Origin of the sequence: Caproicibacter fermentans (assembly GCF_009746625.1) — a bacterium.
In the GTDB taxonomy this organism is placed as follows: Bacteria; Bacillota; Clostridia; order Oscillospirales; family Acutalibacteraceae; genus Caproicibacter; species Caproicibacter fermentans.
Genome location: NZ_VWXL01000077.1, coordinates 1 through 57,671, shown reverse-complemented (window position 1 = coordinate 57,671; position 57,671 = coordinate 1). Strand labels below are relative to the sequence as shown.

The following is a 57,671-nucleotide window of genomic DNA, read 5'->3' as shown; positions in this document are numbered from 1 at the left end:
TGATTTTCATATCCAGCACCTCGATTCAAATGAGCATATTTTATTTTTCGGTCAGAGCCCGGTCCAGGTCTTCCAGCGCCCGGGCAGCCAAAGCAGCGTAGCGTTCCCGCTTGTCCCGGATTTTTTCCGGAAGCGGAGGAATCACGCCGAAATTAGCCCCCATCGGCTGAAAATCACCGGCTCCACCGGATTCAACGTAGCGGCTCAGAGCACCGATCATGGTTGTTTCCGGCAATACGAGGGGAGACTTGCCGCGCTGTCGCCGAACCGCGTTCATTCCGGCCATGATCCCGGAAGCGGCGGATTCCATGTATCCCTCCACACCCGTGATCTGTCCCGCGAAAAACAAGTCCGGATTCTTTCTGAAAGCAAAACCGGACGACAGAACCGTCGGAGAATTCAGAAACGTATTGCGGTGCATCACCCCGTACCGCGCGTATTCTGCATGCTCCAGTCCGGGAATCATTCCAAACACGCGTTTTTGTTCCGCAAATTTCAGATTGGTCTGAAACCCCACCAGATTATACAAGGTCCCGGATTCGTTTTCCTGCCGAAGCTGAAGCACGGCCCACGGGCGGTGCCCGGTCATGGGATCCCGCAGGCCAACCGGCTTCATCGGTCCGAACCGGATGGTATCCGGCCCCCGGCGCGCCATAATCTCCACCGGCATGCAGCCCTCGTAGACCTTCGGGTCGGCCGCGTCGAATTCATGGAGCGGGGCGCGTTGGGCATGGACCAGTTCCTCATAAAACCGTTCGTACTCCTCACGGTTCATCGGGCAGTTCAGGTATGCGGCGTCGTCTCCCCTTTCATAGCGGGAGGCAGCGAAAATCCGCTCCTTATTCAGGCTTTCCGCCGTTACAATCGGTGCGGCCGCGTCAAAAAAGCTCAGACTCCCGTCGCATAAAGCGGATATCTTTCCGGCCAGCGCATCGGAGGTTAAAGGTCCTGTTGCAATGACCGCGATTCCATCCGCCGGGATTTCGTTCACTTCTTCCCGGCGAATCTGAATCATCGGATGGGATACGACTTTTTCCGTCACCTTCCGTGCAAAAAGGTCGCGGTCAACCGCAAGCGCGCCGCCGGCGGGAACACGGCAGGAATCCACGCAGGACAAAAGCAAAGAGCCGAGCCTTTTCATTTCAGCCTTTAATAGGCCCGCGGCGCTTTCCGTCCTCTCGGCTTTCAGGGAATTGGAACAGACCAATTCCGCGAAGTTTTCGCTGTGGTGCGCGGGCGAAAAGCGAAGCGGCTTCATTTCATAAAGCTCAACGGGAATTCCGGCCTCGGCAATTTTCCACGCCGCCTCGCAGCCGGCAAGGCCGGCGCCGACTACCCGGATCCTCATTCTTCCTCCGTCTTTTCAAAACCGCAGTCAGGCGTGACACAGTACAGCTTTGGATTCTTCCCTTTTTTCTTCAGGAGGGTCTTGCCGCACCTTGGGCACTTTTCCTTGGAGGGTTCGTCCCACGAAACGAAATCGCAGTTCGGGTAATTGGAGCAGCCGTAAAAAACGCGGCCTTTTTTTGTCTTTTTCACAATGACTTTACCGCCGCACTTCGGGCATTCCGCGCCGGTTTCCTGCACGTATTTTTTTACATTTTTGCATTCCGGATATCCGGGGCAAGCAAGGAATTTACCGTAACGGCCGTTTTTAATGACCATATGCCGCCCGCATTTTTCACAGATGACGTCGGTCACATCCTCCTTGAGCTGGATTTTGACCCCCTGCATCTCCTCTTTCGCGGTCTTCAGCGTTTGGTCGAAGTCCCCGTAGAAATCTTCAAGGGTTTCCACCCAATTTGTTTTGCCGCTTTGAACCTCGTCAAGATTGCTTTCCACCTGCGCGGTGAATTTGATGTTTACGATTTTAGGGAATCGCTCTTTCATCAGGTTGGTTACGGTTTCGCCCAGCTCGGTCGGCTTCAGGGCTTTCCCGTCCCTTACCACATATTCCCTTCCCGTTATGGTTGAAATCGTCGCGGCATAAGTGGACGGGCGGCCGATCCCGTTTTCCTCCAGCGCCTTAATCAGCGACGCTTCCGTAAAACGCGGGGGCGGCTGTGTAAAATGCTGACTGCCCGCAATCTCTTTCAATTTCAACGGCATTCCGTTCTCCAGGGGCGGCAGCGAAACTCCGGCTTCGTCCTTTTCGTCCTTCGCCTCTTCGTAAAGCACGGTAAAGCCGTCGAACGTTACGGTAAACCCGGACGCTTTAAAGATGTAATTCTTCGCCTGAATCTCGGCCTGCGTGGTACTCTGCAGGCAGTTTGACATCTGGCTTGCCAGAAAGCGTTCCCAAATCAGTTTGTAAAGCTTATACTGGTCGGAGGACAGGCTTTCCTTGACTTTTTCCGGCGGAAGGGACGGCATGGAAGGGCGAATCGCCTCGTGACCGTCCTGCGCGTTGGCTCTGGATTTAAAGTGGCGGGGGGCATCCGGAAGATATTTGTCGCCCCATCGCTCACGGATATAATCACTTGCTTCATGAATGGCGTCTTCCGAGATGCGAAGGGAGTCCGTCCTCATGTAAGTGATCAGACCGACCGCTCCGAGTCCCGGGACTTCCACGCCTTCGTACAGCTCCTGCGCCGCCTTCATCGTTCTTCTCGCCTGAAAGCCAAGCCTGCGCGAGGCTTCCTGCTGGAGCGTTGAAGTGATAAACGGAGGGGCCGGAGATTTGCGTCGTGTTCCCTTTTTCACTTTAACAATGTTAAAATCGGCGTCCTTCAGATCTTCCAGAATCCGGTTGGATTCCTCTTCGCTGGAGATTTTCATTTTGCCGTTTGTGTCGCCGTAAAAACTTGCGGCAAAAATTTTGCGGGAGCCCTTGGGGATAAACTTCGCGTCGATCGTCCAGTATTCTTCCGGAACAAAACTGCGGATCTCGTTTTCCCTGTCCACAATGATTCGAACCGCAACCGACTGCACACGTCCGGCGGAGAGACCGCGCCTGATTTTCTGGGACAGGAACGGGCTGAGCTTGTAACCGACCAACCGGTCCAAAATCCGGCGGGCCTGCTGTGCGTTCACCAAGTCAATGTCAATGTTTCTCGGATTCTGCATTCCGTTCGTAACGCCGGTTTTTGTAATTTCATTAAAAGTAACCCGGTTTTTCTGGTCCATATCAAGGCCAAGAATATATGCCAAATGCCACGAAATCGCCTCTCCCTCCCGATCGGGGTCGGTGGCAAGCAGGATGGAATCGCTTTTTTCAGCAAGATCCTTCAGGTCCTGAACCAGTTTTTCCTTACCTTTAATAATCTCGTATTTTGGCTTAAATTTATTTTTTATATCTACGCTCAACCGATTTTCGGGCAGATCGCGCACATGCCCCATGGAAGCAACGACATCAAAACCGGTTCCCAGATATTTTTTAATTGTTTTTGCTTTTGCCGGGGATTCAACGATCACCAGCTTGGACATAAAACCACCTCTTATTATTAAGCATTTTCTGTCTCATCCCAAAGAATGCAGAGGAAAACTACGAGCGACGCAGGCTGTATCTGCGGCCTGAATGGGATTCAATTACGCCTTCCAATTCCAATTCGGTCACGGCGGAAAGGAGCCGCGCAGCCGGTATCTGTGTACTTTCAGACAATTCGGCAATCTGACGCGGCCTGTCTGTTAAGCCGGACAATAGTATTTGCGCATCCGGTGAAAATTTATCCGCACAGATTTCCTTCTGCTTTTTATCTTCTTTGAAAGAATCGCATTTCGCGCCATTCTCTTCTATAATAACATTTGTTTTTGTATCGTCAAGAAAAAATTTACTTTTTATCCATTCAGGATATTCTTCAAGGATCTCTTTTGCCCCGCTGACAGGCTTTGCTCCGGACTTAATCAGGCTGTTGACTCCCGCCGAAACAGGGCTGAAAATACCTGCCGGGACGGCAAAAACATCGCGCCCCTGTTCCAGAGCGTAATCCGCCGTAATCAAAGATCCGCTCCTTGCCGCGGCCTCAACGACAAGAGTGCCGAGAGAAAGCCCCGAGATAATTCGGTTGCGGATGGGAAAATTCGATCCGGACGCCTGTGTCTGCGGTGGAAATTCGGAAATCAGCACGCCTTTGACCGCAATGGTATCCCGCAGGGCGGCATTTGCCGCCAGATACGCCGTATCGATGCCGCAGCCAAGAATGCAAGCGGTTTTTCCGCCCGCCTGAAGCGCCCCCTGATGCGCCGCCGTATCAATGCCAAGCGCGCCGCCGCTGACGATGATCACATCATTTTTCGCAAGCTCATAGGCGAAGCTTCGGGCAATCGTTTTTCCGGTTTGCGTAGCCTTTCTGGTTCCGACAATCGAGATTGCAGGTTCTCTGCTGAAATCGGGAAGAGCTCCCTTATAATAAAGCGCGCACGGCGGATTGTGAATCTGCCGCAGCTGAGCCGGATATTCATCGCAGTCCGGGGTGACGACCTTCTGCCCTATTTGATCGCAGTACCGTAAAAGCGCCTGCGCGTCGGAAACGGAGTATGACTCCATGCCGCGGAGTTCTTTCGCCGTGAAGTAGCCTTCCAACAGCCATGCTTCCCGGCCTCCGCAATAAAATTCCTCCAGATTATTCCAGCCCTCCAGAACGCGGTTTGGCTTGGAGCTGCCCGCTCCAAGGGCATGCTGCAGCCACAGCCAATATGCTCTCGGGTCAAAATCACTCATAAACCAGCGCCTCCCGCCCGGTTCCTCATCATTTCCCAAATCAAAACGGCCGCAGCAGCGGACGCGTTCAGGGATTCCGCTCTTCCCAGCATAGGAATGGTAACCTGAACGGAACACGCCTTTCGGGTTTCCTCCGTCAGCCCGTTGCCCTCGTTTCCGACCGTAAGCACGCACGGAACGGAAAAATTCATTTTTGTCACGGGCAGAGCGTCCGAATCCGGAACCGCCGCAGCGGTGAGAAAGCCCCGGCGGTTCAGCCCCAAAAACGCCGAGGGCAAATTTTCTTCCACAAAAACAGGCATACGAAATACAGCCCCCATCGATGCGCGAAGCACCTTTGGAGAATATATATCGCAACAGCTTCCACCCAATATGACCCCGTAAACCCCAAGAGCTTCCGCCGTACGGAGAATCGTTCCCATATTAGCGGGATCCTGCAAATTTTCGAGTGCGAGATACGGACCGCTCCTGTTTAGATCGGCAATATGCTGAATTTTCCGCGGCATTTCACAAACGCAGAAAATACCCTGAGGCGACTTTGTACAGGACAGCGCCTGCGCTGCCTGCGGGCCGACAAGATAAACCTCCCGCGCGGTTTTCAGAACGGAGGACAGATACTTCGCGTATTTCTCCCCGGCGCGTTCCGTATAAAGCAGTTTTTGCACCGCAACGCCGCTGCATGCCGCGTCCGAACAAAGCCGCGCGCCTTCCAGAAAATACAGTCCGCGTTCTCTGCGGTAATCCGCGGAACCGGAAAGCCGTATTGCCGATTGAATGATTTCATTTCTGCGGCTCAAAATTATTTCGGGCATTCGCAAGAACTCCCAACGGATAAAATGAGCGCCCGGAACCAACCGGGCGCAGTAAGTGATTATTTAAACAGCGGATTTTGCTTTTTCAACCAGACTCTTAAACGCAGCCTCATCCGCAACGGCGATTTCAGCAAGCATTTTGCGGTTCAGCGCAACGCCGGCTTTTTTCAGTCCGTTCATGAACATGGAGTAGCTGACGCCGTTTGCCCGGCAGGCAGCCGAGATTCTGGTAATCCACAGACGGCGAAAGTCCCTTTTTCTGGCCTTGCGTCCGATAAACGCATAGTTGCCGGACTTCATGACGGCCTGTTTCGCCATTTTAAAATGACGGCTCTTGGAACCGAAATAACCCTTTGCGAGTTTTAACGTCTTTTTTCTTCTTTTGCGCGTCATCAATGCGCCCTTAACACGTGCCATTCTATTACCTCCAATAAATGGTCAATTTCCATTTTCCAAGCAGTCTTTACTTATAGGGAATCAGCTTTTTAATGCTTGCCACATTCGTCTTGTCGGCGGAAACCGTCTTGCGCAGACCGCGTTTGCGCTTTGTGGACTTTTTATTGAGAATGTGCGATTTATTGGCATGAGCGCGGATAACTTTACCGTTTTTGGACAGCTTAAAGCGCTTTTTTGCGCCGGTATGTGTTTTGATTTTAGGCATGACTGCCCCTCCTTAAAACTTTACTTAACGGGTTTGGAAGCAAGGAACATCAACATGTTGCGTCCTTCCAGCTTAGGCGGTTTTTCAACGTTTGCAATTTCACTCAGAGCCTCGGCAAAGCGTTTCATAATTTCATAGCCCTGTTCCGGATGGCCCATCTCGCGTCCGCGAAAACGAATAGAAGCCTTTACCTTGTCTCCGCTTTTCAGAAATTTCTCCGCATGGCCGAGCTTCGTATGGAAGTCGTGAACATCAATATTCAGCGAAAGACGAATTTCCTTAATATCAACGATATGCTGATTTTTTCTGGCTTCCTTTTCACGTTTGGCCTGCTCAAATCTGAATTTGCCGTAATCAATGATCTTACAGACCGGCGGACTGGCCTGAGGAGCAATCTTCACCAGGTCCAGATTCATTTCCATGGCTTTCTGCAGGGCCTGCGCGGATGACATCAGGCCGAGCTGGCTGCCGTCCGAACCGATTAACCGCACCTGCCTGTCGCGGATTTGTTCGTTAACCTGAAGTTCCTTGTTGCTAATAGTTAAGCACCTCCATAACACGTCAATCAATAAATAATAATAAAAGCGCGGGCACAACCATCCGCCCGCGCATCAATACCAAGTTTTGCTCCGAAAGGAACAATCAAACGTATTGACCCGTGACGGACAATACCCCACAGGTGGAAATACAACTGTTCAGAGTGTATCCCGCTTTGTTTTACAGTTATTTATTATAAAGACACCCGCCGCTTTTGTCAAGAATTATTTCCCGTACCCGTAATTTCCGCTCCGATGGCAAACGAGTAAAGCATGCATTGCTTTACCCTTTTCCCCGTACAAAGCTCCAATGCGCGCCGGTACCAATCCAGCTGTTCCTCGTATCGCCGCCAAAGCTCCTCCGGGTCTCCCGTGCGGTCCGTCTTATAATCAACGATCACAAGGCCGTCCGGTTCCTCGAACACGCAGTCCGCCGCGCCCTGCAGAATCACAGATTCTTTTGACAATTTCGCGTCCAGTTCCTGGCGCACCTCTCCCGCCGGTATCTCCACAGTGAAGCGAAACTCGCGTTCCATGCGGGCAGAGGCAAGCATCCTCTTTGCGACCCTGCTTTGCAAAAATGTTTGAACAGCCTTCAGGTCAACCGCCTGAGCCTGCGAGGAGGTCAGGTAACCTTCCCGCACCAGTCTGGAAAGCTCCCCGTCGGGAGCGGCCGCCGCCTTTTCGTAATCCGCAAACTGAAGATAGGCGTGCAGCGCCGTGCCGCGCTCCGCGGGAGTCAGGCCGGTTTCGCCCAGAAACGCGGGACGGGCGGACGCCGAGTACCGGGCGGAGAATTTCCCGGCGGCCAGCTCGGACGCGGCAACCTTCGCGCACATGCCGTTCAGTCCGGAATACGGATAGGAATAATTCAGATCTGCCTCCAGTCTGTCAAGCAAAGCGGAATCTGCCGCAGCTTCGGACTTCTCTGTAATTTTCGGCTCCGCGGATTCCTCCGCCCGCGGATGGGTTACATGAATCGCCCAATGCTCCCCGTCCCCCACTGTGATTTCGTCGGACGCACCGGCAATCTCACGAAGAGAGCCGCCGTCCGGATGGCGAAGAGCGCAAAGCAGCAGCCAGTCTGAAATGCAGGACGCGCCGCGCACAACGTAGGGCTGAATCCGAGCCCCGCCCGTTACCCGGGAAGCAAGGGAAGCAAGAGTTCCGCCGGCGTCCGCGAGCGTTGTGACCAGAATCAGTTTCTCTTTCGCGCGCGTCATCGCGACATAAAGCACGCGCAGCTCCTCACTCATTTCATCCCGCTCCTGCTCCAACCCAACGGCTTCCCTAACCATTGTGGAACAACGGGCGCCGGTGGCCGGATCCTTTAGCCGAATGCCGGGGCCGAGTTCCGGATGCAGCAGAACGTCCGAGCGCTCCCGATGAAAGCTGCGCGAACAGCCGGCCAGAATGCAAATCGGAAATTCCAGCCCTTTCGAGTGGTGCACGCTCATAATTCGCACCACATTGGCCGATTCGCTGATGGTAGAAGCCGCGGAAAGGTCCGCGCGGCTTTTCTGCATGCGTTCGATAAAGCGGAGAAAACCGGATAACCCGTTGTAACCGGATGATTCGTATTTTCGGGCGTAGGTCAGCAGCAGGCGAAGATTCGCCAGCCGCAGTTCTCCGTTCGGCATGGCCTGAACCAGATCCGAAAGGCCCGTTGAGTTGTAAACGGTTCGGATCAGCCGGTCTGAGGGCATGGTTGCGGACAAAGTCCGAAAACGCTTGATCTCTTCAAGAAATTCGGCGGCTTTCCGGTTTCCGGCCCGCGCAGACGAAGCAACCGCGGGATAAAGACGGCCCGCGCGGTCATGCAGCCTGATTTCAGAGACATCGTCCGGCGAAAAGCCGTAAATCGGGCTCATCATAACCGCAAGCAACGGAATATCCTGCATCGGATTGTCGATCACCTGAAGCAGCGACAGGGCGGTGCGGATTTCGCTGGCGGTGAAGAATCCGCCCACCGTATCGGCCCACGCCGGAATTCCAAGTGCCGAAAGCTCCCTTGCGTATTCGTGCGCATATCGGTTGGCGCTGCGGAGCAGAATGCAGAAATCCCGGTAAACCGCCGGCCTTTGCCTGCCGCGGTCCGTTACGGTATGCGAACCGTCCGTCATGGAATAGATCAGTTCCGCGATGCGCAGGCATTCCGCACGGATCATGTCGGAGTCTTTCCGGAATTCCGTTCCGGAAAGATCGATGATTTCCAGATCGGCCGCCGGCTCCTTCTGGGGAGGATAATCGGCGCCGGGAACCAGCTCCTCCGACTTTGTGTAATCCAGCTCGCCCGCCTTTTTGCTCATCAGCTGCCGGAAAACGAAATTAACCGCCCCCGTTACCCCGCTTCTGCTTCTGAAATTGCGGTCGAGAATCACGCAGGCGGGAAACGTTTCATTCTCCGGGTCGTAATCCGGCAAAGCCGCGCGCCGCTTTAAAAAGATCTGAGGCATCGCCTGCCGGAACCGGTAAATGCTTTGCTTGACGTCCCCGACCAGGAACAAATTGGTTTCGTTGCGGGAAATCGCGCGGAAAATCATGTCCTGTGCTTCGTTGGTGTCCTGATATTCGTCCACCATAATCTCTTCATACTGCTCGGAAATCTCCAGCGCGTCCGGAGTCCGCTCGAATCCGTCTTCTGCGGCGCGAACCAGGAGCTTCAGCGCCCAATGCTCCAAATCGCTGAAATCCGCCGCGCGGCGCTCCGCTTTTCTCTGCGCCAGCAGAGAGCCGAACCGCTCCGTAACACGAAACAGCATGCGCACGGCCGGGGCAAGCCGTGACATTTCCTTCGTCCACTCCTCCCCGGAGCCGGAAAACAGAACCGTAAGGCGGCCGACCAAGGACTTGATTTCTTTTCGCGCATTAGAAATTGAATTTTTGAGAGGATCCTCCGAGCGGCCCCGGACCGGCTTGAATTTAGGAAAGGAAAACCCGGCGCAGCGGAGAGAGCAAAGGTCCCAGTCGCCGGACAAAACGCATTCTTTTAAACTCAGCAGGTTTGCAAGATCCGACCGGCAGGCGTCGGAATATGCGGCGTCGAGCTCCTCGTCGCCGCTCATGCGGGCAAGGGAATTTCCGGTAACCGAAATTCCGTACTCCACCGCTTCTTCCGCATAGGAAAGAATCGCACGTCCCCAGACGGATTCTCCCGGGGGGACCGAATCGTCGTACAAGGCCGACTTTTCCGAAAGCCAGCGGTCCGGAAACGGATGGGAACGTACAAAATCGTACAAACGGTTCACCGTTTCGGCGATGCGGCCGTCATCCCGCCCGGATGAAAACTCCTCGACAAAATCAAAAAACTCGGGTTTCGCCGCTTCGTAGAATTCGTCCAGCGTGTCCGAAATGATTTGAGCGCGCAGAACGGTCATTTCCCCGTCGTCCAAAATCCGAAAATCCGGCGCAATTCCCAGTTTAAAGAAATTCTCGCGCACCAGATCGCTGCAAAAGGAGTCGATTGTTCCGATTTTCGCGCGGGAAAGCAGAATCTGCTGGCGCTGAAGCCGGACGTTTCCGGGATCCTTTTCCAACATCCGGGCGATTTCCGCGGCGATGCGGCCGCTCATTTCCGCGGCGGCGGCTTTTGTAAACGTGACGATCAGCAGCCTGTCCGCGTCGATCGGGCTGACCGGGTCGACTATTCGCTCAATAACGCGCTGGACCAGGACGGCTGTTTTGCCGGAGCCGGCGGCGGCGGAAACCAGAAGGGTTCCGCCGCGCGCGTAAATCGCGTTCTTCTGGCCTTGCGTCCAGTTTCTGCTCATGTCGTCTTACCCCTTTTCGAAAGCTCCGCCAGCACGGCGTCGCGGTCCCATTTCTGCATTTCACGCTCCGGGTCGTCTCTCTCATGGCCGCAGACCGCCCCGTAAGGGCACCAGGCGCAGGCATCATATCCGCCGGACAGCGGAACAGCGGACACATTCCCCCGCTTTAGCTCGGCCGCCATTGTTTCAATCAGGCCGCGGATATATCGAAGAATCTGTTTCAGTTCCCGATCCGTGACCAAATGACCGCTGCCCGACGGAACTCCGTCCTTTAAGGTCACCGGAATAAAAGCGCCCTTTCCGTCCGGCTCCATTGCGGCAACGATGTCCGCGTCGTTCAAAATCAGACCGTCCATCCGAAGCTGCCTGTCCGATTCCTTTTTCAATTTATCGCTTGCGGTCCCCCGCTCCGCAGACGGCGACGGACGGTTTGCGGGCATATACAGAACGCCGGCGGGAAGAATTTCACCGTACCGCCCCTTTCCGTTCTCACACAGTGCGGCAAGGTAAATCAGCATCTGCAGATTCATTCCGTAAATAACGTCTGAAAGGCGGAATTCCTTCTGTCCGGTTTTGTAATCCACAACTCTCAGGTAGGAAGTCCCGCCGCGGGTCATCACGTCGACGCGGTCAATTTTTCCGTCGATGCTTACTTTTCCTCCATGGGGAAGAGGAATTTCCAAAGCCGGCACCGTTTCGCCGATCGGGAGTTCAAAGTCAACGGGTTCAAACCCGCTCTGCGACAGCTCCTGCGCGATACGGCGGGCAATGATCCCCGCGGAATCGGCAATCCGGGTGATCAGATATGTAAATCGCGGGGTTTTGTTGGAAAGGCCGCCGAACCTGGTTTTTACATAATCGTCCATAAAATTCAGAATGGCGGCTCGAAGCCCGTCGTCGTCAAGATTGAAAATAGCTTCGCTTCCGATTTCCTGAAACAGTCTTTGAAGCAGGTAATGCATGAAACTGCCGTATTCCAGCGCGTTGAGTTCGGCGGTTTTCCGTTCGCGGGCGTCGATTCCGTAGCGGCAAAAGTACTGAAAGCGGCACAAATGGTATTTTTCAATCTGTGTCGCCGAAACGCGGAGATCCGAGCCGAAAAGGTCGCGGGCCTTGTCCGCATCCCCGAACAGGAAAGGCCGTTTTTCCGCCGCGTTGGCGACCGAGGCCAGCCGCCGGTCCTTCCCGTAACGATTCATAAGCTCTTTCAAGGTGGCGGACAGCCTGTCGTTCGTACTCCATCTCTGTGCCGCTAGTTCCAGCAAAGGCCCCCGTGCCGAGGCAAAATACGTCTGTTCGAGCAAAAGCTCGTTCCACCGTTCCGCTTTCGGCAGAACAGCCAGCGCCTCCGTTATAACTGTGGAGGGAGAATTCGCCTTTCCTTCCGCATCGGAAACCGGATAGCTGAGATAAAGCTTCCGGGAAGCGGCGCACATGGAAGAATAGGCAAGAAATCGTTCCTGGATCGCGGCGCCCTCCGCCGTGTCGTTCAGCTCCAATCCCAGGTTGATGAGCTCATGGCGTTCCCTGTCGCTGATGAGCCCCCCCTCGCCGGGCGACAGGGGAAATTCGCCCTGCGCGCATCCGACCAGAAAAACGATTTTCGGTTCTTCTGGGCGCGAACGGTCCGCGGCGCCGACGGTTACCTCGTCCAGCCCCTGCGGAATGCTTGCAATGCGGCTGGACAGGATAACCAGCCGCAGCAGTTCGGCGTAACGTGCTGCGGAAATTTTATTTTTTCCGATTACCAAAGCCGTCTGATCCAAAATTTCCATCAGCAGATCCCAGATGCGCAGTTCCCGGTCCGCCAGCGCCGGATCCCCGCCATCCGACAGCTGACCGGCAAACTGTTTTAGATTTTCAGCCGCGCCCAGTTCCTCAAGCAAGCGGAACACAGCCGCAGCAATCGATGTTCCGTCCGCGTCCTCCGTCCTTTCAAAAAAATGCTTCAGGGGTTCGACGACCATGCTCCGAAGTCGGTTGATCTCGGAAAGCATTGCCGGATCACCCGGCTTTCGCTCAGCGAAACCCTCCGGGCTGTCCGTCCATTCCTCCAGCCATTTACGGCCGGAGATGCTCCATAAAAACGTATAGTTTTCCAGCAGAGAAATCTGATCCGGTGAAAGGCCGCACAGCCCGGTTTTTAGGTAGAGCAGAATATCGTCGGAGCGAAATCCGTTCTGCGTAATCTGAAACGCGGATAGAACCAACCGCATCAGCGGTTCCGCGTCGATTTCCTCCGGCCTGTCCATAAAATATGGAATTTCCCATTTTTCAAGCGCTTCGTCCAGAATTCCCCGGTAAGATTCGGGATTTCTTGCAATCACCGCAAAATCCCGGTAACGGTATCCTTCGTCAATCACAAGGCGCCGGACGGTAGCGGCGACAAACGCCGATTCATCATAGCTGTTCTTCGCCTCGTAAACGGCGACCGCTTTACTTTCCCCTAAAAACGGTTCCTGATGGGCCGGACGATAGATTCCGCCTTCCAGCGCTTTCAGGTCTTCGCTCTGAAACCGCGCGCCGCCCTCCAAAACATTTGGGGCCGCAACCGGAACTCCGTTTTGCCTTGCGATTCTGACTAAAATTTTCGCGGTTCTGCGAATCAGGGAAAACAGGCCCGCCCCGCATTCCGGATCGTCGAGACGATCCGTGCAAAGGGCGACGCAAACCTCTTTTGCCTGGCGCAAAATCAGGGATAATACGTCGTACTCCTGCACGGTAAAGCTCTGAAACGAATCCACCATGACGGTATAGTCCGAAAAATAGCTGTGTTCGCTCAGGGCGTTTTTCAGCCTTGTCAGATCATCGAGCGGATCGACGAAGCTTTGCGACACCAGCGCGTCGTAAGCGGAAAAGATCAGGGACAGTTCCGATATTTTCCGTTTCAGCGTACCGTCCCGCATCCGCTCCGCGGCGGCGGACAAGTCGCGCGGCGTAACCGCGCACATCTTGAATTCGGCGCATGCGCTGAGAAGAAGTCCGATCAGTTCGGTGCTTTCCGAATTCTTCCGATAGACATCCAGCTGATCTTTGACCTGCTCCAGCGCGAGACTCATAAAAATACTCCGTCCGCCGTCGTCGAGCCGCCGCCCGGCGAAGCCGCCGCAGCCCCGCAGGACCTCGTCCGTGAGCCGTGAAAAGCTGGTTACGGTCACGCGGCGGGCGAGAACCGGCCCCAGAAGCCGGAGCATTGCGCGCTCGTTTTCAAACGAAGCCTGTTCCGGCACAAGCAGCATCAGCCGTTCTTCCCCCGTTTGCGCCAGATTTTTCAGTTTATTCCGGACGGCCTGTGTTTTCCCGCTGCCGGCGCGGCCCAAAACAAAACGCAGCATTTTACGCCCCACTCCCTTTTGAGAAAGTATAGCATAAAACGCCGCGTGAAAAAAGGCCGGCTGAATTTTCGGAATTCGGTTATCGCTGCTCCAGCCACTGCTTGAGCTGTTCGTAATATTCGACGGTTTTAAATTTGATCTGATATCCGCCGCCGTCCCTGACGATTTTCAGCTCCGTCGGATTCAGAACATCCTCCAGCTGCTTTTTGTCCTGCGCCGCGGGCAGACAGAGCTGCGGGAAAATAACGCACCACCAGTTGTGGCCCTTTCCGGAGCCGATGGTGATTTCCAGCGCGTCATATTCACCCGCCGGCAGGGTTACGTCCCCATAGGTTCGGGTTGTAAAATATGTTTTCGCAAGTTTCGCCTCCACAGGGTAATCATATCCCAGCTTTTTGATTTCGTTCTGCGCGGCTTTTTTTAAAAGCGGAAGTCTTTGCCTTACGGCCTTTTCCGCCTCATTGCGGTTGTGAACATCATCCAGCATTCCGGCGCTCTCCTGAAGAATCCGGTCGCGAACCTTCAATTTCAGGCTTTGGTCTTCCTGTGTATCGGAATTTGCAAGAACATGCAGCCGAAGAACCTGAGAAGGAATTTGTTCGCATCCGGCTGTAAATCCTGTGAAATTAAGTAATACGGCAATCACGAATGCCAGGCACAGCGCTTTTCCAAATATTTTCATAAAACAGCTCCTTTTTGATTTGCAAAAGGAGCATTGTCCAAAATTTCCCATTTTATTCTTTTTTCTTTAAAATATTTTTGCTATGATCATAATAAAAAAGGAAGTGTAAAAATGCAGGAATCCTTAATTAATCTGGCGATCGGAGCAAAAGAGCTTTTGTTTCCGGCACAGATCGGCATCGCGACCGCCCTGTTTTGGGGAATCGTCCTTTCTTGTGTCTGTATGCCCCTATTCTTCCGAAAGAAAGAACTTGCACAAAAGCTGAGCATTGCCCTTCTGTTCCTTTACGTCGCCGCGCTGCTGCAAACCGGTCAGTGCCTGACGTTTCGGAGCTTTCTGGTTCCGGACGCAGCTACGGCGGCAAAAGCTCTTAAAGCTGCGGAATGGAATCCTTTTCTGATTTCCTCCTTCGGCGTCAGCGACGTATTGGCAACTCTGCTCCGCGACCTGCTGCTTTTCATCCCGATTGGGATTCTGATTCCCGCCGCAGACTCCGGAATGCGTCTGGGAAAAATGCTGATTGTCTCACTCCTCGGCGGCATCTGTTTGGAATCCTTTCAGCTGATTGCAAACATTCTGTCACGCTCTGCCGTCAGAAACGTAAGCATAGCAGAAGCAATTTTAAGCGCCGCCGGCTGTCTGACCGGATATCTGATTTTTGAAGGTCTGAAAAAAATTCCGGTTCCGAAACACAAAGCGCGTCATTACGCGCACCCCGGAAAAGCTTTTTAAATGAAAACTGAGAAGAGGAACCCCGGTCAATCCGGAGTTCCTCTTCTTCATCAATCGGGAAAAAACGGCTTGCAGACAAACACATTCGGATAGATTTGCCGCAAATCGTCTGCACAGCTCTTCTCCCGGTCTTCCCGATCAAACAGTCCGAATACCGCCGAACCGGTGCCCGACATGCACGCAGCGGCCGCGCCCGCCTCTAGCATTCGCCGTTTGATTTTTTTAATTTCCGGCAAAGGGACGGTCTTTTCAAAAGCGTTTCCCGTTTGCGCCGCAATTTCTGACAAATCTCCGCGCCGAAGCGCTTCCAGCATCCGGTCCGTATCGCAGCCGAAAAAGGTTCCGCTCCGATCTAATGCTTCATAGGCCTGCTTTGTCCCGATACCGGCTTCCGGCTTGCATACGACGATACGGCAGGGCGGAAGCGGCGGGAGCCTTGTCAATTTCTCGCCGATTCCTTCCGCAAGCGCCGTTCCGTTCAGCAGACAAAACGGCACGTCCGCGCCGACGGTCAACCCGATTTCAGAGAGTTCCGCTTCGCTCAGCGCGGTATGACAGGATCGGTTCAGAAGCCGGAGCGCCGCCGCGGCGTCCGCGCTTCCGCCGCCCAGCCCCGCCTGCCGGGGAATCCGTTTTTCAAGGGAAAAAGAAACGCCGGGATTTTTGAAGCCGGTCGCCTGAAAAAATGCTTCAGCAGCGCGATAAACCGTATTCTCTTTTCCGCAGGGCAATTCTTTCACGCTGCCGGACAGATGAATTTCCCCGTCCGAAGTCTCCGTTAACGAAACACGGTCGGAAAGGGTGATACTCTGGAAAACCGACCGGATCGTATGATACCCATCGGGCAGCTTCCCCGTAATGTCCAGTGTCAGATTGATCTTCGCGTAAGCATTTTCCGTAAAATCAGGCATTGCGGTCACCGGGCATTGTACGGAGAAAATGTTCGATTCTCGACAGGGCCTCTGTGATATGGCGTATGGAATAGGAATAGGAAACCCGGATATATCCTTCCCCACAATCGCCGAACGCATTGCCCGGTACAACCGCTACTTTTTCCGAATAAAGCAGTTTTTCACAGAATTCTTCCGAAGACAGGCCCGTGCTTTTGATGCAGGGAAAAACATAAAACGCTCCCTCCGGCTCAAAACAGCTCAGACCCATTTCGTTAAATCCGTCGACAATCAGTCTTCTGCGCAGGTCGTACTGATCGCGCATCGATATGATATCCCCGTCGCCGTTTTTCAGTGCCTCAATGGCCGCGTACTGCGCGGTGGTAGGCGCGCTCATAATGCCGAACTGATGGAGCTTCGTCATTTGCCGAATAATTTCTTTCGGTCCCGCGGCATACCCCAGCCGCCAGCCCGTCATGGCAAACGCTTTCGAAAAACCGTTGACCAGAACCGTCCGTTCTTTCATCCCGCCGATCTCCGCAAAAGATACATGCCGGTAATCGCCGTAAGTAAGCTCCCCGTAAATTTCATCCGAAAGGACAAAAAGATTATGTTCCTCCACAACCTCTGCGACCGCCTCAAGATTTTCCCGGCGCATAACGGCCCCCGTCGGATTATTGGGGTACGGCAGAATCAGCAGTTTCGTCTTCGGCGTTATTTTGCTTTTCAGTTCCTCCGCCGTCAGCCGAAATTGATCCTCCTGTTTCGTTTCAAGCACGACCGGCACGCCGCGCGACGCGATGGTCAGCGGCTTATAGCAGACAAAACTCGGCTCCGGGATCAAAACCTCTTCCCCGGGTTCGATCAGACTCCGGATCGTCAGGTCGATCGCTTCACTGCCGCCGACCGTTACCACGATGTCCGTTTTCGGTTCGTAATCCAAATGGCAGTGTCGCTTCAGGAACCGGCAGATTTCCTCTCTGAGCTCCAGAAAACCGCGGTTGGGGGAGTACCATGTTTTACCGTCCTCCAGCGATCGGATCCCTTCCTCGCGAACGTGCCAGGGCGTCGTAAAATCCGGCTCGCCGATCGAAAGGGAGATCACATGGTCCATCTCGCTTGCAATATCGAAAAAACGGCGTATGCCAGAAGGCTTCATGTTTTTTACTTCGCTGTTGAGCATGCGCTCGTAATCAATCACAGAGCACACTCCTTCTTTCGTCCTTCTCGTCCTCCGTATTAAGAATGACGTTCCCGTCCTTATACCGGGTCAGGATAAAATGGGTTGCGGTGGAAAGCACGGAATCCAGCGTGGAAAGGCGGCGCATGACGAACATGGCGATGTCCTGCATGCTTTTGCCGTGCACCTTGACCGCAAGGTCATATCCGCCCGACATCAGGTAGACGCTTTCCACCTCTTCGAACTGCATGATTTTGTTTGCAATTTCATCGAATCCCCGTTCCCGCTTGGGCGATACCCGCAGCTCAATCAATGCGCTGGCCTTGTTTTTATCGACTTTCTCCCAGTTGATCAGAGCCTTGTAGCCGCGGATGATTCCCGCCTTTTCATAAGCCGCGATTTCGTCTTCTATTTCATTTTCTGTTTTTCCCAGCATTGCGGCGAGCTGTTTTACCGACAGCCGGGCGTTTTCATCCAGAAGAGTCAGCAAACGATCCATTTTTAATACACTCCTTAAACGTACTGTCTTACTTACTCAACCGGAAGATAATGGAGTTTTCTTCCGGTAAAAACCACATAGTGATGAAAACCGGCGCTTCGGATAAGTTTCAGTCCCAGCTCGATTCCGCCGCCGACATCCGCCCAGCGATGAGCATCGGAGCCAAGGGTTATCATCCTGCCGCCCAATTCGCGGTAACGGCGAATCACCGGAGCATCGGGCATGGACGTCCCAAGTCTCTGCCTAAATCCGGAGGTGTTTACTTCCAGAGCGATATTTTTTGCAATCAGCGTTTTTATAACCTCGTCAATTCTGCCCATAAATCTGTCAGTGTGAATATGCAGTCCGAATTCTCCTGCGAGATAACGCCAAGGGTAAGTCAAATGCGCAAGGGAATCAAACTTTCCCCATTCGATCATTTCCAGAATCTCATCAAAGTATCTGTTTAATAGATCGTCAATGTTCTCCGCGGAGTAATCCAAATCAAAAAAATCTTTTTTCCCCGTTATGTTATGCAAAGAAGCGAGAACAAAATCATAATTAAAGCACCCAAGAGCATCTTCCGCGGCGTCCGTGTTCTGCATGGGCTGGCCCAGTTCAACGCCGGAAAAAACATGAAGCCGCCCCTGAAAAGCAGCGGCGGCCTTTCTCGATTCAAAGCAGGACTGACGAATGGATTTATCATACCCATCCGTCCTATAATGATTGCACTCACAATGATCGGTGATGGTAACGGCATAGAACCCGAGGCGAGCCGCGCTTTCACACATCATCATGGCGGAATCGGTCCCGTCCGGAGAACAATCGGTATGGATATGACAGTCTGATATGTATTGAATATTCATGACTTCCTCCAATCCGCTTTTTTTCATATTATTTATAGTATCACAATTCTTTCGGAAATCCTAGATCAATCATCTCCATGTTGGAAGTATGGTCCTTTTCTTTTTTTAAGCAGTTTGACATTCCTCGGGTCAACCGTCGCTTGACAAAAAGGGGGTTTCCGCACATAATAAAATCCTGAATATTATTACACGTTTGGGGGTAACAAAATGCGGGCCGTAATTACAGTAATCGGCAAAGACATGGTTGGAATTCTGGCACGGGTTTCATCCGTATGCGCGGAAAACAACGTGAATGTTGTCGAAGTAACCCAGTCGATTCTTCAGGACCTTTTTGCCATGATCATGCTGGTTGAGATTTCAAAATGCAAAATTCCTTTACCGGAATTATCCGAAGAGCTGACAAAGACCGGTAAGGAGCTGAATCTTTCCGTCCATGTCATGCACGAAGACATTTTTAATTCCATGCACCGCATCTAAGCGGACTCTGGAGGAAGGCTGGAGAAACAATCATGATAAATTCCCGAGATATTCTTGAAACCATTCAAATGATCGACAACGAAAATCTTGACGTAAGAACCATAACCATGGGGATTTCCCTGTTGGACTGCATTGATCCCGACGCGAACCGGGCATGCGAGAAAATTTATGATAAGATCTGCCGGTATGCCGGAAACCTCGTCAGGACCGGCGAAGACATCAGCAGAGAGTATGGAATTCCGATTATCCATAAGAGAATTTCGGTGACGCCGATCGCTATGATTGCGGCGGCCTGCCCCGATAAAAATCCCGTTCGTTTCGCAAAAGCGCTGGACCGCGCCGCCAAAACAACCGGCGTCAATTTTATCGGGGGTTACTCCGCCCTGGTTCACAAGGGCTTCGGACCCGGCGACTACGCTTTGATCGAAAGCATTCCGCAGGCGCTGAGTGAAACGGAGTATGTATGCTCTTCCGTAAATATCGGTTCCACCAAGGCCGGGATCAATATGGACGCCGTTGAAAAAATGGGGCGCGTCGTTCTGGAAACCGCCAAGGCAACCGCTGAAAGGGACTGCGTCGGCGCGGCAAAGCTTGTGGTTTTCTGCAATGCGCCGGAAGACAACCCGTTTATGGCAGGAGCGTTTCACGGCCCCGGAGAGCCCGACTGCGTGATTAACGTCGGGGTCTCCGGCCCCGGCGTCGTTCGAGCTGCTTTGGCTAAAGCGGGAGACTGCAAAATGGATGAAGTTGCCAATATAATTAAAAAAACGGCGTTTAAAGTGACCCGTATGGGCCAGCTAGTCGCACAGGAAGCCTCGCGGAGACTATGCGTTCCGTTTGGAATCATTGATCTATCCCTTGCTCCGACCCCTGCAATCGGAGATTCCGTTGCTCATATTCTGGAAGAAATGGGGCTGGAAAGCTGCGGCGCGCACGGCACCACAGCAGCGCTCGCCCTGCTGAACGACGCCGTGAAAAAAGGCGGTGTCATGGCTTCTTCCCACGTTGGCGGCCTTTCCGGTGCTTTTATTCCCGTCACGGAAGACTCCGGCATGATTGACGCGGCCCGCTGCGGCTCGCTCAGTATTACAAAGCTGGAAGCCATGACCGCGGTCTGTTCGGTCGGACTCGATATGATTGCAGTACCGGGCGATACCCCCTCTGAAATTATTTCCGCCATCATAGCGGATGAGGCGGCCATCGGAATGGTAAATTCGAAAACAACCGCCGTTCGTTTGATTCCGGCAATCGGGAAAAAGGCCGGCGAGGAGCTGAATTTCGGCGGCTTGTTGGGCGGGGGTCCCGTCATGGAGGTCAACCGCTATTCCCCGCTGAAAATGATTCTGCGCGGCGGTAGGATTCCGGCACCGATTCAAAGTCTGAAAAATTGATCAGTTCACAAAATATTCACAAAATTTCACTAATTTTCTTATTGATAAACTCTATAAAAACGGCTTTTTTCGGAATCGGTTTTTTCATTTCTTCAATAATAATTTCTTGTTTATGGTATAATAATGTAAATCACTCAAATAGTACAAGTGATTTTGCATACTCACAGATAATCACCTGTTCATAATAATATACGGGAGGGATTGCCATATGCAGGATCTGATGAAACAGATCATTGACATGGACCGGAAAGCCCGGCAGATTACTGAAACTGCCCAGCAGGAGAAGGTGGATTCCGAAAAAGAAATTCAGCAGAAGCGGGAGGAAATCCGCCAAAAATATCTGGAGGAAGCAAGAAGAAGAATCTCGAAAAACGAGCCGAAGGAACGCGCAGCCGCCGAGGCGGCATGGGTGGAAAAGAAAAAGCAAAGCAAGCGGCTTTCCGATCGGATGGACGAGTTATATCGCGATAAGGGAGATCAGTGGGTTGAACAAATCGTGGCGAAAGTAATAGGAGAGTGAGGAGAGATGCTTTCCGAATTGTCATCAAACGTCGTCCTTTCTAAAGCGCGGGCCATGTACGGAAAAAGGCTGACCATACAGAACTACAACGATCTTCTTGCCTGCCAGTCGGTCAGTGAAGTTGCGAGTTACTTAAAAAGCAACACTGTATATGGTAAGATCCTTTCCGGCATAGAAGAATCGGAAATTCACCGCGGACAGTTGGAAGCGAAACTAAGGCAAAAACTGCTGGAAGATTACGCGTCCCTTTGCCATTACGAAATTACGGTCGGAGAACATTTCTCACAGTATTTTATAGAAAAAAATGAAATTGAACAGATCCTTCACGTCATTCTTCTGCTGGATGCGGGTATGCCTGAGGAGTATTTATTCAACATGCCCTCCTATCTTACGCGCCACACAAAGGTTGACCTGAAGTCTCTCAGCAAAATCAGGAGTTTTGACGACCTTCTCCGCACATTGAGCCATACAGAGTACCGCCGTATTCTGGAGCCGTATCACCCGGAGGAAAACGGCTGGATCAATTATACGGGAATTGAAAGCTCGCTTTACACATATCTGTATTCCAACATGTTTCGTATTATAGAAAGATACACACGGGGCGAGACAACCAAACAGTTGAACGATATTCTGAAATCATATATCGACCTAACAAATTTTACTCGGATTGTCAGACTAAAAATATCTTATCATTCGGATCCGGAATTCATAAAAAATGCTCTTCTCCCCTATGGCACATTCGGCGAACATTTTCTGGATAAAATGATTGAAGCCGATGACGAAGAGAAAATTGTATCCATTTTGGAAACTTCCGAAATAGGCAAAAGGGCGCTGAGATTCGAGCACGATTACGTCGGAGAAATTCCACGTCGCATGAACTTCCGCAACTGCCACCATTATATTGACTTTTCAACACATCCTTCCGTAGTACTGATTTCCTACATCTTTACGAGCGAAGCGGAAATCAGTGATATTATCACGATTGTCGAGGGTATCCGCTATCGGCTGGCAACGGATGAAATCAGGAAACTTCTTATTGTCGTGAATAACTAACCAAGGAAAGAGGGGACATAAGCATGGCCGTTGTGAAAATAAAAATCCTCAATGTGATCGGGAGGATGTCCGAACTGGACGAAGTGACCACAATGCTTGGCAAATCCGGCATATTCCATCCGGATAATGCTCTGGCCTTTTACTCCGACACATCGGAATTCATACCTCTGAACGACGAAAACCCCTATACGGACGCTTTGCATACGCTTGAAGATACCCTGAAGACCATCGACAGGCATGTTGATTTACTGAGCGTGCGTATGGTGGATAAAATTGCGCCAAGCGTCAAAAACTGGCGTTCCTATGTTAAATCTTTTTCTTCCTCCGTTGATGATCTGATAAAAAAGAGGAATGAAATTGACCGGCAGATTTCGGAAGACATCAGAGAAATTGAAAAGGTCAGGCATTTTTCAGGTCTGGATCTTAATCTGGATGACCTTCGTGATTGCAAATTCATCAGAATCCGTTTCGGTTCCCTTCCGGTTGAAAGCTATGAAAAGCTGTCAAGCTACGAAAATAATCCTTACGTTGTCTTTTTCCCGGGAAGCCGTGACGAAGAGCGTTATTGGGGAATGTACTGCGCGCCGATTGATCGGATTGCCGAAGTGGACCGCATTTTTTCCGGTCTGTATTTTGAACGCACCCGTCTGCATGAGCTGACCGGAACCATGAAAACCGCGCTGAGTCAGCTGACAGCCAAGCGCGACGACGAGGCAAACCAAAAAGCTGAGATTAATCGCCAGATTGACGCGCTGTGGAACAAAGAAAAACAGATGGTTCAAAATGTTTATTCCTGGCTCTCGGAAGAATATGTTTATTACAATATCCGCCGCTATGCGGCAAGGTACGGAGACAACTTTATTTTAACCGGTTGGATCCCCGCCGATAGAGAAAACCAAATTCAGGCGCAGATGAACGAATTGGAGACGGTTAAATGTACCTTTGACCGAGCGGAGGAGCCGGAAGTGCTGATGCATTCCCCTCCTGTTGAATTGAACAACAAAAAGCTTTTCAGACCGTTTGAATATTTTGTGGAAATCTACGGCCTGCCATCTTACGACGAAATTGACCCGACAATCCTGGTTGCCATTACCTATTTTTTTCTGTTCGGAATTATGTTTGCCGATCTCGGCCAGGGAATATGCGTGGCGGCAGCAGGCTATATTATGTGGAAAAAAATGAAAATGAAGCTGGGAAGAATCCTGATCCCCTGCGGCATCAGCTCTTCTTTCTTTGGTGTTCTGTTCGGTTCTTTCTTCGGTTTCGAACACTTTTTGGATCCTTTATATCATTCTTTGTTTGGTCTGAGCGAGAAACCGATTTCCGTTATGGAACCGGAAACAACCAATATGATCATTTTGTTTTCCGTCGCACTTGGTATTTCGCTTGTATTGATAGCTATCTTGATCAACATCTATTCCTCTCTGCGAAGAAAGAATTACACAAACGCGCTCTTCGGGCCGAACGGAGTTGCCGGCTTGATTTTTTATGCGTCAATTGTGTTCGGCTTTGGAGGACAAATTCTACTCGGAATTAAAATTGTTACTCTTCCCTATGTTTTATGCCTGATCGTGCTGCCGCTTATTTCGATGTTTTTCCGTGAGATTCTCGGCGGCCTTGCTGAAGCCAGGCCGAACTGGAAACCCGAAAAATGGAGCGACTTTCTCATGCAGAATTTCTTTGAAGTGTTTGAATTTCTGCTGAGCTTTCTGACAAATACCATGAGCTTTATTCGTGTGGGTGCATTTGTTCTGGTTCACGCCGGGATGATGATGGTTGTGTTCATGCTTGCGGAGATGTTTTCAGGCATCGGTTTTGCTGTGGTTGTTCTGGTCGGCAATATTTTCGTTATTGCCCTGGAAGGGCTGTTGGTAGGCATACAAGCGTTAAGGCTTGAATTTTATGAGATGTTCAGCAGGTTCTTTGACGGCGAAGGCCGGCCTTTCCTGCCGGTTGTCGTTCGCCAGGAAACCTGACCTTTTTAGCTACATATTTTCATTAGGAGGAATTATTTATGAATTATCTTATCGTTTCTTTGCCGGTGATTTTTTTAATGGTATCCACGTTTCTTGCCGTACGTGCAGTTAAGCGCGGCCGTAAAAAGCGCAGCGCGCTTGCCGCACAGCTTCTTGCGTTTGCCGCCGTCTGCCTGATTACCTTCGCGGCGCCCGCCGTCGCTCATGCGGCGTCTAATGACGCAACTCCCGCGCAAACCACTCAGACTACCGAAGCGGCCGCTTCTTCCACAGGATTCACGATGCTTGCCGCGGCCCTTTCTACCGGCCTTGCAGCGATCGGCGGCGGAATCGCCGTCGCGGCTTCTGCTCCAGCTGCAATCGGCGCAACCAGCGAGGATCCGAAGGCCTTTGGTAAAGCGCTGATTTTTGTTGCTCTTGGTGAAGGAATTGCGATCTACGGACTGTTAATGTCTATTCTGATTCTGAATAAGGTCTGACCAGCTTAGGAAACGGAGGCCGGCTTATGCGCTTTTATGTAATCAGCGACAACGTGGACACACAGGTTGGAATGCGCCTTGCTGGCATTGAAGGCGTTGTTGTTCATGAAGCTAACGAGGTCAGGCAGGCTCTTCAGACAGCGATGGATCAGGAAGACATTGCGGTTGTTCTGATTACCGAGACCCTGCTTTCCCTCTGTTCTGAAATGATTTATAATCTGAAGCTGAACCGCAAACGGCCGCTGATTGTCGAAATCCCCGACCGCCATGGAAACGGGCGGACCAAGGATTCCATCACCCGTTATGTCCGTGAAGCGATTGGCGTTAAGATTTAGTCGAATTTTTTAGGTCGAACGGGGGTTCATAAATGGCTAATATCGACGAGAAAAAAGACAAATTTTATATTGCCATTAATCACTACGCAGAAGAGCAACGTAAAAAGATAGAGGATGAAATCGCTTCGTTTAAACAGAAGGAACTCGGCGAGGCGGAAATAGAAGTCCTGACGGAATGCTACCGCATGATTCAAAAAGAAATGAGTCAGATGCGGATCAGCATCGTGAAGGAAATGGCTGTTCGGGATATGGCCTTGAAACGTCAGCTGCTGGAAAAAAGGCAAAAGATTACAGATGAAGTTTTTCAGCGTTCCGCGGACAAACTGGTGGAATTTACAAAAACAGAACGCTACACAGACTTTTTGAAAAAGTCAGCCGAACAATTTTCCAAAGTGCTGCAGAATGAGGGAACGGTGATTTTCTTAAAATCCGGTGATGAAAAATACGAAGATCTGATCCGGGACTCTTTTGGCAGTACCTGTTCCTTTCAAGTCCTTGAAAGCATACGAATCGGCGGAATCAGGGCTCGAAACGACAACATGGGGCTGTCGGCGGATGGAACTCTCGACACCCTTCTGGAAAATCAACGCGAATGGTTCGAAGAACAGTCTGGTATGGCCGTTGTCTGAAAATTGCTGAAGATCCGCCCGTCATGAATGCGCTGCGGTATTTCAGCAGTTTTTAACGGATTAGTGTTATCGGAGATGAATTTATGGATAATCAGGATACGATATACGGAATCAACGGGCCTGTAGTAACCGTCAGGGAATCCCGCAGTTTTTCCATGATGGAAATGGTGTATGTTGGAAACGAGCGTCTGGTCGGCGAAGTGATCGGTGTTTCAGACCATTTAACCACGATCCAGGTCTATGAGGAAACAACCGGCCTGCGCCCCGGAGAGCCGATTTACGGCACTGGAAGCCCGATGAATGTCACCCTTGGCCCCGGGATCCTCGATAATATTTTTGACGGGATCGAGCGTCCTTTAAAGGAAATCGCCAAAGAATCCGGTTCGTTCATCGCCCGCGGCAGCAATATTGCCGCGCTTGACGAGAGCCGCGAATGGGACGTGACGGTTACGGTAAAAGAAGGGGACCTTTTAAAGGGCGGCGAAGTCTATGCCGAATTGCCGGAAACACCGATCATCCGCCACAAATGCATGGTGCCGCCGGGACTTTCCGGTACGGTTGCATCCGTCAAACCGAACGGGAAATACCATGTAAACGATACGGTTGTGGAATTAAAGGATGAGTTCGGCAAAATGCATGAACTTTCCCTATGCCAGAAGTGGTCGATCCGGACCCCGCGTCCGGTTTTGGGACATCTACCGCCCAACATTCCTTTAATCACCGGACAGCGCGTCATCGACACACTGTTTCCGGTTTCCAAAGGCGGTACGGCGGCGATTCCTGGCGGCTTCGGCACCGGTAAAACCATGACGCAGCATCAGCTTGCCAAATGGTGCGACGCGGATATTATCATTTATGTCGGATGCGGCGAACGCGGCAATGAAATGAGTCAGGTTCTGGAGGAATTTTCAGACTTGACCGACCCAAAATCCGGCCGTCCGATGACGGACCGGACCGTGTTGATTGCCAATACAAGCAATATGCCGGTGGCAGCCCGTGAAGCATCCATCTATACCGGCATTACCCTTGGCGAATATTATCGCGATATGGGTTATCATGTCGCGCTGATGGCGGATTCTACCTCCCGCTGGGCGGAAGCCCTGCGGGAAATTTCCGGCCGTTTGGAGGAAATGCCCGCAGAAGAAGGCTTCCCCGCCTATTTGCCCAGCCGTCTTGCCGAATTTTACGAACGCGCAGGCATGGTAAAAAATTTGAACGAATCGGAAGGGTCGGTAACCATTATCGGGGCTGTATCTCCGCAAGGCTCCGATTTCTCCGAGCCCGTCACCCAAAATACAAAGCGTTTCACCCGCTGCTTCTGGGCGCTGGATAAAGCGCTTGCCTATGCGCGTCACTACCCCGCGATAAACTGGATGCAAAGCTACAGCGAATATTTCTCCGACCTTGACCCTTGGTACACGGAACATGTCGGGAATGATTTCATCCAGTACCGCAAGAGGATCAATAATCTTCTTCAGCAGGAGAACAAACTGATGGAAATTGTAAAGCTGATCGGTTCGGATGTTCTTCCAGACGACCAAAAACTGATTATTGAAATCGCCCGGGTCATTCGCGTCGGCTTTTTACAGCAGAACGCTTTTCATGCGGAGGATACCTATGTGCCTCTCGAAAAGCAAAAGCTGATGATGAAGGTCATCCTTTATCTTTATCAAAAGGCAAAACATTTAATTTCCGCCAGCATACCGATTTCCGGCATTCTGCAAACCGGTCTTTTTGACAAGCTGGTCAAGATGAAATATGATATTCCGAACAACAAACCGGAAATGTTTGAAGACTATATCAAAGAGATTGACAGTACTCTCTCCAAGATCGTTTCTGCTTAACGGGCATGTTTCCCCGCTGGCATCGTACTGTTAAAATGATTGATTGGAAGGCGGTTTCACATGATTCTTGATTATATCGGCGTAAAAGATATTAACGGCCCCCTGATCGTTCTTGACGACGTTCAGGACGCATTTTTCGAAGAGGTTGTGGGCATCCGTCTGGATGACGGCAGCATTCGACAGGGCCGAATTGTGCAAATGGAAGGAAACCGTGCCGTCATTCAGGTTTTTGAGGGAACCCGCGGAATTTCCCTGACCAACACGCGAACCAGACTGACCGGCCGTCCAATGGAAATGCCGCTCTCTCCCGAACTGCTGGGACGCGTTTTCGACGGTTCCGGACGGCCGATTGACGGCTTGGGGAATATCTTCCCCGTAAAAAGAGCCAACGTTAACGGAACTCCGATCAACCCGGTCTCAAGAATCTATCCGAAAAACTATATCAATACAGGCGTTTCCACGATAGACACGCTCATGACGCTGATCCGCGGGCAGAAACTTCCGATTTTTTCCGGTTCCGGTATGAAGCACAATGAACTCGCCGTCCAGATTGCCCGCCAGTCAAGAATCAGCGACGAAAACGGTGAATTCGCGATTGTTTTTGCAGCAATGGGCGTAAAAAACGACGTTGCGGATTATTTCCGCCGGTCGTTCAGTGAATCCGGTATCCTGCAGCGGGTCGTCATGTTTCAGAACCTGGCCAACGATCCGATCATCGAAAGGATTCTGACTCCGCGCTGTGCGCTGACCGTCGCAGAATATCTGGCTTTTGAGTTGGGCATGCATATTCTCGTCATTATGACGGATATGACCGCTTACGCGGAAGCTCTGCGCGAATTCAGTTCTTCTAAGGGTGAAATTCCCGGAAGAAAGGGATACCCTGGTTATCTTTATTCCGACCTTGCATCCCTCTACGAACGCGCCGGCATGGTGAAGGGTAAAACCGGCTCTGTCACACAGCTCCCGATTCTGACCATGCCGAATGACGATGTAACGCACCCGGTTCCGGACTTGACGGGATATATTACGGAAGGGCAGATTGTACTGGACCGTTCTCTGGACGGACAGGGGATTTATCCTCCGGTTGCCGTTCTCCCCTCCCTTTCGCGTTTAATGAAGGATGGTATCGGAAAAGGATATACGCGTGAGGACCATTCGGCGCTTTCCAACCAGCTCTTCGCATCCTACGCAAAAGTAATGGATGTCCGTTCGCTTGCTTCCGTCATCGGTGAGGAAGAGCTGTCTCCCGATGACAAGAAATATCTGGAATTCGGCAAACTGTTTGAATCACATTTTGTAAATCAGGGGCCTTCCGAAAACCGCTCCATCGAGCAGAGCCTCGACCTTGGCTGGGAACTGCTCGCGACCCTTCCACGCGGAGCGTTGGACCGCGTTGACGATCAGATGCTGGATCAGTATTACGAACCTGCAAAGAAACGTTTGTCAACCGACAACGCTAAGGACAGGGCGTCTCAGGTTCTCTGGGATCATGTAAACAAGATTGGTGAAGACTCTGAAGAAGAAAGCGGCAACGGAGGCGGCGAAAATGAGTGAACAGATCGTACCCACCAAAGGGAATCTTCTGTCTACTAAAAAGTCACTGGAGCTCTCCCGATCCGGATTTGAACTGCTAGACCGGAAACGCAACATTTTAATCCGCGAAATGATGGCGCTGATCGACAGGGCGAATCAGCTTCAGGGTAAGATCGACAAGGCTTACGAAGAAGCATACGCCGCTCTTCAGCGAGCCAACATCACGCTCGGTATTGTCAAGGAGCTCTCCCAGACCGTTCCTGTGGAAAACGGGCTGAATGTCGCTTACCGCAGCGTAATGGGCGTTGAAATCCCCATGGTATCCCTTCATGCGGAAAAGGCTCAGGTTCCGTTCGGCTTAATGTCCACAAACATCCTGCTCGACCGGGCTTATCTGAAATTCGATGAAGTGAAAAAACTGACCGCCGAACTGGCTGAAGTCGAAAACAGCGTTTACAGACTGGCTAACGCGGTAAAGAAAACGCAGAAACGCGCAAACGCGCTGAAAAATATCATGATACCCCGCTTCGAGCAGACGGTGAAAACCATCACCGAGGCGCTGGAGGAAAAGGATCGTGAAGATTTCTCGCGTATGAAAATCATCAAACGGCAAAAAGCCAGCAAAACCGCATAAAAGAGGCTTCCCGCCCGGGAAGCCTCTTTTCTATGAAATGGAAAATGTTCCACTATAAAGAAAAAACAACTCAACGCTGCTTCTATTAAGGCTGTTTGTGAAAGTTTACAAGTCAGACGTCTTCCGGGTCGACGTTGGTCTTATCCGGTGCCGACGCGTATTCGAGCCTGCTGACAATATTCTTTGTATCGCGGGCGATGACGAGTTCTTCATTTGTGTTAATGACGTAAACGGAAACGGTGGAATCAAAAGCGGAAATCTTGCCTTCCTTGCCAAGAACGAGCTCATCGTTTTTGATCGGATCAATCTTAACCCCAAGATATTTCAAGCTTTTGCAGATGGAATAGCGCATTGGAGGCTGATTTTCACCGAGGCCCGCGGTAAAAACGATGCAGTCCACGCCGTTCAAAGCCGCCGCATAAGCTCCGATCTGTTTGGCAATCTGATAGTTCAGCATTTCGTGAGCAAGAATCGCTTTCGGGTCGCCGCCGATTTCCGCTTTCGTTACATCGCGGTCATCGCTGTAGCCACAGATGCCATACATGCCGGATTTGCGGTTCAGGATCTCATCCATCTGCTTCGGAGTAAGACCTTCCTTTTCCATAATAAAAGTCACAATGGAAGGATCCAGAGAACCGGAACGAGTACCCATCATAAAACCGTCCAGCGGAGTCAGGCCCATACTGGTGTCGATCACTTTGCCGTTTTGAATGGCTGCGATGGAAGAGCCGTTGCCAATATGGCAGGTAATCATTTTAATATCTTCAAGAGGCTGGTGCATCAGATGTGCGCAATGGTTGCTTACATACCGATGCGACGTACCATGAAACCCATAGCGGCGAACATTATACTTTTCATAATACTCATAGGGAATTGCATACATATAAGCTTTTTGGGGCATGGTTGCATGGAACGAAGTATCGAAAACAACGCACTGCGGCTCGTCCTTTCCAAACACTTTCTGGCAGGCAAGAATAGCGTTTACTTCAGGACCGTTGTGAAGCGGAGCCAATGGAATCAGATTTTGAATCTGGCGGATGACTTCGTCTGTTACCAGAACGGATTTATCAAAAATCGCGCCGCCCTGAACCACACGGTGGCCGATTGCAGAAATTTCATTCAGGCTGGAAATAACACCGACTTCTTTGTCGACAAGAGCTTCTGTAACAAGCTGAAACGCCGCCTCATGATCTTTAATTTCTGTTTTGGTTTTCTTGCTGCGGCCGTCGGATGTTTTGTGCTGGAACGCACCGTCCACTCCGATTCTGTCACAGAGACCTTTTGCAAGCATTTTCTCCGTCTCCATATCAATCAGCTGATATTTCAGGGAAGAGCTGCCTGCGTTGATGACCAATACCTTCATTATTTACCTCCAAGATTTCACGCATTCATGAGCAGAACTATTGTAAGAGCTTTTAGAATCGTGTAATATAGTATATCATAATACAGGAAAGGTATAATTTCAAGGTTATCTTATAAAATGTTAACAGCGGGTATTATCTGTGAATACAATCCTTTTCACTATGGGCACGAATATTTAATGAAGCAGTTAAAAGCATACGGCGCGACGCATATCGTCGTCGTCATGAGCGGCAATTTCGTGCAGCGCGGCGACGCGGCAATTCTCTCAAAGAGGGCCAGGGCACGGCAGGCGCTGCTCTGCGGAGCAGATCTGGTTGTGGAACTTCCCCTGCCTTGGTCTGTTGCGGGGGCCGAGCGTTTTGCTTTATGCGGCGTCGCGCTTCTTGACGCTATCGGTGCAGACCTGATCGGGTTCGGCAGTGAATGCGGAAATGTCGATCGGCTGAAAACCGCGGCGAAAGCGCTGTCTTCCCCATTGCTGCGGGAGGAAATGCGAAAAACACTTCAGAACGGATCCACCTTCGCGGCGGCGAGGCAAAACGCGGTGGAACAGCTGTTCGGCGCGGAAACAGCAGCTCTGCTCCGCGACCCCAACAATATTCTCGGCATCGAATATATAAAAGCCGCCGAAAGGATCGGCTCCGGCATCACGCCGGTTACCGTCAGCCGTTTCGGTTCGGCACACGACGCAGACCGTGAGGCAGGCTCTTATGCTTCCTCCGGTCAGATTCGGAGACTGCTACGGTGCGGGCGGGACTGCTCCCCCCTAATGCCTTCTGCCGCCTACTCGGTTTTGAGTGAAGAGATGAAAGCCGGAAAAGCCCCCGCGGATCTTTTCCTTGCGGAACGAGCGATTCTTGCACAGCTTCGAATGATGACGAGGGATGATTTTGCAGCTCTGCCCGACATCAGCGAAGGCTTGGAGAACAGAATTTTCAATGCATCCGCTCAGGCGACCGGGCTGGAAGAACTGTATTTTCTTGCTAAAACCAAACGGTATCCGCTTGCACGGATCCGAAGGATTGTTCTCGCGGCATTTTTAGGATTGAAAGCATTCCATTCTTCCGGCCTTCCCCCCTATATCCGGATTTTGGGACTTGGAAGACGAGGACCGGAAATCCTTCAAAAGGCTGGAGCCGTTTCCAAATTGCCGATTATTTCCCGCTCATCCGACCTTTGCGGTCTGGAGGACAGAGGAAAGGGAATTGCGGATCTGGAGAACAGAGCGGCCGATCTGTATGCTCTGTGCCTTCCAAAAATCGCTCCCTGCGGCATAGACCGCACCGAAAAAGTGATCACGCTTTAATGCTAGAAAGGGTGTCCCTTCTCATGGAAATACAAGAACTGGAATATGAAGACTTCGGACGCTGCATCAGGATCACCAACGAAATCCTCGACTGCGTCGTGTCAATAGAGACGGGGCCAAGAATTTTGCGGTTTGGCTTTATTGATGAGCAAAATATCTTTCATACCGACCTTGATCATAAATACACCTCGCTTGACGAAAAAAGTACCATGCCCGCCAAAAATTCGGTTTATCAGCTTTACGGAGGACACCGTCTGCAAATATGCCAAACACCGCAGATTGACTTTCCGGACAACGCTCCGGTTGTTTACAGCACCCAATCCGAAGGCGTTACCTTTACCCCGCCAAAGCTGAAGCCGGAAGAAATTCAGCTTTCTTTCGAAATTATTATGGGAGAAAAAGCCACTGACATTATGATTGTCCACTCGGCTAAAAATTGTTCCCGGGAAACCATGGTCTTTGCCCTCTTTCCTTCAACGATGTTGGCCGGAGGCGGAATGGCCGTCATTCCGCAGAATTTGCAGGCGCAGGAGGGCAGGCCGAACAGAACAATCAACCTGTGGCCAGGTACCGATTTGAAAGATCAACGTATCTCCTGTGGGAGCCGGTTTCTAGTCATCCGGCATGAATCCGAAAATCAGGCCCCGCTCAGAATTGGAACCAACAATCTGCCGGGCTGGATCGCATATGCCTTAAACGGCATTGTTCTTGTTAAAAGGTTTGTGTCAAATCCTCAGGCAGCCTATCCGGATTCGGGAAGCACCTGCGAAATTCACCTGACCGAAGATTTTGCGGAGCTCTCCTCATTAAGCCCCCTGTATCAGGTTAAACCTGGAGAAACCATCAAACACGTTGAAAACCTGTCTCTTTACCGAATGGACCGCCTGCCAGCTTTTCACGATGAAGATGAAATAGAAAAATGGATGAAGGAACTGCTTGGTTAACGGCATACGAATAGAGACACGAAGGGAACGGCCAAAAAAAAGAAGCATCCATACAGATGCTTCTTTTTTCAATTCAGCAGTCTTTCCACACTTCCCGCGCGACTTCTCTGACAAGAGCGATTTTGGCCCACTGATCCGCTTCCGTCAGAAGATTTCCCTCTTCTGTGGAGGCAAATCCGCATTGTGGGCTCAGGCAAAGGCGCTCCAGTGGCACATATCGCTCTGCCTCGCGAATTCGCGCGATCAGGGTCTCTTTATCTTCCAGTTGAGGCGTTTTAGAGGAAACCAACCCAAGAACAACCAGCTTGTCGGCGGGGACATTGCGCAACGGAGAGAAATCTCCGCAGCGGTCAGAATCAAATTCCAAATAATAAGCCGATACGTTTTCGCCGCCAAACAATACTTCCGCAATCGGCTCGTATCCGCCGGACGCCGCCCATGTGGAATGATAATTTCCGCGGCAGACATGCGTGTTGACCGTCAGATCCGCCGGGCAGCTTTCCAACGCCATATTATTCGCTTTTAAATACAAATCGGCCAGGCTTTTCAGATCAACCTTGTTGTCTTGACGCGCCTGCCAATACTTCTGATCGCAGAACATTCCCCACGTGCAGTCATCTATTTGAACATTCCTGCAGCCCGCCTGATAAAGGTCGGACAAAACCGTTTGATAAGCAGAGGAAATATCCTTTATAAGCATCTCTATATCCGGATAAATCCGATCCGTTGCATCTTTATTTTCCGCGCGGTATAACTCCGCCAAAAATTGAGCCGGTGCGGGAATTGTCTGACGCGCAAGCACATCGTTGCCCGCCGCCTCTCTTAAGAAACGATAATGTTCTAGAAACGGGTGGTTTTCACCGCTGATCTTTCCGGACAGCGAGGCGGTTTCCCCACGGGTTACTTCATCATGGAACAAATAGCCCTTTTTCAGGTTTTTTCGCTCAACGCCCTGCAATCCCCACATAAAATCCAAGTGCCACCAGCTGCGGCGGAATTCACCATCGGTGACGGATTGAAGCCCCGCATCTTTCTCTTTTTGAACAAGCTTTAAGATCTCTCTGTCCTCAACCTCTTTCAATTTCTCTTTTGAAATCATTCCACCCCGATAATCTTTTCTGGCCTTCTTTAATGCCTCCGGGCGAAGAAAGCTTCCTACGACGTCGTATCGAAACGGTGCGTTTTTTCGTTTCGCGCTCAGATTTTCACACTGATTCATAGTAATTACCCCCCTGCGGTTTTCTATCGTTATCAGTATAGCACAGAGCGCCGAAATCCAGTAACATATAAAAATTATATTTGTTTATAGTTTTCAACGATATCAAATCCGTATTGCCGAATGACAAGTTTTAGCTGAGCAATGTATTTCTTCGCCTGTCCGCTGAGTTTTACCTTTTGATTTTCGATCCAGCCGATCAACATGGAATCGTCGATCCGAAGAGGAACCGAAACGATATTTGTCCCATTCAAAGCAGTGCTCAGCACACCGGAGGAAATCGTATATCCGTTCAGGCCAATCAGCAAATTAAACAGTGTCGCCCGGTCGCTGACGTGAATTCTTTTCCGATGGTAGGTTATGCTTTGAAGTTCCTCTGCAAAATAAAAGGAATTATACTCTCCCTGCTCAAATGAAAGATACGGAAATTCCCCAAGATCTGAGGGAAACACTTCCTTCCGGCCAGCCAACGGATTCTCCTTACTGATAAAAATATGCGGACCGGCTTGAAACAAAGGGTGGAACAACAAGTGATTTTCCTGAAAAAAGCGTTCCAATACCTTCCTGTTAAAAGGACTTAGATAAAGGATCCCTATTTCACTGCGTAAATCGCGTACATCAGAAAGAATCTCATGCGTCCTCGTCTCACGCAAGGTAAACTCATATTCTCCCGAATCGCTCCTTTGGATCAGATTGACAAAAGCATCGACCGCAAACGCATAATGCTGCGTGGAAATTGAGCACATCTGTCTGGACGGTTTCAAGTTTTTATACCTCTGCTCCAGCAATTCCGTTTGTTCTATTACCTGACGGGCATAGCACAAAAATTCCGACCCTTCCGCAGTCAGGGATATTCCCTTTGCAGACCGGTTGAAAATTTCGATTCCAAATTCCGTTTCCAGGTCTCGGATTGATTTTGACAAGCTTGGCTGAGATATGAAAAGGGAATTCGCCGCCTCATTGATAGAACCCCGGGCAACAACCTCAATGATGTAATTTAATTGCTTCAGTGTCATAATATTTCTCCAAAACAAAAGCACCTGGCCGGTACCGCCCAAGTGCTCTAACTGCCGTCAGCGGACGCCGCCGCCTCCGCCGCCGCCGAACCCGCCGCCTCCGCCGGAGAATCCTCCCCCGCCGAAGCCTCCGCCTCCAAAACCGCCTCCAAATTTTCCTCCGCCGTTCATGGGCGAATTGGATAATCTGGTTGCTGCCGAACCGACTTGCCGGAATGTACTGCCCAGCGCGGCCCCAAAGTCAAAAGTGCCCCGCGACGGAGCAAGCCCACCCCAATAAATTCTCGGCCCGAACATGAAGTATAAATAGCTGCCGGCAAAATTGCCGTTAACATACGTTTCATCCCTAAGCTGAGGATATGCCATCTTGAGCTGCTTGCATACTTCACCGGAAACCCCCATCATGGTTGCATAAACCAGATATTCTTCCCAAAGCTCAAGCTGGGGAACACCATACTCTTTCATGCGTGAAAATTCGACCATGTATTTTTTCAGTCCATGCCAAACGCCGTATTCGTTTTCGCCTTTTTGGCTCAATTTCATTTTCACCGAGCCGCCGACCATCAACAATATGCCGGACAATAACATGGAAACAGGAAGATAAATCAGCAAAACTCCCAGAATATCCGTTCCCGCAAAGAGTACAAATGCAAACAGAATCAACAACACGCCGACCCATTTGGATGCGGAGAAGAAAACAGGCCGTGCCTCGTAATATCCCCGCTGAGAAAGCTCTCTTTTTGTGGCAACGGAAAAGTCCTCCAGCTTACGACCGACATATTCCCCATGAGACTCCGCATATTTTTGAAATTCTCTCATGGTAAATCGATTTCCCGATGTCTCTCCGACGGTGGTAATCAGTTCAAGAAAAACTTTCTCACTTTCCGTCAGCTCTTCTCCCTTTGTATCCCCGGTCAGAATAACGGTTAATCGGTCTCCGGTACTTTCAAATTGTACGAATCCTTTTCTGGCCATGCTCAGAAGCGTGGCGCTGAGCATCCTGTTTTTTTCTTTTTCATGAAGTCCGGAATAGAAATAATAAAGGTTTGCAATACCACCGGGGCTGTTTCCCTGCGGGATCTCTCTCGTATATTCCGGTACCTCAACCGCATGCCTCTTGTTCTTTTTGCGGAGCCGGAAAAAGAAAAACAGAGTAATTCCCAGAAGGAGAACCGCGCCGGCGGCATCAAGAACGCCAAGCAGGAATTCCATTCGAAGCTTCCGCTCGTATTCGTCAGCCCATTTTTGTTCTTCCTGTTCAATCCCCGGCAAAACCGCTTGGGAAACGACATTTTTAGAAGACGGAAACAACTGCGGCGGCATGCAAAGGCGGACTTCAACCGAATGACCCACCGGAATAGAAGAGGCCGTAAAACTGATTTGATCGTTGGAGTCAATCGACAGGTTGCTTTTCACATCCGTATGCAGCCACGTGCGTACATTCTTTTTGTTGCCGCCGGACGGAAAGCGGATCGTGCCGTCCATCACAGTGACGGGAAGGCTGAAATTGCTCGGAAGAAAATAATGATATAAAACCGCCGTGTCCTGATAAACAGTGACAAGATTTTTAATTCTGTAAGTAAAGGTAAACGTCCGGACGCCTTTTTCAATCGAAGGCATAAACCAGCCGATTTCAACCTGATTTCCGGTTTGATAAAGGTAACATTGGTCCTGCATTTCATCGCCGGAAACACTTTCCGGGTCAACATCGCCCGCAAAGGAATAGGGAATCCCCCGGTCCTCGTCATAAACGGTTAAATCTGTAATTTCTGCGGACTCGCCTGCTTTTAAAGAAAAGGACTTATAGATGTTCCGATAGGGTTTGTTGCGGTCTTTTAAATTGATTTTCCATGTTTCAGAGACCGTCATGTCTCCGTTTTCCATCAAAGCCGCGGAAACGTTCAGCTTCTGCAACACTTGCCTTGAGTTTTTATCAGAATCATCCGAGCAGGCGGTCAAAGGAAGAAAGCAGAACAAGACCGCCGTTAATAGGAAAAAGGCCCGCAGCTGTAATCTAGGGATAATTTTTCCGGCTTCCCTATGTAATCTAGGGATAATTTTTCCGGCTTCCCTATGATTCATTATTGATTTCAAAATTTCACCTGCGGGACAGCCCGGTCCGCTTCCTCGATTTCAAAGTATTTTTTCCGGTTGAAATGAAACACCGACGCTATCAGATTTGACGGAAAACGCATGACGTATTCGTTGTATTTCATAGCCGTATCATTATAAAACTGGCGGGAAACGGCAATTTTGCTTTCTATTTCGCGAAGCTGATCCTGCAGATTCAGGAAATTCTGATTTGCTTTCAGATCCGGATACTGTTCCGCGGTCGCGAAAAGATTGACGATTGCCCTTGAAAGCTTGGCGTTATTCTCCATCGCTTCCTCCGGCGTTCTTGCGTTCATCGCCGCGCCGCGCCATTTCGTCACTTCCGACAGGGTAGACTTTTCGTGCGCTGCGTAACCCTTTACCGTTTCAACCAGATTTGGAATCAGATCAAATCTTTTTTTCAGTTGTACGTCCACCTGAGACCAGCTGTTGTCAACACGGACAGAAAATGAAATCAGTCTGTTGTAAGCCGAAACACACCAGACAACCAGGATCAGCAGTATTCCCAAGAGAATTGCGAACGGAATCCAGCCCATAGAATTACCTCCTTCTGTTTCACCTGCTTCTTATGATCTGATAAAGCTCAAAAAATATGCGGCTGCTTTCTGCCGTTTATTTGGCAGACTGATCGGAAATACGGTAGCATAAAGTCATAAGGCTGTCATTCAGATGAACATTTTCAACAATGGCGTCGGGGTACCGCATGGAAAGATCATAATGGCTGAAATTCCAGAAATTGCGAATTCCAAGATTATAGAGCTGTTCGGCAAGTTCGCCAGCCGCAGTTCTGGGCACACAGAAAATCGCCATGACCGGCTTTTCCTTTTTGCAGAATTCTTCCAGCCCCGCAACATCCCTCACTTTCAGGTTTGCAAGCTCCATCCCAATTCGCTCCGGTGAATTGTCGAATATCCCGATCAGTCGGAACCCCTCCGACTCAAACGACATATGGGTGCCGATTGCTCGGCCAAGGTTCCCGGCGCCGAACAGAATGGTGGGATATTTACCGGAAAGACCGAGTATATTGCCGATTTCGTCACAGAGCTGACTAACGATATATCCATAGCCCTGCTGGCCGAAGCCGCCAAAGCAATTCAGATCCTGACGAATCTGAGAAGCGGTAAGGCCCAGCTTAGTTGAAAGCTCCGTCGAAGAAATCCTCGTGACGCCTTTCTCTTTTAAATGAATCAAAAAGCGGTAATAACGCGGCAGACGCCTGATTACCGACATAGAAACCTTTTCACGTCTTGACATGACGCATTCCTCCAATTCAAGTGAAACATGAAACTGATTAAAGCTGATCCATAGTTCTGCGAACGGCATCCAAAAAAGTTTCCGTATCCACTGTTTTTTTCTTTTGCAAAGTTGATATTCCCGATAGATCACCCGTCATTGTTCCGCTTTCCACCGTCCGAATCGATGCAAGCTCCAGTTTTTCGGCAAAATCGGAAAGTTCCGAAATTCCGTCAAGCTCGCCGCGCTTTTTCAGCGCGCCCGTCCAGGCGAACAAAGTAGCAAGCGGATTGGTAGAAGTTTTTTCTCCCTTTAAGTGCCGGTAATAATGCCGCTGAACCGTACCATGGGCGGCTTCATATTCATAGACTCCCTTTGGCGAAACCAGTACGCTGGTCATCATGGCCAGACTTCCGAACGCCGTTGCAACCAGGTCGCTCATGACATCGCCGTCATAGTTTTTGCAGGCCCAGATGAACCCGCCCTCTGAGCGGATCACGCGCGCAACAGCATCGTCGATCAGCGTATAAAAATAAGTGATTCCAGCCTTTTTGAATTTTTCCTCATAATCTTTTTGAAAAATCTCCTGAAAAATATCTTTAAACCTGTGATCGTATGTTTTGGAAATCGTGTCTTTTGTGGAAAACCAAATATCTTTTCTTTCACCAAGAGCGAACCGAAAACAGGAGTGAGCAAAATTGGAAATACTCTCATCAAGATTGTGGATTCCCTGAACAATGCCGGACGACTGAAACTCATGGATCGTCATTCGTTCTTCGTTTCCGGCGGCATCCGTAATTACCAGTTCCGCTTTTGAGCCCGCGGCGGCAGCCATTTCCACATTTCTGTATACGTCGCCGTAAGCATGGCGGGCCACCGTAATCGGCTTTTTCCAAGCCGGAACCAGCGGCGTGATTCCCTTGACCAGAATCGGAGTGCGAAAAACCGTGCCGTCCAGAATCGCACGGATCGTCCCATTCGGAGATTTCCACATTTGGTTCAATTCATACTCTTTCACCCGGTCCGCGTTCGGGGTAATGGTGGCGCATTTTACACCGACGCCGAATTTTTCGATCGCCTGCGCCGCTTCAACGGTCACACGATCCTCCGTCTCGTCGCGGTGTTTTAGTCCAAGGTCATAATACTCCGTTTTCAGGTCAATATAGGGCTCCAGCAAAATATCTTTGATCTGCTTCCAGATCACTCTGGTCATTTCGTCCCCGTCCATTTCGACAAGAGGGGTCCGCATCCTTATTTTTTCTGCCATAGCAACATCCTCCGATCCTAAATAAAAAGCTTAGTCAATCCAAGCACCAGTAAATGCGCGGGATAAAAAATATAAAACGTCCATTTGGAGTAACGTCCGCCGCCGCGTTCTCCGCTGTAACGCGAAAGAATCGGCAGGCACAGGAAAACACCCGCCTGAAACAGCTCGCTGTAAAGCGGACGCCCCATCGTAACTGAGGAAAATGTACTGAGCAAGACCATTGTAATTGACATGATGGAAAACGATTGAATCTGAAGGCGGAAATTCCCCCGATTTTGCCAGAAGGCAAGGGTAAAAAGAATATCAAAGAACATCCAGTCCCCCGGGAGCGAGAGAACACAAAGAGCAATAACCGCCAGTGTTCGGAGAAATGGATTCTCTATTTTATCGCTGGCACGAATTGCCAGAAGGCTCAGAAACAGGGTGTAGATTACGCTGAAAGGGAAAAAACTCAGTGGCTTCCCCGTTTCGAACAGAACGAAAGGAATATGGGAAATCAGCGCGAACAGGCCGAGCCTGAAAGCATATTTCTGAAAATTGTGCGTATGTGCATATCCTTCCGCCAGAAAAAAGCACATGGTCGGCGCCGTGATTCTGCCGATGATATGCATCAACTGTCCGGCTGCGGAATAGGTCGGTACAAAGCCCCACGCGACGTGGTCAATCAGCATTGCGGCAATCGCAATCCATTTGATTGTATTTGCCGAAAGTTTTTTCACCGACGTGTCCAACTCTCTTACGCCCTTCCGTTTTGTTCCCTTGTGTCGTTCAGCAAACCACCCGCCAGAACAATTCTGCGCTGGCGCTCGCTCAACACAGGCTTCGCCTGAAAGAAAGTCCCTTTCGTCCTGTTGCAGATTGTGATTGTCCGCCCGTCTTGAACCGCGCCGCGGACATCGTTCAGTTCCAGTTCATCCATCTGGTCGATCGTATCATAATCCTTTTCCTTTTCAAAAACCAAGGGAAGAATTCCGGCGTTTACAAGGTTTGCACAGTGAATCCTTGCAAAGCTCTTAACGATTACGGCCTTGACGCCGAGGTACAGCGGAACCAGAGCAGCGTGTTCCCTGGACGACCCCTGCCCGTAGTTCGAGCCTCCGACAATGATGCCGCTTCCGTTTTCCCTGCAGCGCTGCGCAAAGGACTTGTCGCATACGGCAAAGCAAAACTGCGAAAGATAAGGAATATTCGACCGGTACGGAAGAATTTTAGAGCCGGCAGGCATGATATGGTCGGTCGTTATGTTGTCCCCAACCTTTAAAAGGGTTTTGGCTTTGATGGTTTCCGAAAGGGGACCGGCAACCGGAAGTTCTTTGATGTTCGGCCCGCGGAGGATCGGAATATCCTTCGCTTCCTCCTCGGAAGCAGGCGGGATAATCATATTGTCGTTGATCTCAAAACAGTCCGGAAAGTTGATTGCGGGCTCCTCTCCCAGGGTTCTGGGGTCTGTCAGCACACCCGAAAGCGCGGAGGCTGCCGCGGTTTCCGGTCCGACAAGGTAGATCTGGGCGTCGGCTGTGCCGGAACGCCCGAGGAAATTTCGGTTGAACGTCCGCAGTGAAATTCCGGCCGATTTCGGGGATTGCCCCATTCCGATGCATGGACCGCAGGCACATTCCAGAATTCTTGCCCCCGCGCCGATCAAGTCGGCAAGCGCGCCGTTTTCGGCGAGCATGCCGTACACCTGCCGCGAACCCGGTGCAATCGACAGACTGACATTGGGATTGATCGTTTTGCCTTTCAGAATAGACGCCACACGCATCATGTCGCGCAGGGAAGAATTCGTGCAGGAGCCGATGCAGACCTGATCGACCGTAATCGGTCCGATTTCCCGAACCGGTTTGACGGAGTCCGGACTGTGCGGGCAAGCCGCCAAAGGTTCAATGGACGAAAGATCGATTTCAATGGTTTCGTCATAGACGGCGTCCGGGTCCGGGTGCAGCTCCGTCCAATCCTGTTCCCTCCCCTGTGCCTTCAAGAAGTCCAATGTGGCTTCATCCGAAGGGAAGACAGAAGTCGTAGCGCCAAGCTCCGCGCCCATATTCGTAATGGTGGCCCGTTCCGGGACCGTCAGCGTTTTTACTCCATTCCCGGCATATTCCAGAATTTTGCCCACTCCGCCTTTGACCGACAGGCGGCGGAGTACCTCCAGAATCACGTCTTTCGCGCTGACCCAGGGGGAAAGCGAGCCGGAAAGGACAACCCGCAGAATTTTCGGCATCGTAATGTAGTATGGGCCCCCGCCCATCGCGACGGCAACATCCAGCCCGCCCGCCCCGATGGCCAGCATGCCGATGCCTCCGCCCGTAGGAGTGTGGCTGTCGGAACCGATCAGGGTTTTCCCCGGGATGCCGAAGCGTTCCAGATGAACCTGGTGGCAAATGCCGTTGCCCGGCCTTGAATAATAAATTCCGTGTTTTTTTGCGGCCGACTGAATGAAACGGTGATCGTCCGCGTTTTCAAATCCGGTTTGCAGCGTATTGTGATCGACATACGCAACCGAGCGTTCCGTGCGAACCCTTGGAACACCCATTGCCTCAAATTCGATATATGCCATCGTACCCGTGGCATCCTGCGTTAACGTCTGGTCTATTTTGAGGCCGATTTCGCTGCCAACCGCCATAGTGCCGCTGACAAGATGACTTTTTATAATTTTCTGTGCCAGTGTCAGACCCATATCGGAATCCTCTCCTCATCTTGAATAATCCATACGGTAAAAGTTGCAAATTTGAATAGACAAAACTATTATGAATTAAAATTCAATTATTGTCAATCAATTAACATTTCGAACGGAATTATTTTTCTGTTTGATTTTTAATTTGTTGATGAATATGGGAACAAATGTTATAATAACAATGAATTAGCGGGCGGGCTGACCTCCCGCGTGTATGTTATGCCCTTCCAAAGGCAAACTAAGCCTTATGGGAGGTGCCTATTATGAGCGAAGAAGAAAACAAGGATGAACGAACAAGTCGGTCAATGGACCACATTGTGGATTCGGGTTCCATCATTACCGGCGATGGAAAACACCTGATTCAATGCATGACCATCATCGGCCAGATTGAAGGCCACACCGTTCTGCCTTCTCAAAACAAGACAACGAAATACGAACATGTGATTCCTCAGCTGGTTGCGATTGACGAAGACCGGGAAATCGACGGCCTGCTGATTATGCTCAACACCGTCGGCGGCGACGTGGAAGCCGGACTGGCTCTTGCGGAGCTGATTGCGGGCATGAAGAAGCCGACTGTATCGATCGTTCTGGGCGGCGGGCATTCCATTGGGGTTCCGCTTGCCGTCGCGGCCAAGCATTCGTTTATCGTCCCCAGCGCGACGATGACGCTGCACCCTGTGCGGATGAACGGCCTGACGCTCGGCGTTCCTCAAACTCTGGACTATTTTGAAAGAATGCAGAAAAGAATCACAAAATTCGTGACCGGGCATTCCAAAATTTCCGCCGATCGCCTGACGGAGCTTTCCATGAACACACAGGAACTTGTTCTTGACATCGGCTCGGTTCTGGAAGGGATGGACGCGGTTCGAGAGGGCCTGATCGATTCTCTCGGCAGCCTTTCCGACGCGGTCGATTGCCTTTACGAAATGATTGACGAAAGAAAGAAAAAAAAAGAAAAAAGGAAATCATCAGAACCGCAAAAAGCACTCAGAGGGAAACAGTCCAAATAAATACGGGACGGCCCCGTGCCGCCCTTACATAACGGAGGAACTTGCATGACGGTTCTTCAGGCGATTCTTGAGGGAATCATTCAGGGTGCGACGGAATTCCTGCCCGTTTCCAGCAGCGGCCATCTGTCGCTGAGCCAGCATTTTCTGGGAATACAGCAGCCGAGTCTCTTCTTTGACGTAATGCTTCATCTGGGTACTCTGGCTGCGGTGCTTGCCGTTTATTACAAACTGGTTTGGCGGCTTTTGCTTGAGTTTTTTTCTATGATTCGCGATCTTGCCACGAAAAACTTTACTGCGAAACGAATGAGTCCGAACCGGCGGATGCTTCTGATGCTTTTCCTCAGCCTTGTTCCTTTGTTTCTGCTTTTTCTGCCTGTTCCCGGTTCCGGCCGAAGGCTGAAAGATTTCGCGAATCAATGGGCCACCGACGGAGACATTCTGGTGGAGGGCTTTTCTTTGATTGCGACAGGGCTTCTGCTGTCGGCCGGTATTTTTTTCTCGCGGCAGGACGCAAAAATACATAATAAGGGAAAGAGACCCGGTTCAAGGCCTTACTCCGGAAGAAAGGAATATAACGCGGGCGACGCGCTGTCAGTCGGGCTCATGCAGTGTGCGGCCGCCCTGTTTCCGGGCTTATCCCGCTCCGGCTCCACGCTTTCCGCCGGATTGATTCGCGGAATCAGCCGGAAAACAGCGCTGGATTACTCCTTCGTTCTTGGAATTCCCTCCATTCTGGCTGCGGCCGCTCTGGAAACGAAGGAGGCCCTTTCCGCACCCCCATCCGTACCGGCCTGGGTGATTCTGTCAGGAATTGTATCCGCCGCGCTGGTCGGATTTCTTGCGATTTTGCTCCTGCGATGGATGGTGAATTCCGGTCATCTTGCGGTTTTCGCGATTTACACGCTTGTGCTGGGTGTCATTGTCGCAGTGGCTGGATTTTTGGAGCACCGCACGGGAATCAACATTGTAAGCGGGGCCATACTGAACTTTAACGGATAGAAGGTGTGCCGTTTGGCAAATCAAAAAAACAGAAAAAAACGCGCCGCAAAGCCGGCGGTTAAAAAAACGGCTTCCGCAAAAAACGGCGCTTCCGCAGCCATGCGAAGCGCACAGGCAAACAAACAAAAAAGCCAGATCTATGCCGTTGTTCTGTTTGCCTGCTCCATTTTGATGTTTTGTCTCGTTCTGATCAGCGGTGACCACATATGGCACTGGTTTCACAACGTGCTTCTCGGCCTGTTTGGCAGCTGGGCGATCCTGTGGCCTGTCCTGCTCTTGTACATATCCATCATAACCGCTCTGGAACGGCAGGGAACCCATACCGGCGGAAAATTGGTTCTGATGATCGTAATCATTGCCCTCTTCTGTGCTTCGGCTTATATTTTTTCCGTCAGCAAAAGCGTAACCCTCCATTCGTTCTGGACAAGCCTTGTAACTCTCTACACGGAAGGAACGGAACACGCGGGTTCCGGTTTTTTCAGCGGTCTTCTTGGAATCCCGATTGTCGCCGCCCTCGGGCCGCTAGGATCTAAAATTGTTATTTTACTGCTGCTCTTCGTCGCCATTATGGTCTTGACCGGGACAAGCCTGATTCAATTATTCCGCACCGTCGCCAAACCGGCCGGAATAGTAAAAAACGGCTTTGATACGGCGCGCGAAAAGAGGATTGAACGCAATCGCGAAAATCTGAGCATCGACATCGCGCTCGACGACGACGGGCTTCCGCTTCACCCGGTCCGCTCACAAAATAAAAAGCCCCTCAAGAAAAATGAAAAGCTGGAACAGCTGGAAAAGGTTTTCTCAATCGGAGTTCCCTCCGTGCAGCCGGAACAAGAGCAAAAGCCGCAAGAACCGTGTAAATCCGCCTCCGATGGAGAACAGGCGGAACCGCCGGTCAAACCGGATTCCTCTCCTGAACTGGAAAAAAGCACTCCGGAAAAATCCTCCGTCAAGGCAGCTCCTCCCGCAGCCGATCCTCCGCAGGACGGGGAATATCACACTCCGCCCATTTCGATGCTGGAGACAACGCGCGAATTGAGCGAACAGGAAGCAATCAGTGAAATTCAAACCAACGGTCGGCAGTTAGTCGACACGCTGAATAGCTTCGGGGTTCAGACCTCCTTTGTTGGGTACAGCCGCGGCCCGGCGGTCACACGCTATGAGCTGCAGCCCGCAAGCGGGGTAAAAATCAGCAAGATCACCAATCTATCCGACGACCTCTCCATGAACCTTGCCACCGCGGGGCTTCGAATCGAAGCGCCGATTCCGGGCAAAGCTGCGGTCGGAATTGAAGTTCCGAACAAGAAAAACACGGTTGTCCGGATGCGCGAGCTGATTGAAAGCAACAGTTTCACCGTTGCAAGAAGTCATTTGACCGTCGCTCTGGGGCGGGACATTGCGGGCGGAGTCGCTGTCTCGGATCTTGCTAAAATGCCCCATCTGCTGATTGCCGGCGCCACCGGCTCCGGTAAATCGGTTTGTATCAACTCCATGATTATCAGCCTGCTGTATAAATCCTCTCCGGAAGACGTTCGATTTTTGATGATCGATCCAAAGGTCGTGGAGCTTGGAATTTACAACGGAATTCCCCACCTGCTGGTCCCCGTCGTGACCGATCCGAGGAAAGCCGCGGGCGCGCTGGGCTGGGCTGTCAACGAAATGCTGAAGCGGTACAAGATCTTTGCCGCGCGGAACGTGCGGGATCTGTCCGCCTATAACTCGCTGGCCGCACAGAGCAACTATCAGGACGACGAAGGTCAGCCGATGGAGCATATGCCTCAAATTGTCATCATTATCGACGAGCTTGCAGACCTGATGATGGCAGCTCCGAACGAGGTTGAGGATTCGATCTGCCGTCTTGCTCAAATGGCCCGCGCGGCGGGGATGCATCTGGTCATTGCCACGCAGCGTCCGTCGGTCGACGTCATCACGGGAATTATTAAGGCAAATATACCAAGCCGTATCGCTTTCGCCGTATCTTCCCAGGTGGACTCCAGAACGATCCTGGACATGGGCGGCGCCGAAAAGCTTCTGGGGCGGGGCGATATGCTGTTTTCCCCCGTCGGTTCTCAGAAGCCGATCCGCATTCAGGGATGCTTTGTCAGCGACAGTGAGATCGAATCCATCGTCGGATTCGTCAAAAAGTCCCAGGAAGCGGACTATAACGAAAACATTGCCGAGGAAATTGAGCGAAACGCCGCCGCAGAAAAAGGCGATTCCTCTTCCTCCGGCTCGGAGGAAAGCGGTGACCCAATGATGCCTGACGCCATCAAATGCATCGTCGAAGCCGGTCAGGCCTCCACTTCTCTGCTCCAGCGCCGTCTAAGGCTCGGTTACGCACGGGCGGGAAGACTGATCGACGAAATGGAACAGATGGGCGTTGTCGGCCCCAGGGACGGCTCCAAGCCGCGTCAGGTGCTGATCACGCACCAGCAATATCTTGAAATGAACATGCAGAAATCCGACTCGGAGCCGGAAACGGGAACCTGAGATGAAAATTTCTTCCTTTTTTGTCAGCCGTAAACGCTGCGCCGCCTTGGCTTGTCTCCTTCTGGGGGTTCTTGCCGCGTCGGCGGTTCCGTTCGGCGCCTCTTCCCTGTGGCCCGGAGTCCTCTCTTTTTTCGGCCTCAGCGATTTTTCCTCCTGCACCGACGGCTGGCCCGCTTCCGTCCATGTCCTGGACGTTGGAAAGGCGGACAGCATTTTGATTGAATGCGGAGGAAAAAGCATGCTGGTGGACGGCGGCACGCCGGAACGGGGAGAAGATGTTGTCCGGTATTTAAAACAAAGAGGAACCTCAAGTCTGGAATATGTTGTCAATACGCATCCGGATGAAGATCACATCGGCGGATTAAAATATATTCTGAAGAGTTTTCCCGTCAAGCATTTTTTTGATTCCAAAGTCAAACCGGATTTAATTCCACAGGATTCAGCCTACCGTGACACAATGGATGCGCTGAAGCGGAAAGGGATGGCTCAAGAAAATCTGAACGCCGGAGACAAGTTTTCTTTGGGCGAAATGGACATCCGTGTGTTAGGGCCTGTTACCCCCGGCGAGAGTACCAACAACTCCTCCGTAGTCCTGTTGCTACGTTATCAGAACATACGGTTCCTGCTTACGGGGGACATGGAAAAGGAAGAGGAAGAAAGCCTTTTAAACGCGGGAGAAGCTCTGTCCGCAAACGTTTTAAAAGTGGGTCATCACGGCAGCAGCACATCCACCACTCCCGAATTTTTGCAGGCGGTTCATCCGTCCTATGCTGCAATATCGGTTGGGTATGACCGCAACAAGCTGCCAAAGAACGATGTTCTGGAACGGCTGTACCGATCCGGAATAAAAACTTACCGAACGGATGTCAACGGAACCATCCTCTTTCTTACGGATGGTAAAACAATTTCCGTAAAGACTGAGAAATAAAAAGAATCTATCACAATCAGGGAGAGTGGCTTTTATGAAATCAATCACAATCAGCCGCATGGAAGGGATCTATGCAATCTGTGAGGACGAAAACCAGAAGTATTATGCGATTGAAATCTCAGAGCTGCCGCAAGGCGCCTCTGCGGGTGACGTTTTGATCGTCGACGATACGGAGGGAACGCTGACCATTGATCGGGAAGCCACCCTCGCAAAGAAAAAAAAGAAGAAATAAAAAAGAGAGCTGCTTTTCGGATTTATATTCCGGAAAGCAGCTCATTTCATTGTCATGCAGGGTCAAATTCTTCGTTTTAAGACGACCTTATCCGTGTTGACGCGATGCATATAAACATTTAAAACCAACCCAAAACCAAAGTAAAGGCAAATGGCCGAAGATCCGCCATAGCTGAAAAACGGAAGCGTCACACCCATGACCGGCAAAAGGTCGAGGCACATCCCCAGATTAAAAACGGCCTGCGCCGCGATCATGCCGAAAAAGCCCATGCAAATGCAGCTGCCGAGCAGATCCGTTGATTTGCGGGCAACACGAAGCGTATGCAAGAGGTAAAGCAGAAGCAGAAGCATGATTGCCGTGCAGCCGATAAAGCCAAGCTGTTCGCCGGCTACTGAAAAAACAAAGTCGCTCTGCTGAACCGGCACGATCGAACGATTGACCCGGGGACTTTGAAACAAGCCGCGTCCCCACAGTCCGCCGCTCCCGATGGAAAGCCGCCCCTGAATTTGCTGATATGCATATTGCAAAGCCGCATTTGGATCGGAATCAAGCCGATAAGTAACCAGAAGGCGCTCCTTCTGATAATCCTTGAGAACATACTTCCACGCAAGCGGAAAAGCCACACCGACGGATACCATCAACGCAGCGAAATACCTCAGCTGGATTCCCGCTCCGAACGACATGGCAAGGAACATGCAGAAAAAAATCACAGCCGTACCGTCGTCCCCCTGAAAATGCACCAGGACGACGGGAACCATCGCGTGTAAAGCAAGTAAAACAATATGGACAGGAGACTTTAAAAGGCTCCGCTCTTCCAGCGCTGAAAGATGTTTTGAAAATGTCAGGATAAATCCTATTTTCACCAGCTCGCTCGGCTGAAACGTCAGGCCGCCGGGCAAATAAATCCACGCCTTGGCATTAACGCCACCGCTGTTGACGACGGCAGAACCAAAAAGCTGCGTATAGATAATCAGGAACAAACAAAATCCCGCAACAACATACCAGAAATTTGTTATTTCCCTGTAATCGATGAATGAAAAAAGGAATGCTCCGACAAATCCGCCGATCACCGCCACAAGCATCGTGGTAAAATAGCCCATTGTTCTCCCTTCCGGACTGGGAACGGTTTTCATCAACAAAAGGCTGTAAGAAGAAATCAGAATCATGAGAAGCCAGTAAAGCTTGTCCGTTCGTTTTATATAATTCGCAATCGATTTTAGTGCGCGCATCGTTTCACCTCATAAAATGCCCGGGTCCTACGTTATTATATGACACCGCACACAAACTTGCAAGACGTTCGGAATATTAAGCGCGCAGTATTTCCTATCCGCTCGAATTGTGTTATAATTTTAATTAATATACGTTGTTAGGAGAATGCCAATGCTCACGGACATCGAAATCGCACAACGGGTAAAGCCGAAGCGGATCGGACAGATCGCTGCGGAACTTGAGATCCAGGATGAAGAACTGGAACCTTACGGAAGATTCAAGGCCAAGCTGAACGATTCACTTTACCGCAGGATTTCAGACAGAAAAGACGGAAAACTGATTCTGGTCACCGCGATAAACCCCACGCCTGCCGGAGAGGGAAAAACCACCACGGCGATCGGCCTTGGCGACGCTCTGGCAAAAATCGGCAAAAAAGTTGTGATCGCGCTGCGGGAACCTTCGCTAGGACCTGTTTTCGGGATCAAGGGTGGCGCTACGGGAGGCGGCTATTCCCAGGTAATCCCGATGGAGGAAATCAACCTGCATTTTACCGGCGATTTTCACGCGATCACCTCAGCCAACAATCTTCTCTGCGCCATGCTGGACAATCACATTCAACAGGGAAACTCCCTGCAAATAGACCCGCGAAGGATTCTGCTTCAGCGCTGCGTGGATATGAACGACCGCCAACTTCGCCAGATTGTCTGCGGACTTGGCGGCAAAGCGAACGGTGTTCCCCGTGAAGACGGCTTCTGCATTACTGTCGCCACGGAAGTTATGGCGATTTTTTGCCTTGCCAAAAACCTGAGCGATCTGAAGAAAAGACTTGGCAATATTTTGGTTGCTTATACAAAAAACGGCGAACCTGTCTATGCGCGCAACCTGAAAGCCGAGGGTGCTATGGCGGTCCTTTTAAAGGATGCGATCAACCCGAATCTGGTCCAGACGCTGGAAGGAACCCCGGCACTGGTTCACGGCGGCCCGTTTGCGAATATCGCGCATGGCTGCAACACGGTTCGCGCTACGCGTTACGCATTGAAACTGGGCGACTACTGCGTGACGGAAGCGGGCTTCGGTTCCGATTTAGGCGCTGAAAAATTCATGGACATCAACTGTCGTCTTTCCGGTCTGAAACCGGACGCGGCCGTTCTTGTCGCGACTGCGCGCGCCCTGAAATACAACGGCGGCGTGCCAAAAACGGAAACCGCGAAAGAAAACATCGCCGCGCTGAAAGCCGGGATGGAAAATCTGGGCGCGCATATCGCAGGCCTAAAAAAATACGGCGTTCCGGTTGTCGTCGCGATTAACCGGTTTGAAAGCGATTCTGGGGACGAGCTTGCTCTGATTGAACGGTACTGTCATGAAAACGGCGCGGACTTTGCCCTTTCAGAAGTTTTTGCGAAAGGCGGCGAAGGCGGCGTGGAACTTGCCAAAAAGGTCTGCGGCGCCGCGGAACGCGAATCCGATGTTCATCTTCTTTATGAGAACGACGCTCCCATTACAGACAAAATTGAAACTGTCGCGAAAGAGATTTACGGCGCGGACGGGGTAACCTATACGCAGCAGGCACTTCGCTCTCTGGGGGAAATTGAATCTCTCGGGGGGAATCAACTGCCCGTCTGCATTGCAAAGACGCAGTATTCCCTCTCGGACGATCCAAAGCTTCTGGGCAGGCCCTCCGGCTTTACCATTACCATCCGGGACGCCAAGCTGAGCAGCGGAGCCGGGTTCGTCGTGGCATACGCGGGGAATATTCTGACGATGCCCGGACTGCCCTCTCACCCTGCGGCGGAACGGATCGATGTGGATGAAAACGGAAAAATATCCGGCTTGTTTTAAGAATGCCGGCATTCACGGAAGGTGATTCGATGCGGGAATACAAGACCTCGTCTCCTGAGGAGACCGAACGCCTCGGCGAACAAATCGCTTCCGGCTTAAAGGGCGGAGAAGTTCTCGCCCTGTTCGGCGGAATGGGAATGGGCAAAACCGCCCTGACCCGCGGGATTGCGCGCGGTCTGGGAATTCCGGAAGGCGTTTCCAGCCCGACATTCGCTCTGGTTCACGAATACAAAGGCCGTGTGACCTTATACCATTTTGATATGTACCGCGTCACAAGCTGGGACGATCTGGCTTCCACCGGATTTTTCGATGACCTGGATTCCGGAGCGGTTCTGGTTGTGGAATGGAGCGAAAACATTGAAAATGCGCTTCCTCCGGAAGCCGTCCGGATTCATCTTCACCGCGGGGAAACGGACGGCGAACGGGTGATTGCCATTGAGGAGAGAACCGATGAAAATACTGGCGATTGATTCCTCTGCGATAACCGCCTCCGCCGCTGTCACGGATGACGGAAAAATACTCGGGGAATATTTTCTGAATACAGGATTGACGCACAGCGAAACCCTGATGCCGATGATTGAAAGCGTTCTGCAATGCGCCAAAATCAATCCTTCCGAACTTGACCTGTTCGCGGTTTCGTCCGGTCCGGGTTCCTTTACCGGCATCCGGATCGGCATCGCAAGCATCAAAGGGCTTGCAATGCCCTTTGGAACATCCTGCGCGGGCGTCTCCACATTGGAAGCGATTGCGCAGAATCTGAGCCACTTGGACTGCGTTGTCTGCGCCGTCATGGACGCCCGGTGCGGTCAGGTTTACAACGCCCTTTTCAGGGCAGAAAAAGGTTCGCTGAAAAGGCTGACGCCAGACCGGGCTATCGCCGCGAAAGAACTGGCGGCGGAATGTGAAAAACTGAGCGAACCAATTTATCTTGCCGGCGACGGAGCCAAACTTTGCGCGAAATCCGAGTCTTTTCAGAGACTCGGCGCTATACTGCCGCCGGAACCGCTGATTTATCAGCGGGCCTGGGGAGTTGCAAAGGCTGCCGAAGCCGCGGTGCGGGAAAACCGCACGGTCTCCCCCGCCGAATTGATGCCGTTCTATCTTCGCCCGGCTCAGGCCGAGCGTTCCTTAAAAAAACAGCTTGGAGGAAAAGAAATATGATTGCATTGGGAGCCGACCACGGCGGATACGCGCTGAAAGAAGCCATTAAGCACTATCTTGACGCCGAAAAGACAGCGTATAAGGATTTCGGAACATTCGACGAAAATTCGGTTGATTACGCTCCGATCGCGGCCCAGGTCGCCCATTTTGTCGCGGACGGCGGCGCCGAACTCGGTATTCTTTGCTGCGGAACCGGGATCGGCATGAGCATGGCGGCCAATAAGGTAAAAGGAATTCGCGCGGCAGTCTGCGCGAACGCTTACTGCGCCGAAATTACAAGGCACCATAACAATGCCAATATTCTGTGTCTGGGCGGCAGAGTCATCAGTGAGGAGCAGGCGGTAGAATTCGCAAAGCTGTTCTTAAACGCCCCGTTCGACGGCGGCCGCCATCAGCGGCGCGTTGATGAAATCACCAAAATTGAACAGGGCGAGCTTTAAAATTGATTGGAGGATGTAAAAATGGAAAAACAGGTATTTATTATGGACCATCCGCTGATTCAGCATAAACTGACCTATCTCAGAGACAAAACAACGGGCTCCAAGGACTTTCGTCAGCTCGTGAGTGAAATTGCCATGCTTCTGTGCTATGAAGCTACTCGAGACCTTCCCTTGGAGGAAACGACGGTGGAAACTCCGGTTGCCTTGGCCAAGACGAAGATTATTTCAGGCAGAAAGCTGGCATTTGTCCCCATTCTCCGCGCCGGCCTCGGCATGGTGGACGGCGTGCTGCAAATGGTACCCGCGGCAAAGGTCGGCCATATCGGACTGTACCGCGACCCCAAAACGTTGAAGCCCGTCGAATATTACAGTAAGCTCCCCTGCGACATCGAGCAGCGCGACGTGATCGTTTTAGACCCGATGCTTGCAACCGGAGGCTCCTCCGTCGATGCGATCACCATTATTAAACGAAGCAATCCGAAGAGCATCAAATTCATGTGCATCATCGCTGCGCCGGAAGGTATTAAAGCGGTGACCGAGGCGCACCCGGACATACAGCTTTACTGCGCCGCGGTTGACGATCATCTGAATGAGCACGGTTATATCGTTCCGGGCCTTGGCGACGCGGGAGACCGAATCTTCGGAACCCTGTAGCCGTTACATTTCCTATTTTATCAGAGGATGGCAAGGCGGCCATCCTCTTTTTTTACAAAATTTTAGGAATAATTATCATATAAAACTTGACAATATCTATCCAGAATGATATAGTGTGAATGTTACCAAACAATGGGAGGAAGTTAAGTGCTGATTACACGGGAAACGGATTATGCCCTGCGTATTCTGCGGGCGCTGTCGGGCGGAGAGCATGTTACGACCGCGGATATTTGCAAGAAAGAATTGCTGCCGCAGCAGTTTGTTTATAAAATACTGAAAAAGTTGGAACGCGCCGGGCTTGTTCTCATCACCCGCGGAAAAGACGGCGGCTGCCGGTTAATCAAGGACCTTCAAACGGTCAGCCTTTACGATTTAATGGAAATTATGGAAACCGATAAGTCGATCAGCGCCTGCACTCAGCCGGGTTACCCCTGCGCATGGCGGCAAAAATACGGCAAGCCCTGCATGGTGCATCAACATCTTCAACAGATTCAGCGAAAGCTGGACGACGAGTTGAAGGCTTTCCGGCTGTCAAAAATCCTGTCGGAAGACTGATCTTCTCCCCTTTTTTGCGCAACGTGCAAAGGGAATTCAGTGCCGCATTAATCTGGACTAATTGCATCTAGTTTAAAACATGGAACTTCCGGGAACAAAGCTTGAAAACCTGTAAGAAATTTGCTGAAAATCATCATATAAGGAGGAATTCCAATGTTATTGAAAACCACGGAAGAGCAGGAAGCGTTTCGAGCAAAAGTCCGTGAATTTGCGGAAACGGAAATCAAACCTCTGGCGTTTACTCTGGACCAGGAAAACCGATTCCCCGACGAAGTGGTCCGAAAAATGGGCAAAATGGGGTGGCTGGGAGTCCCCTATCCCAAAAAATACGGCGGTATGGGACTTGACATGATCAGCTACGCAATCGCCGTGGAGGAGCTTTCCCGTGTGGACGGGGGCGTCGGTGTCGTCTTATCCGCTCATGTTTCCCTTGGCTCGTGGCCCATTTTCGCTTACGGTACAGAAGAGCAGAAGCAAAAATATCTGGCTCCTCTGGCAAGAGGTGAAAAGCTCGGCGCGTTTGGCCTGACCGAAGTAAACGCCGGCAGCGACGCGGGCGGCACGGAAACGACCGCAGTTCTTGACGGAGATCACTACATACTCAACGGCGAGAAAATTTTTATCACAAACGCCGGAAAAGCCGACACTTACATTGTGTTCGCCGTGACGACTCCGGATATCGGCACACACGGAATCAGCGCCTTTATTGTGGAAAAAGGATGGGCCGGATTTGAGTTTGGCGACCACTATGACAAAATGGGCATCCGTTCCTCCGCAACGGCGGAGCTGATGTTCAACGACGTCAAGGTTCCAAAAGAAAACCTGCTGGGAAAAGAGGGCGACGGCTTTAAAATTGCCATGTCAACTCTGGACGGCGGCCGCATCGGCATTGCCGCGCAGGCTCTCGGCATCGCGCAGGGCGCCTTTGAAAGTGCGCTGGGATATTCCAAAGAACGCGAGCAGTTCGGAAAACTGATCTGTCAGCAGCAAAACATCGCGTTCAAGCTTGCCGATATGGCGACAAAGCTGCGCGCTTCCCGTTTCCTTGTATACAGTGCGGCAGAGCTTAAGCAAAACCACGAGCCATATGGGATGGAAGCCGCTATGGCCAAACAATACGCCTCCGACTGCGGGCTGGAGATTGTAAACGACGCCCTCCAGATTTACGGCGGCAGCGGTTATATTAAGGGAATGGACGTGGAGCGTTTCTACCGCGATGCGAAAATCTGCACGATTTACGAAGGAACCAATGAAATCCAGAAAGTTGTGATTGCGTCTCATATCATCGGCCGCATGGCAAGAGAGGTTCCCGCAGCCAAAGCGCATCACGGCGGGCCGATTACCGGCGCGCGCAAAAAAATGATCTTCCGTGACGGAACTCTTCAGGATCAGGTCGGAGAACTGGTGAACGCACTGAAGAAGGACGGTTACGACTTTAGCGTAGGAATCGATCTTGACACACCGATTACCAAATCCGAGCGCGTGGTCAGTGCCGGGAAAGGAATCGGCGACCGCAAAAACATGGAACTGATCCGCTCGCTTGCCGCTCAGGCCGGAGCATCGGTCGGTTCATCCCGCCCGGTTGCGGAAACACTGCACTATGTTCCCTTAAACCGTTACGTCGGCATGTCCGGACAGAAGTTTAACGGAAATCTGTACATCGCCTGCGGAATTTCCGGAGCCGGTCAACATTTGAAGGGCATTAAAAACGCCGCGACCATCGTCGCCATTAACAATAACCCCAATGCTCCGATTTTTAAGAATTGCGATTACGGCATTGTGGGCGACGTTACGGAGGTCCTTCCGCTTCTGACCCAAGCGCTTGACAACGGCCAACCGAAGCAGCCCGCGCCGCCGATGAAGAAGATGAAACGAGTTACCGTGAAGAAAGTAAAGCAGCAATGGAAGCATTACGTCTGCATCGGCTGCGGCTATGAGTACGATCCCGCTTTGGGCGACGAGGAAAGCGATGTTCGCCCGGGTACCACGTTTGAAGAGCTTCCGGAGGAATGGATCTGCCCGGATTGCGGCGAAGAAAAAGCGAATTTCATCGAAGCGTAATGGTCCAGAAAAAAAACAAGGGAGGATTTTACTATGTATAATGTCAGGGAGATTACGGACGATCTGTACTGGGTCGGCGCAAACGACCACAGACTGGCTCTTTTTGAAAATATTTTTCCGATTCCGGACGGCGTCTCTTATAATTCCTACCTTTTGCTTGACAAGCAGACGGTTTTGTTTGACACAGTAGACTGGTCGGCCTGCCGTCAGCTTCTGCAAAACATAGAGCATGTGCTTAACGGTAGGTCGCTCGACTATCTTGTCATCAATCATATGGAGCCGGACCACGGCGCTTCGATTGAAGAGGTTCTGCTGCGTTACCCGAAAGCTAAGATTATCACAACCGAAAAAGCCGTTATGCTCATGCACCAGTTCGGGTTCCAGGTGGACGGCAGGACGGAAGAGGTTAAGGAAGGCGACACACGGTGCTTTGGAAAACACACGGTCGCTTTCGTCGCCGCGCCGATGGTTCACTGGCCGGAAGCCATGGTAACATTTGATACGACAAACGGCGCACTCTTCTCGGCTGACGCTTTCGGTTCCTTTCGGGCATTGGACGGTAAAATGTTTAACGACGAAGTAAATTTCGACCGCGACTGGATCGATGAGGCCCGCCGCTATTTTACCAATATTGTCGGAAAATACGGTCCCTTTGTCCAGGCGCTGCTAAAGAAGGCCGGTACCATCGATATCAAAATCATTTGCCCGCTTCACGGCCCTGTGTGGCGTTCCAATCTTGGCTATTTTCTTGACAAATACGACAAATGGAGCCGTTATGAACCGGAAGAACAGGGCGTCATGATTGTTTATTCCTCCATGTACGGCAATACGGAAAGCGCCGTCGGTGCGCTCGCCACAAAAATAGTTGAAAAAGGCATGCCGAACGTGGTGATGTATGATGTATCAAAAACAGACGTTTCCTATCTGATTTCGGAGGCGTTCCGCCTGAGCCATATCGTTTTGGCATCCGTCACTTACAATTTGGGAATTTACCCGCCGATGAAAAATTTCCTGATGGACATGAAAGCCCTGAACGTGCAAAAACGCACCGTCGCCCTTGTGGAAAACGGCTCTTGGGCCTGTAAATCCGGAACGTTGATGAGAGAATTTTTAGAGAGCGAAATGAAAGACATGGAGGTCCTGGACGACCAGCTGACGATCAATTCCTCCATGAATGAAAACAATTTTGAGGACCTTGACGCCCTTGCGGAAGGTATTGTACAATCGATAAAACCGTCCCTTTAAGACCGTGCCTTGAACGAATAAAAGGGGCCGTTGCAACGGCACGAAAAAAAAGTCGGAGCAACCATACGAAAAGGTATTGGCAGCTCCGGCTTTTTGCTTTAAAATTTAGTTGTGAAAGAAAATAAAAAGCTCTTAGAGCATAACAGATTTGAGCGAAAAAATCAACAGTTGACGCTCCCAATGGATATGGAAATAACAATACCGCAGGATGATCCGGTACGGCTTGCCAGCGCGCAGCTTGAGGA

52 protein-coding genes (1 of these 52 running past the window's edge) are annotated in these 57,671 nt (G+C 51.1%); 27 read left to right on the top strand and 25 right to left on the bottom strand.

The features are described 5' to 3' along the window. The 11 genes from plsX to spoIIR form a co-directional block, all read right to left on the bottom strand. Positions 1-10, bottom strand: partial view of a phosphate acyltransferase PlsX gene (gene plsX / locus CAFE_RS13200; protein WP_156990918.1) — the 5' portion only. 995 nt of this gene lie to the left of the window's left edge; only the first 10 of its 1,005 coding nucleotides appear in the window; it begins with the start codon at positions 8-10; the stop codon falls past the left edge of the window. 30 nt (positions 11-40) lie between these two features. After that, on the bottom strand, positions 41-1,348 hold the full coding sequence (gene trmFO / locus CAFE_RS13195) for a methylenetetrahydrofolate--tRNA-(uracil(54)-C(5))-methyltransferase (FADH(2)-oxidizing) TrmFO (protein WP_066650547.1): 1,308 nt from the start codon (positions 1,346-1,348) through the stop codon (positions 41-43). Beyond that, positions 1,345-3,426: a type I DNA topoisomerase gene (gene topA, locus CAFE_RS13190; protein ID WP_066650549.1), complete on the bottom strand. Its 2,082-nt coding sequence runs from the start codon at positions 3,424-3,426 to the stop codon at positions 1,345-1,347. Before topA ends, trmFO begins: the two co-directional genes overlap by 4 nt. A 58-nt stretch (positions 3,427-3,484) precedes the next feature. Further along, positions 3,485-4,660 carry a DNA-processing protein DprA gene (gene dprA, locus CAFE_RS13185; RefSeq protein WP_156990917.1) on the bottom strand — a complete coding sequence of 392 codons (1,176 nt, stop codon included), beginning with the start codon at positions 4,658-4,660 and terminating at the stop codon, positions 3,485-3,487. After that, complete coding sequence (locus tag CAFE_RS13180; protein ID WP_156990916.1) at positions 4,657-5,472, bottom strand: TrmH family RNA methyltransferase; 816 nt, start codon at positions 5,470-5,472, stop codon at positions 4,657-4,659. The genes dprA and CAFE_RS13180 overlap by 4 nt, the downstream gene beginning before the upstream one ends. Before the next feature lie 63 nt (positions 5,473-5,535). Further along, positions 5,536-5,889: a 50S ribosomal protein L20 gene (gene rplT, locus CAFE_RS13175; RefSeq protein ID WP_066650555.1), complete on the bottom strand. Its 354-nt coding sequence runs from the start codon at positions 5,887-5,889 to the stop codon at positions 5,536-5,538. A gap of 46 nt (positions 5,890-5,935) precedes the next feature. Next, complete coding sequence (gene rpmI / locus CAFE_RS13170; RefSeq protein WP_066650556.1) at positions 5,936-6,133, bottom strand: 50S ribosomal protein L35; 198 nt, start codon at positions 6,131-6,133, stop codon at positions 5,936-5,938. 20 nt (positions 6,134-6,153) lie between these two features. Then, positions 6,154-6,693, bottom strand: a complete 540-nt coding sequence (gene infC / locus CAFE_RS13165; RefSeq protein ID WP_413814437.1) for a translation initiation factor IF-3 — start codon at positions 6,691-6,693, stop codon at positions 6,154-6,156. A 194-nt stretch (positions 6,694-6,887) separates the two neighbouring features. Then, positions 6,888-10,439 carry a helicase-exonuclease AddAB subunit AddA gene (gene addA, locus CAFE_RS13160; protein ID WP_156990915.1) on the bottom strand — a complete coding sequence of 1,184 codons (3,552 nt, stop codon included), beginning with the start codon at positions 10,437-10,439 and terminating at the stop codon, positions 6,888-6,890. Continuing rightward, positions 10,436-13,774 (bottom strand): PD-(D/E)XK nuclease family protein, encoded by a 3,339-nt coding sequence (locus CAFE_RS13155; protein ID WP_156990914.1) that lies wholly within the window; start codon positions 13,772-13,774, stop codon positions 10,436-10,438. Before CAFE_RS13155 ends, addA begins: the two co-directional genes overlap by 4 nt. A 79-nt stretch (positions 13,775-13,853) precedes the next feature. Then, positions 13,854-14,456: a stage II sporulation protein R gene (gene spoIIR, locus CAFE_RS13150; protein WP_066650562.1), complete on the bottom strand. Its 603-nt coding sequence runs from the start codon at positions 14,454-14,456 to the stop codon at positions 13,854-13,856. Between the two features lie 111 nt (positions 14,457-14,567). Here spoIIR and CAFE_RS13145 point away from each other — a divergent pair, with 111 nt between their 5' ends. Then, positions 14,568-15,188 carry a VanZ family protein gene (locus CAFE_RS13145; protein ID WP_156990913.1) on the top strand — a complete coding sequence of 207 codons (621 nt, stop codon included), beginning with the start codon at positions 14,568-14,570 and terminating at the stop codon, positions 15,186-15,188. A 50-nt stretch (positions 15,189-15,238) separates the two neighbouring features. Here the strand turns inward: CAFE_RS13145 and ispE are convergent, their stop codons facing one another. Genes ispE through CAFE_RS13125 form a run of 4 tightly spaced genes read right to left on the bottom strand, consistent with a single transcriptional unit; the run spans position 15,239 to position 18,602 of the window. After that, positions 15,239-16,099: a 4-(cytidine 5'-diphospho)-2-C-methyl-D-erythritol kinase gene (ispE, locus tag CAFE_RS13140; RefSeq protein ID WP_166525141.1), complete on the bottom strand. Its 861-nt coding sequence runs from the start codon at positions 16,097-16,099 to the stop codon at positions 15,239-15,241. After that, on the bottom strand, positions 16,092-17,276 hold the full coding sequence (locus CAFE_RS13135) for an aminotransferase class I/II-fold pyridoxal phosphate-dependent enzyme (RefSeq protein ID WP_413814436.1): 1,185 nt from the start codon (positions 17,274-17,276) through the stop codon (positions 16,092-16,094). Before CAFE_RS13135 ends, ispE begins: the two co-directional genes overlap by 8 nt. After that, complete coding sequence (locus tag CAFE_RS13130) at positions 17,272-17,757, bottom strand: Lrp/AsnC family transcriptional regulator (RefSeq protein ID WP_156990911.1); 486 nt, start codon at positions 17,755-17,757, stop codon at positions 17,272-17,274. Before CAFE_RS13130 ends, CAFE_RS13135 begins: the two co-directional genes overlap by 5 nt. A 32-nt stretch (positions 17,758-17,789) precedes the next feature. Then, on the bottom strand, positions 17,790-18,602 hold the full coding sequence (locus CAFE_RS13125; protein WP_156990910.1) for a histidinol-phosphatase HisJ family protein: 813 nt from the start codon (positions 18,600-18,602) through the stop codon (positions 17,790-17,792). A 207-nt stretch (positions 18,603-18,809) separates the two neighbouring features. On the opposite strand from CAFE_RS13125, the gene CAFE_RS13120 reads away from it, so the two are divergent. From CAFE_RS13120 to CAFE_RS13070, 11 genes are all read left to right on the top strand, one after another. Next, positions 18,810-19,079: an ACT domain-containing protein gene (locus tag CAFE_RS13120; protein ID WP_066650567.1), complete on the top strand. Its 270-nt coding sequence runs from the start codon at positions 18,810-18,812 to the stop codon at positions 19,077-19,079. A gap of 32 nt (positions 19,080-19,111) precedes the next feature. After that, positions 19,112-20,470, top strand: a complete 1,359-nt coding sequence (locus tag CAFE_RS13115; RefSeq protein ID WP_066650568.1) for a PFL family protein — start codon at positions 19,112-19,114, stop codon at positions 20,468-20,470. Positions 20,471-20,678: 208 nt separating this feature from the next. Further along, on the top strand, positions 20,679-20,990 hold the full coding sequence (locus CAFE_RS13110; RefSeq protein ID WP_066650569.1) for a hypothetical protein: 312 nt from the start codon (positions 20,679-20,681) through the stop codon (positions 20,988-20,990). A 6-nt stretch (positions 20,991-20,996) separates the two neighbouring features. Further along, positions 20,997-22,043, top strand: a complete 1,047-nt coding sequence (locus CAFE_RS13105) for a V-type ATPase subunit (RefSeq protein WP_156990909.1) — start codon at positions 20,997-20,999, stop codon at positions 22,041-22,043. A 23-nt stretch (positions 22,044-22,066) separates the two neighbouring features. Next, positions 22,067-24,019 (top strand): V-type ATP synthase subunit I, encoded by a 1,953-nt coding sequence (locus tag CAFE_RS13100; RefSeq protein ID WP_066650571.1) that lies wholly within the window; start codon positions 22,067-22,069, stop codon positions 24,017-24,019. A gap of 38 nt (positions 24,020-24,057) precedes the next feature. After that, entirely contained in the window at positions 24,058-24,498 is a 441-nt protein-coding gene (locus CAFE_RS13095; protein ID WP_066650572.1) for an ATP synthase subunit C, read from the top strand. Between the two features lie 26 nt (positions 24,499-24,524). Next, positions 24,525-24,833, top strand: coding sequence for a V-type ATP synthase subunit F (locus tag CAFE_RS13090; RefSeq protein WP_066650573.1), 309 nt, complete (start codon positions 24,525-24,527; stop codon positions 24,831-24,833). Between the two features lie 32 nt (positions 24,834-24,865). After that, complete coding sequence (locus CAFE_RS13085; protein WP_066650574.1) at positions 24,866-25,462, top strand: V-type ATP synthase subunit E; 597 nt, start codon at positions 24,866-24,868, stop codon at positions 25,460-25,462. A gap of 83 nt (positions 25,463-25,545) precedes the next feature. After that, a complete protein-coding gene (locus tag CAFE_RS13080; protein ID WP_066650576.1) occupies positions 25,546-27,306 on the top strand; it encodes a V-type ATP synthase subunit A in 1,761 nt (586 codons plus the stop codon). 60 nt (positions 27,307-27,366) lie between these two features. Next, positions 27,367-28,860, top strand: a complete 1,494-nt coding sequence (locus CAFE_RS13075; RefSeq protein WP_156990908.1) for a V-type ATP synthase subunit B — start codon at positions 27,367-27,369, stop codon at positions 28,858-28,860. Further along, entirely contained in the window at positions 28,853-29,473 is a 621-nt protein-coding gene (locus CAFE_RS13070; RefSeq protein ID WP_066650578.1) for a V-type ATP synthase subunit D, read from the top strand. The genes CAFE_RS13075 and CAFE_RS13070 overlap by 8 nt, the downstream gene beginning before the upstream one ends. Positions 29,474-29,585: 112 nt before the next feature. Here the strand turns inward: CAFE_RS13070 and CAFE_RS13065 are convergent, their stop codons facing one another. Further along, entirely contained in the window at positions 29,586-30,836 is a 1,251-nt protein-coding gene (locus CAFE_RS13065; protein WP_066650579.1) for an acetate/propionate family kinase, read from the bottom strand. 117 nt (positions 30,837-30,953) lie between these two features. Between CAFE_RS13065 and CAFE_RS13060 the strand changes: the two genes are divergently transcribed. Beyond that, positions 30,954-32,141: a tRNA(Met) cytidine acetate ligase gene (locus CAFE_RS13060; RefSeq protein ID WP_156990907.1), complete on the top strand. Its 1,188-nt coding sequence runs from the start codon at positions 30,954-30,956 to the stop codon at positions 32,139-32,141. Between the two features lie 23 nt (positions 32,142-32,164). After that, positions 32,165-33,085, top strand: coding sequence for a hypothetical protein (locus CAFE_RS13055; protein WP_083210305.1), 921 nt, complete (start codon positions 32,165-32,167; stop codon positions 33,083-33,085). 73 nt (positions 33,086-33,158) lie between these two features. On the opposite strand, the gene CAFE_RS13050 is transcribed toward CAFE_RS13055, so the two are convergent. The 8 genes from CAFE_RS13050 to CAFE_RS13015 form a co-directional block, all read right to left on the bottom strand. Continuing rightward, the gene (locus CAFE_RS13050) at positions 33,159-34,304 is read right to left on the bottom strand and encodes a 5-methyltetrahydropteroyltriglutamate--homocysteine S-methyltransferase (protein WP_156990906.1); all 1,146 of its coding nucleotides are present in this window, start codon (positions 34,302-34,304) and stop codon (positions 33,159-33,161) included. 74 nt (positions 34,305-34,378) lie between these two features. Then, positions 34,379-35,317 carry a LysR family transcriptional regulator gene (locus tag CAFE_RS13045; protein ID WP_156990905.1) on the bottom strand — a complete coding sequence of 313 codons (939 nt, stop codon included), beginning with the start codon at positions 35,315-35,317 and terminating at the stop codon, positions 34,379-34,381. A gap of 57 nt (positions 35,318-35,374) precedes the next feature. After that, on the bottom strand, positions 35,375-37,231 hold the full coding sequence (locus CAFE_RS13040; RefSeq protein WP_166525140.1) for a DUF2207 domain-containing protein: 1,857 nt from the start codon (positions 37,229-37,231) through the stop codon (positions 35,375-35,377). A 176-nt stretch (positions 37,232-37,407) separates the two neighbouring features. Beyond that, positions 37,408-37,965, bottom strand: coding sequence for a LemA family protein (locus CAFE_RS13035; RefSeq protein ID WP_066650592.1), 558 nt, complete (start codon positions 37,963-37,965; stop codon positions 37,408-37,410). A gap of 76 nt (positions 37,966-38,041) precedes the next feature. Continuing rightward, positions 38,042-38,683: a redox-sensing transcriptional repressor Rex gene (locus tag CAFE_RS13030; protein ID WP_066650593.1), complete on the bottom strand. Its 642-nt coding sequence runs from the start codon at positions 38,681-38,683 to the stop codon at positions 38,042-38,044. Positions 38,684-38,720: 37 nt separating this feature from the next. Continuing rightward, positions 38,721-39,929, bottom strand: coding sequence for an NADP-dependent isocitrate dehydrogenase (locus CAFE_RS13025; RefSeq protein WP_066650594.1), 1,209 nt, complete (start codon positions 39,927-39,929; stop codon positions 38,721-38,723). Positions 39,930-39,946: 17 nt separating this feature from the next. Then, positions 39,947-40,660, bottom strand: coding sequence for a TraX family protein (locus CAFE_RS13020; RefSeq protein ID WP_228725062.1), 714 nt, complete (start codon positions 40,658-40,660; stop codon positions 39,947-39,949). A 5-nt stretch (positions 40,661-40,665) separates the two neighbouring features. Beyond that, positions 40,666-42,606 carry an aconitate hydratase gene (locus tag CAFE_RS13015; protein WP_156990903.1) on the bottom strand — a complete coding sequence of 647 codons (1,941 nt, stop codon included), beginning with the start codon at positions 42,604-42,606 and terminating at the stop codon, positions 40,666-40,668. A gap of 260 nt (positions 42,607-42,866) precedes the next feature. Here CAFE_RS13015 and CAFE_RS13010 point away from each other — a divergent pair, with 260 nt between their 5' ends. Genes CAFE_RS13010 through CAFE_RS12990 form a run of 5 tightly spaced genes read left to right on the top strand, consistent with a single transcriptional unit; the run spans position 42,867 to position 48,262 of the window. Further along, on the top strand, positions 42,867-43,613 hold the full coding sequence (locus CAFE_RS13010; protein ID WP_066648416.1) for a ClpP family protease: 747 nt from the start codon (positions 42,867-42,869) through the stop codon (positions 43,611-43,613). Between the two features lie 45 nt (positions 43,614-43,658). Next, positions 43,659-44,612 (top strand): undecaprenyl-diphosphate phosphatase, encoded by a 954-nt coding sequence (locus CAFE_RS13005; protein WP_066648414.1) that lies wholly within the window; start codon positions 43,659-43,661, stop codon positions 44,610-44,612. A 12-nt stretch (positions 44,613-44,624) separates the two neighbouring features. Beyond that, the gene (locus CAFE_RS13000) at positions 44,625-47,102 is read left to right on the top strand and encodes an FtsK/SpoIIIE family DNA translocase (protein WP_233452810.1); all 2,478 of its coding nucleotides are present in this window, start codon (positions 44,625-44,627) and stop codon (positions 47,100-47,102) included. 1 nt (position 47,103) lies between these two features. Beyond that, the gene (locus CAFE_RS12995) at positions 47,104-48,030 is read left to right on the top strand and encodes a ComEC/Rec2 family competence protein (protein ID WP_066648403.1); all 927 of its coding nucleotides are present in this window, start codon (positions 47,104-47,106) and stop codon (positions 48,028-48,030) included. Positions 48,031-48,064: 34 nt separating this feature from the next. Beyond that, positions 48,065-48,262 carry a DUF3006 domain-containing protein gene (locus CAFE_RS12990; protein ID WP_066648396.1) on the top strand — a complete coding sequence of 66 codons (198 nt, stop codon included), beginning with the start codon at positions 48,065-48,067 and terminating at the stop codon, positions 48,260-48,262. A 62-nt stretch (positions 48,263-48,324) separates the two neighbouring features. Here CAFE_RS12990 and CAFE_RS12985 read toward each other — a convergent pair whose 3' ends face one another. Further along, positions 48,325-49,491: an FtsW/RodA/SpoVE family cell cycle protein gene (locus CAFE_RS12985; protein WP_066648393.1), complete on the bottom strand. Its 1,167-nt coding sequence runs from the start codon at positions 49,489-49,491 to the stop codon at positions 48,325-48,327. A 151-nt stretch (positions 49,492-49,642) separates the two neighbouring features. Between CAFE_RS12985 and CAFE_RS12980 the strand changes: the two genes are divergently transcribed. The 8 genes from CAFE_RS12980 to CAFE_RS12945 all read left to right on the top strand — a co-directional run bounded on the left by CAFE_RS12980 (position 49,643) and on the right by CAFE_RS12945 (position 57,426). Then, on the top strand, positions 49,643-51,310 hold the full coding sequence (locus tag CAFE_RS12980; protein WP_156990902.1) for a formate--tetrahydrofolate ligase: 1,668 nt from the start codon (positions 49,643-49,645) through the stop codon (positions 51,308-51,310). Positions 51,311-51,339: 29 nt separating this feature from the next. Continuing rightward, on the top strand, positions 51,340-51,780 hold the full coding sequence (gene tsaE, locus CAFE_RS12975; protein WP_066648385.1) for a tRNA (adenosine(37)-N6)-threonylcarbamoyltransferase complex ATPase subunit type 1 TsaE: 441 nt from the start codon (positions 51,340-51,342) through the stop codon (positions 51,778-51,780). Next, on the top strand, positions 51,761-52,471 hold the full coding sequence (tsaB, locus tag CAFE_RS12970; RefSeq protein ID WP_066648383.1) for a tRNA (adenosine(37)-N6)-threonylcarbamoyltransferase complex dimerization subunit type 1 TsaB: 711 nt from the start codon (positions 51,761-51,763) through the stop codon (positions 52,469-52,471). The genes tsaE and tsaB overlap by 20 nt, the downstream gene beginning before the upstream one ends. Then, complete coding sequence (gene rpiB / locus CAFE_RS12965; RefSeq protein ID WP_066648380.1) at positions 52,468-52,911, top strand: ribose 5-phosphate isomerase B; 444 nt, start codon at positions 52,468-52,470, stop codon at positions 52,909-52,911. The genes tsaB and rpiB overlap by 4 nt, the downstream gene beginning before the upstream one ends. A 21-nt stretch (positions 52,912-52,932) precedes the next feature. Then, a complete protein-coding gene (gene upp, locus CAFE_RS12960; protein ID WP_066648377.1) occupies positions 52,933-53,565 on the top strand; it encodes a uracil phosphoribosyltransferase in 633 nt (210 codons plus the stop codon). A 147-nt stretch (positions 53,566-53,712) separates the two neighbouring features. After that, on the top strand, positions 53,713-54,120 hold the full coding sequence (locus tag CAFE_RS12955) for an RrF2 family transcriptional regulator (protein WP_066648374.1): 408 nt from the start codon (positions 53,713-53,715) through the stop codon (positions 54,118-54,120). Between the two features lie 153 nt (positions 54,121-54,273). After that, positions 54,274-56,181 (top strand): acyl-CoA dehydrogenase family protein, encoded by a 1,908-nt coding sequence (locus CAFE_RS12950; RefSeq protein ID WP_083210207.1) that lies wholly within the window; start codon positions 54,274-54,276, stop codon positions 56,179-56,181. A 33-nt stretch (positions 56,182-56,214) separates the two neighbouring features. Beyond that, on the top strand, positions 56,215-57,426 hold the full coding sequence (locus CAFE_RS12945) for an FprA family A-type flavoprotein (protein WP_066648371.1): 1,212 nt from the start codon (positions 56,215-56,217) through the stop codon (positions 57,424-57,426). The last annotated feature ends 245 nt before the right edge of the window (positions 57,427-57,671 follow it).

Bases quoted from the DNA above. Each gene is read 5' to 3' on its own strand.
- trmFO (WP_066650547.1), bottom strand. From the start codon at position 1,348: ATGAGGATCCGGGTAGTCGGCGCCGGCCTTGCCGGCTGCGAGGCGGCG.
- topA (WP_066650549.1), bottom strand. From the start codon at position 3,426: ATGTCCAAGCTGGTGATCGTTGAATCCCCGGCAAAAGCAAAAACAATT.
- dprA (WP_156990917.1), bottom strand. From the start codon at position 4,660: ATGAGTGATTTTGACCCGAGAGCATATTGGCTGTGGCTGCAGCATGCC.
- CAFE_RS13180 (WP_156990916.1), bottom strand. From the start codon at position 5,472: ATGCCCGAAATAATTTTGAGCCGCAGAAATGAAATCATTCAATCGGCA.
- rplT (WP_066650555.1), bottom strand. From the start codon at position 5,889: ATGGCACGTGTTAAGGGCGCATTGATGACGCGCAAAAGAAGAAAAAAG.
- rpmI (WP_066650556.1), bottom strand. From the start codon at position 6,133: ATGCCTAAAATCAAAACACATACCGGCGCAAAAAAGCGCTTTAAGCTG.
- addA (WP_156990915.1), bottom strand. From the start codon at position 10,439: ATGAGCAGAAACTGGACGCAAGGCCAGAAGAACGCGATTTACGCGCGC.
- CAFE_RS13155 (WP_156990914.1), bottom strand. From the start codon at position 13,774: ATGCTGCGTTTTGTTTTGGGCCGCGCCGGCAGCGGGAAAACACAGGCC.
- spoIIR (WP_066650562.1), bottom strand. From the start codon at position 14,456: ATGAAAATATTTGGAAAAGCGCTGTGCCTGGCATTCGTGATTGCCGTA.
- CAFE_RS13145 (WP_156990913.1), top strand. From the start codon at position 14,568: ATGCAGGAATCCTTAATTAATCTGGCGATCGGAGCAAAAGAGCTTTTG.
- ispE (WP_166525141.1), bottom strand. From the start codon at position 16,099: ATGCCTGATTTTACGGAAAATGCTTACGCGAAGATCAATCTGACACTG.
- CAFE_RS13130 (WP_156990911.1), bottom strand. From the start codon at position 17,757: ATGGATCGTTTGCTGACTCTTCTGGATGAAAACGCCCGGCTGTCGGTA.
- CAFE_RS13125 (WP_156990910.1), bottom strand. From the start codon at position 18,602: ATGAATATTCAATACATATCAGACTGTCATATCCATACCGATTGTTCT.
- CAFE_RS13120 (WP_066650567.1), top strand. From the start codon at position 18,810: ATGCGGGCCGTAATTACAGTAATCGGCAAAGACATGGTTGGAATTCTG.
- CAFE_RS13115 (WP_066650568.1), top strand. From the start codon at position 19,112: ATGATAAATTCCCGAGATATTCTTGAAACCATTCAAATGATCGACAAC.
- CAFE_RS13110 (WP_066650569.1), top strand. From the start codon at position 20,679: ATGCAGGATCTGATGAAACAGATCATTGACATGGACCGGAAAGCCCGG.
- CAFE_RS13105 (WP_156990909.1), top strand. From the start codon at position 20,997: ATGCTTTCCGAATTGTCATCAAACGTCGTCCTTTCTAAAGCGCGGGCC.
- CAFE_RS13100 (WP_066650571.1), top strand. From the start codon at position 22,067: ATGGCCGTTGTGAAAATAAAAATCCTCAATGTGATCGGGAGGATGTCC.
- CAFE_RS13095 (WP_066650572.1), top strand. From the start codon at position 24,058: ATGAATTATCTTATCGTTTCTTTGCCGGTGATTTTTTTAATGGTATCC.
- CAFE_RS13090 (WP_066650573.1), top strand. From the start codon at position 24,525: ATGCGCTTTTATGTAATCAGCGACAACGTGGACACACAGGTTGGAATG.
- CAFE_RS13085 (WP_066650574.1), top strand. From the start codon at position 24,866: ATGGCTAATATCGACGAGAAAAAAGACAAATTTTATATTGCCATTAAT.
- CAFE_RS13080 (WP_066650576.1), top strand. From the start codon at position 25,546: ATGGATAATCAGGATACGATATACGGAATCAACGGGCCTGTAGTAACC.
- CAFE_RS13075 (WP_156990908.1), top strand. From the start codon at position 27,367: ATGATTCTTGATTATATCGGCGTAAAAGATATTAACGGCCCCCTGATC.
- CAFE_RS13070 (WP_066650578.1), top strand. From the start codon at position 28,853: ATGAGTGAACAGATCGTACCCACCAAAGGGAATCTTCTGTCTACTAAA.
- CAFE_RS13065 (WP_066650579.1), bottom strand. From the start codon at position 30,836: ATGAAGGTATTGGTCATCAACGCAGGCAGCTCTTCCCTGAAATATCAG.
- CAFE_RS13060 (WP_156990907.1), top strand. From the start codon at position 30,954: ATGTTAACAGCGGGTATTATCTGTGAATACAATCCTTTTCACTATGGG.
- CAFE_RS13055 (WP_083210305.1), top strand. From the start codon at position 32,165: ATGGAAATACAAGAACTGGAATATGAAGACTTCGGACGCTGCATCAGG.
- CAFE_RS13050 (WP_156990906.1), bottom strand. From the start codon at position 34,304: ATGAATCAGTGTGAAAATCTGAGCGCGAAACGAAAAAACGCACCGTTT.
- CAFE_RS13045 (WP_156990905.1), bottom strand. From the start codon at position 35,317: ATGACACTGAAGCAATTAAATTACATCATTGAGGTTGTTGCCCGGGGT.
- CAFE_RS13035 (WP_066650592.1), bottom strand. From the start codon at position 37,965: ATGGGCTGGATTCCGTTCGCAATTCTCTTGGGAATACTGCTGATCCTG.
- CAFE_RS13030 (WP_066650593.1), bottom strand. From the start codon at position 38,683: ATGTCAAGACGTGAAAAGGTTTCTATGTCGGTAATCAGGCGTCTGCCG.
- CAFE_RS13025 (WP_066650594.1), bottom strand. From the start codon at position 39,929: ATGGCAGAAAAAATAAGGATGCGGACCCCTCTTGTCGAAATGGACGGG.
- CAFE_RS13015 (WP_156990903.1), bottom strand. From the start codon at position 42,606: ATGGGTCTGACACTGGCACAGAAAATTATAAAAAGTCATCTTGTCAGC.
- CAFE_RS13010 (WP_066648416.1), top strand. From the start codon at position 42,867: ATGAGCGAAGAAGAAAACAAGGATGAACGAACAAGTCGGTCAATGGAC.
- CAFE_RS13005 (WP_066648414.1), top strand. From the start codon at position 43,659: ATGACGGTTCTTCAGGCGATTCTTGAGGGAATCATTCAGGGTGCGACG.
- CAFE_RS12995 (WP_066648403.1), top strand. From the start codon at position 47,104: ATGAAAATTTCTTCCTTTTTTGTCAGCCGTAAACGCTGCGCCGCCTTG.
- CAFE_RS12990 (WP_066648396.1), top strand. From the start codon at position 48,065: ATGAAATCAATCACAATCAGCCGCATGGAAGGGATCTATGCAATCTGT.
- CAFE_RS12985 (WP_066648393.1), bottom strand. From the start codon at position 49,491: ATGCGCGCACTAAAATCGATTGCGAATTATATAAAACGAACGGACAAG.
- CAFE_RS12980 (WP_156990902.1), top strand. From the start codon at position 49,643: ATGCTCACGGACATCGAAATCGCACAACGGGTAAAGCCGAAGCGGATC.
- tsaE (WP_066648385.1), top strand. From the start codon at position 51,340: ATGCGGGAATACAAGACCTCGTCTCCTGAGGAGACCGAACGCCTCGGC.
- tsaB (WP_066648383.1), top strand. From the start codon at position 51,761: ATGAAAATACTGGCGATTGATTCCTCTGCGATAACCGCCTCCGCCGCT.
- rpiB (WP_066648380.1), top strand. From the start codon at position 52,468: ATGATTGCATTGGGAGCCGACCACGGCGGATACGCGCTGAAAGAAGCC.
- upp (WP_066648377.1), top strand. From the start codon at position 52,933: ATGGAAAAACAGGTATTTATTATGGACCATCCGCTGATTCAGCATAAA.
- CAFE_RS12950 (WP_083210207.1), top strand. From the start codon at position 54,274: ATGTTATTGAAAACCACGGAAGAGCAGGAAGCGTTTCGAGCAAAAGTC.
- CAFE_RS12945 (WP_066648371.1), top strand. From the start codon at position 56,215: ATGTATAATGTCAGGGAGATTACGGACGATCTGTACTGGGTCGGCGCA.